Source organism: uncultured Citricoccus sp., from assembly GCF_937871995.1.
In the GTDB taxonomy this organism is placed as follows: domain Bacteria; phylum Actinomycetota; class Actinomycetes; order Actinomycetales; family Micrococcaceae; genus Citricoccus.
The window spans coordinates 114,569-165,643 of the sequence record NZ_CALMQR010000055.1 but is presented as its reverse complement, the minus strand read 5'-3'; the positions used below and the strand labels follow the sequence as shown (position 1 = coordinate 165,643).

The 51,075-nt window shown below is 71.2% G+C and carries 41 protein-coding genes, 1 tRNA gene and 1 pseudogene (1 of these 43 running past the window's edge); 17 read left to right on the top strand and 26 right to left on the bottom strand.

All coding sequences use genetic code 11. The features are described 5' to 3' along the window. Positions 1-213, top strand: a pseudogene (locus tag Q0283_RS06235) (GNAT family N-acetyltransferase); the annotation flags it as partial. Positions 214-279: 66 nt separating this feature from the next. Here the strand turns inward: Q0283_RS06235 and Q0283_RS06230 are convergent. After that, positions 280-1,269 (bottom strand): heme o synthase, encoded by a 990-nt coding sequence (locus Q0283_RS06230; RefSeq protein ID WP_010142565.1) that lies wholly within the window; start codon positions 1,267-1,269, stop codon positions 280-282. A gap of 342 nt (positions 1,270-1,611) precedes the next feature. On the opposite strand from Q0283_RS06230, the gene tkt reads away from it, so the two are divergent. Genes tkt through pgl form a run of 6 tightly spaced genes read left to right on the top strand, consistent with a single transcriptional unit; the run spans position 1,612 to position 9,942 of the window. Continuing rightward, entirely contained in the window at positions 1,612-3,747 is a 2,136-nt protein-coding gene (gene tkt / locus Q0283_RS06225) for a transketolase (protein WP_298043758.1), read from the top strand. Between the two features lie 56 nt (positions 3,748-3,803). Beyond that, a complete protein-coding gene (tal, locus tag Q0283_RS06220) occupies positions 3,804-4,940 on the top strand; it encodes a transaldolase (protein ID WP_298043750.1) in 1,137 nt (378 codons plus the stop codon). A 48-nt stretch (positions 4,941-4,988) separates the two neighbouring features. Further along, complete coding sequence (locus tag Q0283_RS06215) at positions 4,989-6,620, top strand: glucose-6-phosphate isomerase (RefSeq protein ID WP_298043748.1); 1,632 nt, start codon at positions 4,989-4,991, stop codon at positions 6,618-6,620. Beyond that, on the top strand, positions 6,613-8,205 hold the full coding sequence (gene zwf / locus Q0283_RS06210) for a glucose-6-phosphate dehydrogenase (RefSeq protein ID WP_298043745.1): 1,593 nt from the start codon (positions 6,613-6,615) through the stop codon (positions 8,203-8,205). Before Q0283_RS06215 ends, zwf begins: the two co-directional genes overlap by 8 nt. Beyond that, a complete protein-coding gene (locus Q0283_RS06205; RefSeq protein ID WP_298043743.1) occupies positions 8,205-9,146 on the top strand; it encodes a glucose-6-phosphate dehydrogenase assembly protein OpcA in 942 nt (313 codons plus the stop codon). The genes zwf and Q0283_RS06205 overlap by 1 nt, the downstream gene beginning before the upstream one ends. Positions 9,147-9,150: 4 nt before the next feature. Beyond that, positions 9,151-9,942: a 6-phosphogluconolactonase gene (gene pgl, locus Q0283_RS06200; RefSeq protein WP_298043740.1), complete on the top strand. Its 792-nt coding sequence runs from the start codon at positions 9,151-9,153 to the stop codon at positions 9,940-9,942. Between the two features lie 57 nt (positions 9,943-9,999). On the opposite strand, the gene secG is transcribed toward pgl, so the two are convergent. The 5 genes from secG to Q0283_RS06175 all read right to left on the bottom strand — a co-directional run bounded on the left by secG (position 10,000) and on the right by Q0283_RS06175 (position 14,152). Then, positions 10,000-10,251, bottom strand: coding sequence for a preprotein translocase subunit SecG (gene secG / locus Q0283_RS06195; protein WP_010142557.1), 252 nt, complete (start codon positions 10,249-10,251; stop codon positions 10,000-10,002). Positions 10,252-10,279: 28 nt separating this feature from the next. Continuing rightward, positions 10,280-11,095: a triose-phosphate isomerase gene (gene tpiA, locus Q0283_RS06190; RefSeq protein ID WP_183525786.1), complete on the bottom strand. Its 816-nt coding sequence runs from the start codon at positions 11,093-11,095 to the stop codon at positions 10,280-10,282. Further along, entirely contained in the window at positions 11,092-12,351 is a 1,260-nt protein-coding gene (locus Q0283_RS06185; protein ID WP_298043735.1) for a phosphoglycerate kinase, read from the bottom strand. The genes tpiA and Q0283_RS06185 overlap by 4 nt, the downstream gene beginning before the upstream one ends. A gap of 52 nt (positions 12,352-12,403) precedes the next feature. Then, positions 12,404-13,420: a type I glyceraldehyde-3-phosphate dehydrogenase gene (gene gap / locus Q0283_RS06180; protein WP_183525780.1), complete on the bottom strand. Its 1,017-nt coding sequence runs from the start codon at positions 13,418-13,420 to the stop codon at positions 12,404-12,406. 108 nt (positions 13,421-13,528) lie between these two features. Beyond that, positions 13,529-14,152 carry a superoxide dismutase gene (locus Q0283_RS06175; RefSeq protein ID WP_183525778.1) on the bottom strand — a complete coding sequence of 208 codons (624 nt, stop codon included), beginning with the start codon at positions 14,150-14,152 and terminating at the stop codon, positions 13,529-13,531. 276 nt (positions 14,153-14,428) lie between these two features. Between Q0283_RS06175 and Q0283_RS06170 the strand changes: the two genes are divergently transcribed. Both Q0283_RS06170 and Q0283_RS06165 read left to right on the top strand, forming a co-directional pair. After that, the gene (locus Q0283_RS06170; RefSeq protein ID WP_298043730.1) at positions 14,429-14,938 is read left to right on the top strand and encodes a DUF2243 domain-containing protein; all 510 of its coding nucleotides are present in this window, start codon (positions 14,429-14,431) and stop codon (positions 14,936-14,938) included. Beyond that, the gene (locus Q0283_RS06165; protein ID WP_298043728.1) at positions 14,905-15,780 is read left to right on the top strand and encodes a cytochrome c oxidase assembly protein; all 876 of its coding nucleotides are present in this window, start codon (positions 14,905-14,907) and stop codon (positions 15,778-15,780) included. The genes Q0283_RS06170 and Q0283_RS06165 overlap by 34 nt, the downstream gene beginning before the upstream one ends. Here the strand turns inward: Q0283_RS06165 and whiA are convergent. From whiA to Q0283_RS06125, 8 genes are all read right to left on the bottom strand, one after another. Next, positions 15,777-16,769, bottom strand: a complete 993-nt coding sequence (gene whiA, locus Q0283_RS06160) for a DNA-binding protein WhiA (RefSeq protein ID WP_183525772.1) — start codon at positions 16,767-16,769, stop codon at positions 15,777-15,779. The two genes, Q0283_RS06165 and whiA, sit on opposite strands and share 4 nt — an antisense overlap. Positions 16,770-16,838: 69 nt before the next feature. Then, positions 16,839-17,870 (bottom strand): uridine diphosphate-N-acetylglucosamine-binding protein YvcK, encoded by a 1,032-nt coding sequence (gene yvcK, locus Q0283_RS06155; protein WP_298043725.1) that lies wholly within the window; start codon positions 17,868-17,870, stop codon positions 16,839-16,841. After that, positions 17,867-18,760, bottom strand: coding sequence for an RNase adapter RapZ (gene rapZ, locus Q0283_RS06150; RefSeq protein ID WP_010142547.1), 894 nt, complete (start codon positions 18,758-18,760; stop codon positions 17,867-17,869). Before rapZ ends, yvcK begins: the two co-directional genes overlap by 4 nt. A 19-nt stretch (positions 18,761-18,779) precedes the next feature. Beyond that, positions 18,780-20,813, bottom strand: a complete 2,034-nt coding sequence (uvrC, locus tag Q0283_RS06145; protein ID WP_183525766.1) for an excinuclease ABC subunit UvrC — start codon at positions 20,811-20,813, stop codon at positions 18,780-18,782. A gap of 17 nt (positions 20,814-20,830) precedes the next feature. After that, positions 20,831-21,505, bottom strand: coding sequence for a 1-acyl-sn-glycerol-3-phosphate acyltransferase (locus Q0283_RS06140; protein ID WP_183525763.1), 675 nt, complete (start codon positions 21,503-21,505; stop codon positions 20,831-20,833). A gap of 81 nt (positions 21,506-21,586) precedes the next feature. Further along, a complete protein-coding gene (locus Q0283_RS06135) occupies positions 21,587-22,309 on the bottom strand; it encodes an HAD hydrolase-like protein (protein ID WP_183525760.1) in 723 nt (240 codons plus the stop codon). Then, a complete protein-coding gene (uvrA, locus tag Q0283_RS06130) occupies positions 22,306-25,293 on the bottom strand; it encodes an excinuclease ABC subunit UvrA (protein WP_298043717.1) in 2,988 nt (995 codons plus the stop codon). The genes Q0283_RS06135 and uvrA overlap by 4 nt, the downstream gene beginning before the upstream one ends. 99 nt (positions 25,294-25,392) lie before the next feature. Next, positions 25,393-25,812, bottom strand: coding sequence for a GntR family transcriptional regulator (locus Q0283_RS06125; RefSeq protein WP_183525757.1), 420 nt, complete (start codon positions 25,810-25,812; stop codon positions 25,393-25,395). A gap of 122 nt (positions 25,813-25,934) precedes the next feature. Between Q0283_RS06125 and Q0283_RS06120 the strand changes: the two genes are divergently transcribed. Then, on the top strand, positions 25,935-26,615 hold the full coding sequence (locus Q0283_RS06120; RefSeq protein ID WP_183525754.1) for an MBL fold metallo-hydrolase: 681 nt from the start codon (positions 25,935-25,937) through the stop codon (positions 26,613-26,615). 10 nt (positions 26,616-26,625) lie between these two features. Here Q0283_RS06120 and Q0283_RS06115 read toward each other — a convergent pair whose 3' ends face one another. Further along, positions 26,626-27,471: a methyltransferase domain-containing protein gene (locus Q0283_RS06115; protein WP_183525751.1), complete on the bottom strand. Its 846-nt coding sequence runs from the start codon at positions 27,469-27,471 to the stop codon at positions 26,626-26,628. A 94-nt stretch (positions 27,472-27,565) separates the two neighbouring features. Here Q0283_RS06115 and Q0283_RS06110 point away from each other — a divergent pair, with 94 nt between their 5' ends. Genes Q0283_RS06110 through Q0283_RS06100 form a run of 3 tightly spaced genes read left to right on the top strand, consistent with a single transcriptional unit; the run spans position 27,566 to position 32,213 of the window. After that, a complete protein-coding gene (locus tag Q0283_RS06110) occupies positions 27,566-30,202 on the top strand; it encodes an RNA helicase (protein WP_298043713.1) in 2,637 nt (878 codons plus the stop codon). A gap of 47 nt (positions 30,203-30,249) precedes the next feature. After that, on the top strand, positions 30,250-30,828 hold the full coding sequence (locus Q0283_RS06105; RefSeq protein WP_183525744.1) for a GNAT family N-acetyltransferase: 579 nt from the start codon (positions 30,250-30,252) through the stop codon (positions 30,826-30,828). Further along, positions 30,825-32,213 carry an alpha/beta fold hydrolase gene (locus Q0283_RS06100; protein WP_183525740.1) on the top strand — a complete coding sequence of 463 codons (1,389 nt, stop codon included), beginning with the start codon at positions 30,825-30,827 and terminating at the stop codon, positions 32,211-32,213. The genes Q0283_RS06105 and Q0283_RS06100 overlap by 4 nt, the downstream gene beginning before the upstream one ends. Positions 32,214-32,225: 12 nt before the next feature. Here Q0283_RS06100 and Q0283_RS06095 read toward each other — a convergent pair whose 3' ends face one another. The 5 genes from Q0283_RS06095 to coaE (Q0283_RS06075) all read right to left on the bottom strand — a co-directional run bounded on the left by Q0283_RS06095 (position 32,226) and on the right by coaE (Q0283_RS06075) (position 40,300). Next, the gene (locus Q0283_RS06095; protein WP_298043709.1) at positions 32,226-33,440 is read right to left on the bottom strand and encodes a globin domain-containing protein; all 1,215 of its coding nucleotides are present in this window, start codon (positions 33,438-33,440) and stop codon (positions 32,226-32,228) included. 102 nt (positions 33,441-33,542) lie between these two features. Continuing rightward, positions 33,543-34,805: a TerC family protein gene (locus tag Q0283_RS06090; protein ID WP_183525733.1), complete on the bottom strand. Its 1,263-nt coding sequence runs from the start codon at positions 34,803-34,805 to the stop codon at positions 33,543-33,545. 214 nt (positions 34,806-35,019) lie between these two features. Next, entirely contained in the window at positions 35,020-37,194 is a 2,175-nt protein-coding gene (gene uvrB, locus Q0283_RS06085; RefSeq protein ID WP_183525730.1) for an excinuclease ABC subunit UvrB, read from the bottom strand. A 105-nt stretch (positions 37,195-37,299) separates the two neighbouring features. After that, complete coding sequence (gene coaE / locus Q0283_RS06080) at positions 37,300-37,938, bottom strand: dephospho-CoA kinase (RefSeq protein WP_183525728.1); 639 nt, start codon at positions 37,936-37,938, stop codon at positions 37,300-37,302. Then, positions 37,931-40,300 carry a dephospho-CoA kinase gene (gene coaE / locus Q0283_RS06075; RefSeq protein WP_183525725.1) on the bottom strand — a complete coding sequence of 790 codons (2,370 nt, stop codon included), beginning with the start codon at positions 40,298-40,300 and terminating at the stop codon, positions 37,931-37,933. Before coaE (Q0283_RS06075) ends, coaE (Q0283_RS06080) begins: the two co-directional genes overlap by 8 nt. An 87-nt stretch (positions 40,301-40,387) precedes the next feature. Between coaE (Q0283_RS06075) and Q0283_RS06070 the strand changes: the two genes are divergently transcribed. Continuing rightward, a complete protein-coding gene (locus Q0283_RS06070) occupies positions 40,388-41,074 on the top strand; it encodes a YigZ family protein (RefSeq protein ID WP_183525722.1) in 687 nt (228 codons plus the stop codon). After that, a complete protein-coding gene (locus tag Q0283_RS06065) occupies positions 41,071-42,288 on the top strand; it encodes a class I SAM-dependent methyltransferase (protein ID WP_183525719.1) in 1,218 nt (405 codons plus the stop codon). Before Q0283_RS06070 ends, Q0283_RS06065 begins: the two co-directional genes overlap by 4 nt. 136 nt (positions 42,289-42,424) lie before the next feature. On the opposite strand, the gene rpsA is transcribed toward Q0283_RS06065, so the two are convergent. From rpsA to polA, 3 genes are all read right to left on the bottom strand, one after another. Next, positions 42,425-43,879, bottom strand: a complete 1,455-nt coding sequence (gene rpsA / locus Q0283_RS06060; RefSeq protein WP_183525716.1) for a 30S ribosomal protein S1 — start codon at positions 43,877-43,879, stop codon at positions 42,425-42,427. A gap of 195 nt (positions 43,880-44,074) precedes the next feature. Then, positions 44,075-45,370 carry a GNAT family N-acetyltransferase gene (locus Q0283_RS06055; protein ID WP_298043703.1) on the bottom strand — a complete coding sequence of 432 codons (1,296 nt, stop codon included), beginning with the start codon at positions 45,368-45,370 and terminating at the stop codon, positions 44,075-44,077. Beyond that, positions 45,357-48,200 (bottom strand): DNA polymerase I, encoded by a 2,844-nt coding sequence (gene polA, locus Q0283_RS06050; RefSeq protein WP_298043700.1) that lies wholly within the window; start codon positions 48,198-48,200, stop codon positions 45,357-45,359. Before polA ends, Q0283_RS06055 begins: the two co-directional genes overlap by 14 nt. Here polA and Q0283_RS06045 point away from each other — a divergent pair. Further along, positions 48,193-48,723 carry a hotdog fold thioesterase gene (locus Q0283_RS06045; RefSeq protein WP_183525707.1) on the top strand — a complete coding sequence of 177 codons (531 nt, stop codon included), beginning with the start codon at positions 48,193-48,195 and terminating at the stop codon, positions 48,721-48,723. The two genes, polA and Q0283_RS06045, sit on opposite strands and share 8 nt — an antisense overlap. Before the next feature lie 33 nt (positions 48,724-48,756). Here the strand turns inward: Q0283_RS06045 and Q0283_RS06040 are convergent. Next, a tRNA-Leu gene (locus Q0283_RS06040) sits at positions 48,757-48,838 on the bottom strand. 116 nt (positions 48,839-48,954) lie between these two features. Between Q0283_RS06040 and Q0283_RS06035 the strand changes: the two genes are divergently transcribed. Next, positions 48,955-49,557 carry an ANTAR domain-containing response regulator gene (locus Q0283_RS06035; RefSeq protein WP_183525704.1) on the top strand — a complete coding sequence of 201 codons (603 nt, stop codon included), beginning with the start codon at positions 48,955-48,957 and terminating at the stop codon, positions 49,555-49,557. On the opposite strand, the gene Q0283_RS06030 is transcribed toward Q0283_RS06035, so the two are convergent. Beyond that, positions 49,538-50,077, bottom strand: a complete 540-nt coding sequence (locus tag Q0283_RS06030) for a nucleoside deaminase (RefSeq protein WP_183525701.1) — start codon at positions 50,075-50,077, stop codon at positions 49,538-49,540. The two genes, Q0283_RS06035 and Q0283_RS06030, sit on opposite strands and share 20 nt — an antisense overlap. A gap of 1 nt (position 50,078) precedes the next feature. Continuing rightward, positions 50,079-51,075, bottom strand: the 3' portion of a protein-coding gene (pyk, locus tag Q0283_RS06025; RefSeq protein WP_183525698.1) for a pyruvate kinase. Its footprint extends 497 nt past the window's final position; only the last 997 of its 1,494 coding nucleotides appear in the window; the start codon falls outside the window, past its right edge; the stop codon is at positions 50,079-50,081.

Below are 51,075 nucleotides of genomic sequence, written 5' to 3'. Positions count from 1 at the left end.
AATCTCGCCGCGGTTGACGGTGGCGCCAACTGTGCCGACGCCCTGCAGGCGGCCCGCCGGAGCGGCGCCGCCGGGATCTGGCTCGGCGTCAACCAGGAGAACGCCCGGGCCCAGCGGTTCTACGCCAGGAGCGGGTACTCACGCTCCGGCGTCCGCACCTTCCGGATGGGACGCCGCACCGAACAGGACTTCATCCTGGAGCGACCCCTCTGAACGTCCAGGACGGCCGTCGCCACCGCCGGTGGCCGCCGTCCACTCCCGAGCGGGGCAGCCCGCGGGTCAGGCCGGGGCGCCCGGAACGGTCATGAGCGGTTCGCCCACGAAGGGGTCCACCGCGAGGGCCACGAAGACCAGCGTGAGGTACGTGATGGACAGGTGGAAGACCTTCATGGCCTTCTTGTCGTTGTAGTCCGGCTTCTGCGACTGCCCGTAGAGCACGTGGCACTCGTAGATGAACCAGCCGCCGGTGACCAGGGCGACCGCCGTGTAGACGATGCCGGCCCAGCCCAGCGGGACCAGCAGCAGGGAGCAGGCGACCGTGGCCCAGGCGTAGAGCACGACCTGGCTGGACACCACGCGGGCCGAGGCCACGGCACCGAGCATGGGGACCTCCGCGTCCTGGTAGTCCTTCTTGTACTTCAGGGACAGCGGCCAGTAGTGCGGCGGGGTCCACAGGAAGATGATCAGGAACAGCACGATGGCGGGCCACTCGATGGTCCCGCGCACCGCGGCCCAGGCGATGAGCACCGGGAAGCACCCCGCGATCCCGCCCCAGACGATGTTCTGCTCGGTGCGCCGCTTGAGGACGAGGCTGTAGACGACCACGTAGAAGAAGATCGCGGCGACCCCGAGGGCGGCGGCCAGCAGGTTGGTCCCCAGGGCCAGGATGAGGATCGACACCACGCCGATCACCCAGGAGAAGACGAGCGCCTCGCGCGGGGTGAGCTCGCCCGTGACGAGGGGACGGTTCTCGGTCCGCTTCATGATCTTGTCGATGTCACGGTCGATGTAGCAGTTGAACGCGGCGGAGGAACCGGCGGCCAGCGCCCCGCCGACCATCGTGGCGACCATGGTCAGCACATCCGGGAAACCGCGCTGGGCGAAGATCATGGTCGGCAGCGTGGTGACCAGCAGCAGCTCCATGACGCGCGGCTTGGTCAGCGCCACGTAGGCGGCGGCCTTCCGGCCGAACCCCAGCTTCCGGGTCTCGGAACGGACGCCGGACGACGTCTGCGTCCCGGCGGACTGGGCATCAAGGGTGCTGGGCATCTACTTCTCACGGTGCAGGAGGACGGGGACGGTGTTCACGCAAGAGGTCCATTGCCCGCCCTGACATCGGACGGCCGACCCGGGGAACACCCCCTCCAGTGTACCCGTCGCGCCGACGCCGTCAGACCCGGGTGACGTTCCCGTGGGTCGCAGTGACCCACCTGACACGGGCGGGGGCGGTTCTCCGCGGCGCGACCCCGTCGCCACCGGTTTCCCAGGGGCTCATTCGGGATAAGCTGGCCCGAGGTCGGTACCGGCCGCAGAATCATCCCGTCAGGAGCAGCTTTCGTGACTTCAGTCCCGGCACAGCCCACCGGAACCGCGACCCGGGGGACGTCCCCCCTGCAGCGTCAGGCACCCGCCCGTGAGTACACCTACTCGGACCTGGACCGGAAGGCCGTGGACACGCTCCGCGTCCTGGCCGCCGACGCCGTGGAGAAGGTCGGCAACGGACACCCCGGCACCGCGATCTCCCTCGCCCCGGTGGCCTGGCAGCTGTTCCAGAACGTCATGCACCATGACCCGGCGGACGCCACCTGGGCCGGCCGTGACCGGTTCATCCTCTCGGCCGGGCACACCTCGCTCACCCTGTACCTGCAGCTGTTCGCCGCCGGCGCCGGGCTCGAGCTGGAGGACCTGCAGTCCCTGCGCACCTGGGGGTCCAGGACGCCCGGGCACCCCGAGTACGGCCACACCGACGGCGTGGAGATCACCACCGGCCCACTGGGCCAGGGCCTGGCCTCCTCGGTGGGCTTCGCCTACGCCCAGCGCCGGCTGCGCGGGCTGCTCGACCCGGACGCCCCGGCCGGGACGAGCCCCTTCGACCACCACGTCTTCGTCATCGCCTCGGACGGTGACATGCAGGAGGGCGTCACCTCGGAGGCCTCCTCGCTGGCCGGCCACCAGGAGCTCGGCAACCTCGTGGTGATCTACGACGACAACAAGATCTCCATCGAGGACGACACCGACGTCGCGTTCAGCGAGGACGTCTCCGCGCGGTACGAGGCCTATGGCTGGCACGTCCAGACCGTGGACTGGCTGGCCACGGGTGACTACGTGGAGGACACCCGGGCGCTGTACGAGGCGATCGCCGCGGCCAAGGCCGAGACCGGCCGCCCCTCGCTGATCAACCTGCGCACGGTCATCGGCTGGCCCTCGCCCGGCAAGCAGGACACCGGTGCCGTCCACGGTTCCAAGCTCGGTGGCGAGGAGCTGAAGGCGCTCAAGGAGGTGCTCGGTTTCGATCCGGAGCAGTCCTTCGCGGTCGAGGACGACGTCCTGGCCCATGCGCGCGGCGTCCGGGACCGCTCCGCGGCCTTCCGGAGCGACTGGGAGGCGTCCTACCGCGCCTGGCGCGAGGCCCACCCGGAACGCGCCGCACTGTATGACCGGCTCTCCGCCGGCGAGCTGCCCGCAGGCTTCGTCGAGGCCTTCCCGACCTTCACGGCGGACTTCGACCCGACCTTCTCCGGGCAGGCCAAGGGCCTGGCCACCCGGGCGGCCTCCGGCACGGTGCTCTCCGCCCTGGGCCCGGTCATGCCCGAGCTCTGGGGCGGGTCGGCGGACCTGGCCGGTTCCAACAACACCACGATGGACGGGGCCGAGTCGTTCATCCCCACGTCCCGCCAGACCAGCACGTGGTCGGGCGGGCCCTACGGACGGACCCTGCACTTCGGGGTGCGGGAGCACGCCGCCGGGGCGATCGTCAACGGCATCTCCCTGGGCTCGCTGCTGCGGGCCTACTCGGGGACGTTCCTGATCTTCTCCGACTACCAGCGGCCCGCCATCCGCATCGGGGCCCTGATGGGCACCCCCGCGATCTACGTGTGGACCCACGACTCGATCGGGCTCGGCGAGGACGGTCCCACGCACCAGCCCGTGGAGCAGCTGGCCAGCCTTCGGGCCATCCCGGGCCTGTCCGTCGTGCGGCCCGGCGATGCCAATGAGGTGTCCTGGGCCTGGCGGACCATCCTGGAACGCACCGACGGGCCGGCCGGGATCGTGCTGTCCCGCCAGAACCTGCCCGTGTTCCCCCGCGGTGAGCAGGGCTTCGCGGGCGCCGAGGGCACCGCGCGGGGCGCCTACGTCCTGCTGGAGGCCACCGACGCCTCGGGCCAGGACGTGGAGCCCCAGGTGATCCTCCTCGGCACCGGTTCCGAGGTGCAGCTGGCCGTGGAGGCCCGCCAGGCACTGCAGTCCGAGGGCATCCCCACGCGCGTGGTCTCCGCACCCTGCCTGGAGTGGTTCGACGCCCAGGACGAGTCCTACCGCGCCCAGGTCCTGCCGGACAACGGGGCCGTCCGCGTCTCCGTCGAGGCCGGAATCGCCCAGGGCTGGGCGAAGTACACCGGTGCCCGCGGTGCCCAGGTCTCCCTGGAGCACTTCGGCGCCTCGGCCGACTACCAGACGCTGTACCGCGAGTTCGAGATCACGGCCGGGGCCGTGGCGGCCGCGGCACGCACCCTGCTGGCCGACTGACCCCCTCAGCACACCGACCCGAGCACACCGACCCGAAGGACACGGGAGCCCACGCGATGACCGAACAGAACCCGAACACGCGAGCACTGGCCGATGCCGGCGTCTCCATCTGGCTCGACGACCTCTCCCGGGAGCGGATCGTCACCGGCAACCTGCAGGAGCTGATCGACACCCGGAACGTCACCGGGGTGACCACCAACCCGTCGATCTTCGCCAGCGCGCTGAAGAACGGCGGACCGTACGCCGAGCAGCTGGCCCAGCTGGCGGCCGAGGGGGCGGACGTGGACCGCGCGGTCTTCGAGCTGACCACGCGGGACGTCCAGCAGGCCTGTGACATCCTCGCCCCGGTCCACGCGGTCACCGACGGGGTGGACGGGCGGGTCTCCATCGAGGTGGACCCCCGGTCCGCCCGGAACGCGGAGAGCACGGTCGCCGAGGCCAAGGAGTTGGCCGCCGCCGTGGCCCGGCCCAACGTCCTGGTGAAGATCCCCGCCACCGAGGAGGGACTGCCGGCGATCACGGCCACCCTCGCCGAGGGCATCAGCGTCAACGTGACCCTGATCTTCTCGCTCACCCGCTACCGGGAGGTCCTCAACGCCTGGCTGCTCGGGCTGGAGCAGGCCCACGCGGCGGGCAGGGACCTGTCCACCCTGCACTCGGTGGCCAGCTTCTTCGTCTCCCGCGTGGACACCGAGGTCGACCGGCGGTTGCGCGAGTCCGGCACCGAGGGCGTGGAGGAACTCACCGGCCAGGCCGGCCTGGCCAACGCGCGGCTGGCCCACCGGATCTTCACGGAGACCCTGGACACCGAGCGCTGGCGCGTCCTGGAGGCGGCGGGCGCCCGGCCGCAGCGACCCCTGTGGGCCTCCACCGGCACCAAGGACCCGGCGCTGCCGGACACCCTGTACGTCACCGGGCTGGTGGCACCCGGAACCGTGAACACCATGCCGGAGAAGACCCTGGCGGCCCTCGCCGACCACGGTGAGGTCACCGGCGACACGGTGACCGGTTCCGGCGAGGACTCGGACCGCGTGCTGGACGCCATCGGCCACGCCGGCGTGGACTACAACGACGTGGTGTCCGTGCTGGAGGAGGAGGGCCTGGAGAAGTTCGTCACCAGCTGGAACGAACTGCTCGAGACCGTGGGCACGGCGCTCCGCGAGGCCTCGGCCCAGGACGCCGCGGCGCGCTAGCCGGGCACCGCCCCTCCCACCAGGCAACGACACCAAGGAGAATCCCCCATGAGCTCGCTCGGACTGCAGGCCACCGGCGCCGCACTCGAGGCCATCGACCGCCACGTGCCCGCCCTGGTGCAGGACCGCTTCGCCAGCCGCCTGTCCGAGCGCGACGCCACCCTGTGGGGTCCGGCCGCCGAGGACGAGGCCTCGAGGCGACTGGGCTGGATGACGCTGTTCGAGGACTCCCGCGCGCTGGTGCCCCAGGTCGAGCAGCTCCGCGAGGAACTCGCCGCGGAGGGCATCACCCGCGTGGTCCTGGCCGGGATGGGCGGGTCCTCCCTGGCCCCGGAGGTCATCGCGGCCACCGTGGGCGCGCCGCTGACGACCCTGGACTCCACCGATCCGGAGATGGTGGGCAACGTGCTGGCCGCCGGCGTGAAGGACACGGTCCTGGTGGTCTCCTCCAAGTCGGGGTCCACGGTGGAGACCGACTCCCAGCGCCGGGTCTTCGAGCAGGCCTTCGCCGACGCCGGCGTGGACCCGAGGGCCCACGTGGTCGTCGTCACGGACCCGGGGTCCCCGCTCGAGCAGTCCGCCCGGGAGGCCGGGTACCGCCGGGTCTTCACGGCGGACCCGACCGTCGGCGGACGCTACTCCGCCCTGACGGCCTTCGGGCTGGTGCCGACCGGCCTGGCCGGGGTGGACATCGCGCGGTTGCTGGACGAGGCCGAGGAGACCCTCGAGGTGCTCGTCACGGACGAGCCGGACAACCCGGGCCTGCAGCTCGGTGCGGCGATGGCCGGCACGGATCCCCTGCGGGACAAGCTGGTGTTCTCGGACGAGGGGTCCGGCCTGGTCGGCTTCGCGGACTGGGCCGAGCAGCTCATCGCCGAGTCCACCGGCAAGGACGGTACGGGCCTGCTCCCGGTCGTCGTGGACGCCGGGGATCCCGAGACCACCGGGGACGCCGGTGACCTGCTCCAGGTCCGGCTCGTCGCCGACCCGGACGATCGCGAGGAACGGGTCGGCACCGACCCGGCCACCCGCTCCGAGGACGCCGTGGAGGTGTTCGGCTCCCTGGGCTCCCAGTTGCTCCTGTGGATGTTCGCGACGGCGGCCGCCGGCCGGATCCTGGGCATCAACCCCTTCGACCAGCCCGACGTCGAGGCCGCCAAGACCGCCGCCCGCGGCCTGCTGGACGCCACGCCCGCGCCGGGCACGCCCGACGCCGTGATCGGTGCCGTCGAGCTCACCGGCCCGGCCGACGTCGTGGGAGCCCCGGACGTGGCCTCGGTGCTCGGCGCCGTCGCCCGCCTGGTGCCCGAGGGGGGCTACCTGGCCGTGCAGGCCTACCTGGACCGCCTGGGCTACCCCGAGCTGGAGACCCTGCGCGCCGTCCTGGCCCGGGAGTCCGGCCGGCCGGTCACCTTCGGCTGGGGCCCGCGCTTCCTGCACTCCACCGGCCAGTACCACAAGGGCGGACCGGCCGGGGGCGTGTTCCTGCAGATCACGGCGGACTCCGACGTCGACCTGGCCATCCCCGGCCGGCCCTTCACCTTCGGCCAGCTGATCACCGCGCAGGCGGACGGTGACGCCACCGTGCTGCGCGAGCACGGCCTGACGGTGGTCCGGGTGCACCTGACCGACCGCGGTCAGGGCATCGCCCAGCTGCTCAACGGTTTCCGCGGTGCCTGAGACGGCCCAGGACCGCGGGACGAGGAACCCGCTCCGGGACCCCCGTGACCGGCGACTGACCCGGATCGCCGGACCCTCCGCGCTGGTGCTGTTCGGCGTCACCGGCGACCTGGCCCGCAAGAAGCTGCTGCCGGCCATCTACGACCTGGCCAACCGCGGACTGCTGCCCCCGGGGTTCTCCCTGGTCGGGTACGGGCGGCGCGACTGGGACGACGCGGCCTTCACCGACTACGTGCGCGCCTCCGTGCAGGCCTCGGCCCGGACCGAGTGGAACGACGCCGTCTGGGACCAGCTGCGCGGCGGCTTCCGGTTCATCTCGGGCGCCTTCGACGACTCCGCGGCCTACGAGCGGCTCAGCGACACCCTGGCCGTCCTGGAGTCCTCCCGGGGGACCGGAGGGAACACCGCGTTCTACCTGTCCATCCCCCCGGACTGGTTCGAGGAGGTCTGCCAGCAGCTCGCCGACCACGGCCTGGCCGGACGGCACCACGACTCCGGCACCCGGCCCTCCCCGGCGCGCACCGGGTCCACGGGCCGGCCGTGGCGCCGCGTGGTGATCGAGAAGCCCTTCGGCCACGACCTGGCCAGCGCGCGGGAGCTCAACGACGTCATCGAGCAGGTGTTCGTGCCGGACGCGGTGTTCCGGATCGACCACTACCTGGGCAAGGAGACCGTCCAGAACATCCTCGCGCTGCGCTTCGCGAACCGGCTGTTCGAGCCGCTGTGGAATGCCAATCACGTCGACCACGTCCAGATCACCATGGCCGAGGACATCGGCATCGGGGGACGGGCCGGGTACTACGACGGCGTCGGAGCGGCGCGGGACGTCATCCAGAACCACCTGCTGCAGTTGCTCGCCCTGACCGCGATGGAGGAGCCGATCTCCTTCGACGCGGACCACCTGCGCGCCGAGAAGGAGAAGGTGCTGGCCGCCGTCGAGGTCCCCGCGGACCTCGGGGCCGCCTCGGCCCGGGGCCAGTACACCGGCGGCTGGCAGGGCGGGGAGAAGGTCACCGGCTTCCTCGACGAGGAGGGCTTCAACCCGGCGTCCACCACGGAGACCTACGCGGCGCTGCGGCTGGGCATCCGGACCCGGCGCTGGGACGGGGTGCCGTTCTACCTGCGCGCCGGCAAGCGCCTGGGCCGACGCGTCACGGAGATCGCGGTCGTGTTCAAGCGCGCCCCCAACCTGCTCTTCCCGGGCCACCGGGAGGACGAGTTCGGCCAGAACACCATCGTGGTGCGGGTCCAGCCGGACGAGGGCGTGACCATCCGCTTCGCCTCGAAGGTGCCCGGCACCCAGCAGGAGGTCCGGGACGTGACCATGGACTTCGGCTACGGTCACGCGTTCACCGAGGACAGCCCGGAGGCCTACGAGCGGCTCATCCTGGACGTGCTGCTCGGCGAGCCGCCGCTGTTCCCGCGCCAGGCCGAGGTGGAGCTCTCCTGGGCCATCCTGGACCCGTTCGAGCAGTACTGGGCCTCGCTGCCCGGACAGCCCGAGCCCTACGCCCCGGGCAGCTGGGGTCCCGTCACGGCCGATGAGCTGATGGCCCGCGACGGCCGTGTCTGGAGGAGGCCCTGATGATCATCGACGTCAAGGACACCACCACCTCCCGGGTGGCCAAGGAGATGAACCGGCTGCGCCAGGCCGGCGGCGTGGTCACCCTGGGACGCGTCCTCACCCTCATCATCGCCACCTCCGACGATCACGTGGAGTCCTCGATCCGGGCGGCCAACCTGGCCAGCCGGGAGCACCCCTGCCGGATCATCGTGATCGCCGTCGGCGACCCCGAGGCGGAGACCGCCCTGGACGCCCAGATCCGGGTCGGCGGGGACGCGGGCGCCTCGGACGTCGTGGTGCTGCGCGGTTCCGGATCCAACGCGGTGGAGTCGGAGTCGCTCATCGGCGCCCTGCTGCTGCCGGACGCCCCGATCGTCGTCTGGTGGCCGCACCGGCCACCGGAGGTCCCGGCCGAGTCCCCGCTGGGCCGCATCGCGCACCGCCGGATCACGGACACGGCCACGGCGGCTTCCGCCCGGGAGGCGTTGATGCACCTGCGGACGACCTACCGGGCCGGGGACACCGACCTCGCCTGGACCCGGCTGACGGGCTGGCGCATCCAGCTGGCGGCCATCCTCGACGGGCTGGATCCGGCGGAGATCCGCTCCGTCACCGTGGACGGGGCCGAGGACTCCCCCTCCACCATGCTGCTGGCGGCCTGGCTCACGCGCCGCCTGAACGTCCCCGTGACGATGGCCCACTCCAAGGCCGGCCACGGCATGCGCTCCGTCCGGCTCCGCAGGGACGACGGTGACATCGTGCTCTCCCGCCCCGTGGGCGACGTCGCCTCCCTCTACCAACAGGGCCGGCCGGTCCAGCGCATCTCCCTGCCCAAGCGCAGCGACCAGGAGTGCCTCGCCGAGGAGCTGCGGCGGCTGGACCCCGACGAGGTGTTCGGCGACGTGGTGGTCCACGGGCTGCCCCTGACCGACCTGAAGGCGGTACTTCCCAGTGAACGATGACCACGTGACCATCACCACCGATCCCAGCGGGGACTGCGTCCGCGTCTACGGGGACCGGGACGCCCTGTGCCGGGCCGCCGCCCGGGAACTGCTCCGTGTCCTCGCCGAGGCCGTCAGCGGCCGGGGCAGCGCCTCGGCGGTCCTCACGGGAGGCGGGACCGGTACCGGCATCCTCGCCGCCCTGGCCCGCCTGCTCGGGGAGGAACCGGCGCTGGACTGGTCGCGCGTGCACCTGTGGTGGGGCGACGAACGCCACCTGGCCGCCGGCGACCCTGACCGCAATGAGGTCCAGGCCGCGGCGGCGCTGGTGGACACGCTCGTGGACGGCCACGGGATGCCGGCCGGCAACGTGCACCCCGTGCCGGCCGCCGACGGCTCCGGCCCGGACGCCGCCGCCGCACGCTACGCCGCCGAGCTGGCCCGGCACGCCCAGGCCGACCCCGGTCCGGACCCGCGGCTGCCCGTGTTCGACGTGGTGATGCTGGGTGTGGGCCCCGACGCCCACGTGGCCAGCCTGTTCCCCGGCCTGCCGGGCCCGCAGGCCCGGGACGCGACGGTGATCGGGGTGGAGGACTCCCCCAAGCCGCCGCCGCTGCGCGTCTCGCTGACCCTCGAGGCCCTGAACACCGCCCGGCGGCTGTGGTTCGTGGTCGCGGGTCTGGACAAGCAGGAGGCCGTCACGGCCGTGCGTGGGGCCAGGAACGCCAAGACCACCGACGCGGCCCGCTGGCCGGCATCGGTGGTCTCGGGTGCGATGTCCACCACCTGGTGGCTGGACGGTGCGGCCGCCCGCTGAGGCACGGGCGGGGCAGCGCCGGCGGCTCTCGCCGGCGGTCCCGGGTGCCCGAAGGGCTCAGAAGTCCTGGGAGAACCGCATGATCAGGCCCAGGGCCACGACGATCGCACCCCAGGTGATGCCGAGCGTCACCGTGAGGCGGTTCAGGTTCTTCTCGGCGACGCCGGAGGCGCCCAGGGATGAGGTCACGCCCCCGCCGAACATGTCCGACATGCCACCGCCACGGCCCTTGTGCAGCAGGATCAGCAGCACCAGCAGGACGCTGATGAGCGCCAGGGTGATCTGCAGGATGAGGGTCAGGACGTCCACGTCACTCTTTCCATTGGGGGTGCGCCGGTCAGTCGGTCAGCAGGTGGTGCTCGAACCTGACAATGCTAGCAAACTCGGACTCGTCCAGGCTGGCGCCGCCCACCAGGACGCCGTCCACGTCGCGCTCCCGCAGGATCGCCGCCACGTTCCCGGACTTCACCGAGCCGCCGTAGAGCAGGCGGACGCCCCGGGCGGTGGCGTCGTCGTAGAGGCCGGCCAGCTCGGCGCGCAGGGCGGCGCACATCTCCTGGGCGTCCGCCGGCCCGGCCACCTCACCGGTGCCGATGGCCCACACCGGCTCGTAGGCGACCACGAGCCCGGAGACGGCCTCGGCGGACAGTCCGGACAGGCCGTTCCGCACCTGGGCCAGGGTGTGCTCCACGTGCCCGCCGGCCCGGCGGACCTCCAGGCCCTCGCCGACGCAGAACACCGGGGTCAGCCCGTGGCGCAGGGCCGCCTGCAGCTTCCGGTTCAGCAGCGCGTCGTCCTCGCCGTGCAGGGTGCGCCGCTCGGAGTGCCCCACGAGCACGTAACGGCAGCCGAGACGGTCCAGGAACTGACCCGAGATCTCCCCGGTGAACGCACCGGAGTCCTCGGCGGAGAGGTCCTGGGCCCCGTAGGCCAGCGGCAACCGGTCCCCGGCGACCAGGGTCTGCACGCTGCGCAGGTCGGTGAACGGCGGGAAGACCGCCACCTCGACCCGCTCGAAGTCGTGGTCGGCGTCGGCCAGGGTCCAGGACAGCTTCTGGACGAGGGTGACGGCCTGGAGGTGGTCCAGGTTCATCTTCCAGTTCCCCGCGATCAGCGGGGTGCGGTCATAGACGCCGTTGGTCTGGGAGGTCATGCCCCGGCACCTGCCTGGCCGGCCGCCGGGGCGGTCTCCAGGGCAGACACGCCCGGCAGGGTCTTGCCCTCGAGGTACTCGAGGGAGGCGCCGCCCCCGGTGGAGATGTGGCCGAACTGGGAGTCCTCGAAGCCCAGGGTCCGCACCGCGGCCGCGGAGTCCCCGCCGCCGACGACCGTGAGCCCCTGGGACTCCGTGAGTGCCTCGGCCACCGTGCGGGTGCCGTGGGCGAAGGCCTCGAACTCGAACACGCCCATGGGCCCGTTCCAGAACACGGTGTGCGCGCCGCGGATCTCCTCACCGAACGCGGCCCGGGTCTCGGGTCCGATGTCCAGGCCGATGGCCTTCTCCCCGTGTGCGCCCGCGGTGAGGCGGTTCACCGGCAGCACCTCGTGGTCGGCGTCCGCGGCGAAGCCGGAGGCCATCACGATGTCCGTGGGGAGCACGATCCGGCAGCCGCCGTCCTGGGCGCGCCGGAGGTACTCGGTGACGACCGGGACCTGGTCCTCCTCGAGCAGCGAGGCGCCCACCTCGTGGCCCTGCGCCTTGAGGAAGGTGAAGAGCATGCCGCCGCCGATCAGCAGGGTGTCGGCACGCTCCATGAGGTTGTCGATCACGGCGAGCTTGTCCGAGACCTTGGACCCCCCGAGCACCACCACGTACGGGCGGTCGGGGTCTCCCGTGAGGCGGGACAGCACGTCCAGTTCCCGGGCCACCAGGGCGCCCTGGTAGGACGGCAGCCGCCCGGCGATGTCGTAGACCGAGGCGTGCCGGCGGTGCACGGCGCCGAAGGCATCGTCCACGTAGGCGCCGTGCTCCCCCGTGAGGGCCGCCATCTCGGCCGCCAGTGTCTCGCGGTCGGCGTCGGCCTTGGAGGTCTCCCGCGGGTCGAAGCGGACGTTCTCGAGCAGCAGGATGTCCCCGTCGGACATCGCGGCCGCCTGCTCACGGGCCGAGTCCCCGGTGACGTCGTCGGCCAGGCGCACGTCGCGACCGGACAGCTCCGCCATCCGGTCGGCGGCCGGCCGCAGGGAGTACTTCGGGTCCGCCTGGCCCTGGGGACGGCCCAGGTGGGCCATGACGATCACCCGGGCGCCGGCGTCGGCCAGCGCGGTGATGACCGGCAGCGAGGCGCGGATGCGGCCGTCGTCGGTCACCGTCCCGTCGTCCAGCGGGACGTTCAGGTCCGAGCGGACCAGGACGTGACGTCCGGCGACGCCCTCCTGCAGCAGGTCGTCAAGGGTCTTGGCGGTCATGCGAAAGTGCCTCTCTGAAGGAATTGCGGCTCGATGCGGTGCGATGGCGTGGTCAGAGCCTGGACGCGACCAGGGAGGTCAGGTCCACGAGCTGGGAGGTGTAACCCCACTCATTGTCATACCAGCCGAGGATCTTCACCGTCTTGCCGATCGACTTGGTCAGCGGCGCGTCGAAGGTGCAGGCCGCCGGGGCGCCGATGATGTCGGTCGAGGTGATCGGGTCCTCGGAGTAGACCAGGCGTCCGCCTGAGAGCGGACCGGACTCGGCGGCGGCCCGGAAGGCGGCGTTGACCTCGTCCACGGAGGCCTCCCGTTCCAGCTCGACGGTCAGGTCCGTGGCCGATCCGGTGATGACCGGCACGCGCAGGGCGAAGCCGTCCAGCTTGCCCTTCAGCTCGGGGATCACCTCGCCGATGGCCTTGGCCGCGCCGGTGGACGTGGGGACGATGTTCTGGGCGGCGGCCCGGGCGCGCCGTCGGTCCTTGGCGTGGGGGGCGTCGTGCAGGTTCTGGTCGCCGGTGTAGGCGTGGACCGTGGTCATGATGCCGTCGATGATCCCGAAGGACTCGTGCAGCACCTGGACCATCGGGGCCAGGCAGTTGGTGGTGCAGGAGGCGCTGGAGACGATGTCCATGGTCCCGGGGTCGTAGTCCCCGTCGTTGATGCCCATCACGAACGTGCCGTCGATGCCCTTGCCGGGGGCCGACAGGACGACCTTCCTCGCCCCGGCCTCGAGGTGCTTGCGGGCCTGCTCACCCTTCGTGAAGTGCCCGGTGCACTCGATGACGATGTCCACGCCGAGCTCGCCCCAGGGCAGGTCGGCCGGGTCCTTCTCGGAGAAGACCCGGATGGTCCGGCCGTTCGCCACGAGGTTGCCGTCCACGAGGTCGATGTCGTGACCGTACCGGCCCATGACGGAGTCGTACTTCGTCAGGTACAGCAGGTCCTCGGCACCGGTGAGGTCGTTGACGGCCACGAGCTCCAGGTCATGGCCGTCCTGCTCGAGGACACGGAGGATGCTCCGGCCGATGCGGCCGAATCCATTGATGGCGATCTTGGTCACGGTCATGCCTTTCAGTCGTGCTGGGAGGGTGGACGACGAGGGACTGCGGGGAGACGGCATGGGCGGGGCCGGCCGGGCTGTGACAGGCCGGCCGGCCCCGGGCACTTCATCGGATCAGGGGGTGATCAGCTTCGGGGCGCCGGTGCGGGCGGCCTCGAAGCGGGCGGCGACGTCCGCCCAGTTGACGATGTTCCAGACGGCCTTGACGTAGTCGGCCTTGACGTTCTGGTAGTCCAGGTAGAAGGCGTGCTCCCACATGTCCAGCTGGAACAGCGGGATGGTGGCGACCGGCACGCCGTTCTGCTGGTCGTAGAACTGCTCGATGACCAGGTTGCCGCCGATCGGCTCGTAGGCCAGCACGGCCCAGCCGGAGCCCTGGATGCCCAGCGCGGCGGCGGTGAAGTGGGCCTGGAACTTGTCGAACGAGCCGAAGAACTCGTCGATCGCGGCGGCGAGCTCGCCCTCGGGCCTGTCGCCACCGTTCGGGGAGAGGTTCTTCCAGAAGATGGAGTGGTTGGTGTGGCCACCGAGGTTGAAGGCCAGGTCCTTGGAGAACTGGTTCACGGAGCCGAAGTCACCGGCCTCGCGGGCCGCGGCGAGCTTCTCCAGGGCGGTGTTGGCGCCCTTGACGTAGGTGGCGTGGTGCTTGGAGTGGTGCAGCTCCATGATCTTCGCCGAGATGTGCGGCTCGAGAGCGGCGTAGTCGTAATCCAGCTCCGGCAGGGTGAATTCAGCCATTATTCCTCCTTGGTGGACGTGTGGCCGGGACCTGTGCGACAGGCCCCGCGGTTCGTGGCCCCGAGAAGGAGCCATCTGTCTCATCCTATGCATGGGCGGGGCCCGTCTGGTCAATGATTCCGCTGTCAGCCACAATGTCCGGCCGGTGTCCCGCCCGGTCACCGGCACGCCGAGGGCAACCCCGGGGCATCCCGCCGCGCCCGCGTCGTTGCCAGGGACGCCGCGGGGATGATGACAATGAGGGGTCCTCAGCATGCCGATCCAGGGGGTGGACCGATGTCGAGCGCAACGACCGGTGCCGGTGGTGAGGCCGGCCCCGGTGTGGAGCAGCGGTCCGGGGCCCGCGGGGGCCGGCGCGCGGTCGCCTCGGGGTTCCTCTTCGGTTGTGGCATCGCGGCGTCGATGATCGACCTGTTCGTCTTCCACCTGGGCCTGCAGTGGCATCACTTCTACGACCTCTCCACCCCGGAGGTGGCCCTGGCCGCCGACGGGGTCTTCCACGCCCTCGGGTGGTTCATCACGGTCTGGGGGCTGTTCCTGCTCGCGGACGTGCGCCGGCGCGGCGACGTGCCCTGGCGCCGGTGGATGGGGGCCGTGATCGCCGGGGTCGGGGCCTTCCAGCTCTTCGACGGGGTCATCAACCACAAGGTGCTCGGGATCCACCAGATCCGCTACCACGTGGACCTGCTGCCGTATGACCTGGCCTGGATCGGCTCGGCCGCGCTGCTCCTGCTCCTCGGGTCCGCCATCCTGTGGTGGACGCGGCCGGCACCGGCCGCCGGATGATCGCGGCCCGCATGGACCACGGGCACGGAGGGAGACCCGCCCCCGGCGGTTCCGGAGGTGCCGACGCCCTGGGTTGGTTCCTGGCCGACGTCGCCGTCGTGCTGCTGCTGACGGTGGCCGCGCTGGGCTATGCGCTGGGCCTGTGGGCGTCCCGGGGCCGCTCCCCGTGGCCGGTCCGGCGGGCCCTGTGCTGGTACGCGGGGCTGGGGTGCGTGGGGGCGGCGCTGCTCGGGCCCCTCGCCCGGGCCGCCCGCGAGGGCTTCACCGCCCACATGAGCGCACACCTGCTGCTGGGCATGATCGCTCCCCTGCTGCTGGTGCTGGCCGCCCCGGTGACCCTGGCCCTGCGGGCGCTGCCCGTGCGCGCGGCACGGTCCCTGGCGCGCCTGTTGCGTCGACGGTTCGTGCGGGTCATCACCCACCCGGTGGTCGCGGCGGTGCTCTCTGCCGGCGGGCTGTGGGTCCTGTACACGACGGCGCTGTACCCCCTGATGCACGCCTCACCCCTGGTGCACGCGCTGGTGCACGCCCACGTGCTGCTGGCCGGCTGTCTGCTCACCGCCGCGCTCGTGGGTCCGGACCCGGATCCGCACCGGGCCTCGATGGTCCTGCGCTCGGCGGTGCTGGTCGCCTTCATCGCCGCCCACTCGGTCCTGGCCAAGTGGCTCTACGCGCAGCCGCCGGACAGGGTGGACCGGACGGACGGCGAGGCCGGCGCCCAGCTGATGTACTACGGCGGGGACGCCGTGGACGTGGTCCTGATCGTGCTCCTGTTCAGCGGCTGGTACGCCGCCACCCGGCCCCGGGAGCGTGTGCGTTCCGGGAGCGGGGCCGGAGCCTAGTCCCCGTCCGCGGCGGACGGCGCCTCGGCGTGCAGGGCGGCGTCGGTGCTGGGCAGGCCCTCCTCCGCGGCGCGCTTGTCCGCCATGGCCAGCAGGCGCCGGATGCGCCCGGCGATCGCGTCCTTCGTCATGGGCGGATCGGCCAGCCGGCCCAGTTCGTCCAGCGAGGCCTGCTTGTGCTGGACCCGGAGCTGTCCGGCGTACTTCAGGTGGTCCGGGACCTCCTCGCCGAGGATCTCCAGTGCGCGCTCCACCCGGGCGCCGGCGGCGACGGCCGCCTGGGCCGAGCGGCGCAGGTTGGCGTCGTCGAAGTTGGCCAGTCGGTTCGCGGTGGCCCGGACCTCCTTGCGGGTACGGCGTTCCTCCCACACCAGCACGGTGTCATGGGCACCCATCCGGGTCAGCAGCGCCGAGATGGCGTCCCCGTCGCGGATGACCACGCGGTCCACGCCGCGCACCTCCCGGGCCTTGGCGGTGATGCCCAGGCGCCGGGCCGCACCGACCAGGGCCAGGGCCGCCTCGGGACCGGGGCAGGTGACCTCCAGGGCGGAGGACCGGCCCGGTTCGGTCAGCGACCCGTGGGCGAGGAAGGCCCCGCGCCACACGGCCTCGGAATCGGCGACGGAGCCGTTGACGATGGCCGGCGGCAGACCGCGCACGGGGCGACCCCGCACGTCCAGCAGGCCGGTCTGCCGGGCCAGGGACTCGCCGTCGCGCACCACCCGGATCACGTAGCGGTTGCCCTTGCGCAGGTTGCCGCCGGAGACCACGATGATCTCGCTGCCGTGCCCGTAGACCTCGGCGATCGCGGTCCGCAGGCGCCGGGCCGCCGCCGCGTTGTCCAGTTCGGCCTCGATGACGATGCGCCCCGAGATGATGTGCAGCCCGCCGGCGAAGCGCAGGATCGCCGACACCTCGGCCTTGCGCTCAGAGGAACTCCTGACCGCGTGGTGGGTCAGCTCCTCTTTCACCGCAGCAGTCAGGGCCATGGGTCGCCTCACATCTTTCACTTGAACTCGTGGTGGCCCGGCACCGGCCGGGTGGGTACGCGCAGGGGGTCAGGATCTCGCGAAGGCCTCCTGGAAGGCCAGGGCCAGGCGCAACGGATCGTGCACCGGCGTCCCGGAACCGGCCCCTACCTTACTAAACTGCACGGCCGCACCGAGACGGGAGGCGGCCTTCTCGAAGCCGGCCCGGTCCTGGACCGCGTCGGGATCGGCCAGCACGACGTCGATCCGCAGGTCCGGCGCGTGATGGTGCACCGCCTCGAGGTGGTCGGCGGCGCTCATGCCGGAGGTCTCGGCGGTGTCCACGGCGAGGTTCATCACCAAGGCCCGGCGGGCGGTGGTCCCCTCGAGGGCCTCCCGCAGCTCCGGCAGCAGCAGGTGCGGCAGGACCGAGGTGTACCAGGACCCCGGGCCGAGGACCACCCAGTCGGAGAGCTCGATGGCCTCCAGGGACTCCCGGCAGGCCGGGGCGTCGTCCGGCTGGAGCTGGATCTGCGAGACCCGGGTGTTCCGGCCGGCGGCGGCGAGCGAGGCCTGGCCGGAGACGGTGCGCCGGATGAGCTCGCCATTGCGGCCCTCGGCGAGGACCGAACCGGAGATCGTCAGGGGGATGGTGGACATCGGCAGGACCTGGCCGCGCGCGCCCAGCAGCGCCCCGGCCCAGCGGAGCCCGCTCACCGGGTCGCCGAGGAGCTCCCACAGGGCCACGATCAGCAGGTTGCCCAGGGCGTGGTTGTCCAGGGTGCCGTCCACGCCCTCCTTGGAGTGGAAGCGGTGCTGCATGACGTCACGCCAGGTCCGGCCCCAGTCGGTGTCGTCGCACAACGCGGCGAGCGCCATCCTCAGGTCACCGGGGGGCAGCACGTCCATCTCCTGCCGGATGCGCCCGGAGGACCCGCCGTCGTCCGCCACCGTGACCACGGCCGTGATCTCCCCGGCGATCAGGCGCAGGGCCCGCAGCGTCGCGGAGAGCCCGTGCCCGCCACCCAGCGCGGTGACGCGCAGGGTGGGGTCGTACGTGCCCCCGGCGATCGACTGGGAGACCGGGACCAGGGGCAACTGGCCGGTGAAGTGCGTGCTCATTCCCGCCCCAGGTCCCGGTGCTGCACGTTCACGGTGACCCGTGGCTGCTGGCGGAGCCGGCGGGCCAGCTCCTCGGCGACGGCGACGGAACGGTGCTTGCCGCCGGTGCAGCCGACGGCGAAGGTGCCGTAGTGCTTGTTCTCCCGGCGGTACCCCTCCAGGACCGGCAGCAGCGCCTGGACGTAGCGGTCCACGAACTCCGCCGCCCCGTTCTGGCCCAGGACGAAGTCCGAGACGGCCGCGTCCTTGCCGGTGAAGGGGCGCAGTTCCGGCACCCAGTGCGGGTTGGGCAGGAACCGGACGTCGGCCACGAAGTTGGCGTCCTGGGGCAGCCCGTACTTGAAGCCGAAGCTCATCACGTTCAGGCGCAGCACGATCGGCCCGGACTCGGTGAACAGCTCCGTGATGGTGGTGGCCAGGGAATGGACGTTCATGGAGGTGGTGTCCACCACGATCTCGGCCTGCTCCTTGAGGTCCTTCAGCAGCAGTCGCTCGGCGGCGATGCCGTCCGGGATCCGGCCGGAGCCCTGGAGGGGGTGGGGCCGGCGGGCGGACTCGAACCGGCGGACGAGCAGGTCGTCCGCGGCGTCCAGGAACAGCACGCGGTAGTCGACGCCCTGGGCGCGCAATTGCTCGAGGGCCTCCTGGATGTCCGTGAACAGGTCCTTGGACCGGACGTCGACCACGAGCGCCATCCGCGGGATGGCCTCGGGCGAGCGGCCCACGAGGTCCGTCAGGGTGCCGAACAGCTGCGGGGGGATGTTCTCCACCACGTACCAGCCGTGGTCCTCGAGGGCGTGTGCGGCGGTGGTGCGTCCTGCCCCGGACATGCCGGTGACGATGAGTACCTCGGAAGTGGCCGGTTTCACCGGGATCAGGCCGTCGCTCATGCGTCCAGCCTACCCAGTGTCAGTCCAGGATCTCCCCGGTGGTCAGGTTGATCCCGTACTGGTCCGCCACCTGGTCCACGGCCTGCTCCCCCGCCTGTCCCGGGGCCCCGTCGGCCGCCTGGCCCGGATGCAGGGAGGCGTGGACGGCGGCGGCCAGGGCGGCACCGATGCCCGGGGCCTGACGGAGCTCGTCCAGTCCGGCCGCCCGGATCCGCTTCACCGAGCCGAAGTGCTTGAGCAGCGCCTTCTGCTTGGTGGGGCCGAGCCCGGGGATCCCGTCCAGGACTGAGGAGACCATCGACTTGGCACGCTTCTGCCGGTGGAAGGTGATGGCGAAGCGGTGGGACTCGTCGCGCAGCCGCTGCAGCATGTAGAGCCCCTGCGAGGCCCGGGGCAACACGACCGGGAATTCCTCCCCCGGCAGCCACAGCTCCTCGAGGCGCTTGGCCAGTCCGACCACCGGCAGGTCGGTGATCCCGAGGTCCGCGAGGGCCTGTGCGGCGGAGGCCACCTGGGCGGGGCCGCCGTCGACCACCACGAGGGAGGGCGGGTAGGCGAACCGCCGGGCGCCCGCCTCGGCCGGGGCGGCGCCCTCCGGTCCGTCGGGGCCGGCGTCGGGGATCTCACCGGTGGTGAAGGACCCGTTGCGTTCCTGGTCCTCCAGGTAGTGCCGGAAGCGGCGGGTCAGGACGTTGTGCATGGCGGCGGTGTCGTCCCGGGCCGCCTCCCCGGTGACGGCGAACTTGCGGTAGTCGGACTTCTTGGGCAGCCCGTCCTCGACGACCACCATGGACCCGACGACGTTCGTGCCGGACACGTGCGAGATGTCGTAGCACTCGATCCGCAGCAGCGGTTCGTCCAGCTCCAGGGCCTCCTGCAGTTCGCGCAGCGCGGCCGAGCGGGTGGTCAGGTCCCCGGAGCGGCGGGTCTTGTGCAGTCGCAGCGCCATCAGGGCGTTCTCCTGCACCGTCTCCATCAGGGCGCGCTTGTCCCCCCGCCGGGGCACCCGCAGGCTGACCTGGGCACCGCGCAGTCCGGTCAGCAGCGTGGCGACCTGTTCCGCGTCCTCCGGCAGCTCGGGGACCAGCACCTCACGCGGGATGCGGCTGGAGTCCTCGAGGGACCCGTAGACCTGCTCGAGCAGCTGCTCGACCATCTTCGGCCCGGAGACGTCCTCCACCTTCTCGACCACCCAGCCACGCTGGCCGCGGATCCGGCCCTCGCGCACGTGGAAGACCTGGACGGCCGCCTCCAGCTCGTCCTCGGCGAAGGCGAAGATGTCCGCCTCGGTGGACTCGGACAGCACCACGGCGTTGCGCTCGAAGACCCGCTTCAGCGCGGCGATGTCGTCCCGACGCCGGGCGGCGTCCTCGTAGCGCAGCTCGGCCACGGCCTCCTTCATCTGCTCCTCGAGCCGGCGGATGTACCGGTGGGCGTCCCCGGCCATGAAGTCGCAGAAGTCCTGGGCGAGCTGGCGGTGGTCCTCGGCACTGACGCGGCCCACGCAGGGCGCGGCGCACTTGTCGATGTAGCCCATCAGGCAGGGCCGGCCGGAGAGCTCCGCGCGCCGGAAGACGCCGGCGGAGCAGGTGCGCACGGGGAACACCCGCAGCATCAGGTCCACGGTCTCGCGGATCGCCTTGGCGGGGTGGAACGGCCCGAAGTACTTCACGCCCTTGCGCCGGTCCCCGCGCATGACCTGGACGCGGGGGTACTTCTCGTTCATGGTCACGGCCAGGTACGGATAGGACTTGTCGTCCCGGTACATGATGTTGAACCGCGGGGTGTACTGCTTGATCCAGGTGTACTCGAGCTGCAGGGCCTCCAGCTCCGAGCCGACGACCGTCCACTCGACCGAGGAGGCGGTGAACACCATGGCGCGGGTCTTCGGATGCAGCCCGGCGGGGTCCTGGAAGTAGGACGCCAGGCGGGAGCGCAGGTTCTTGGCCTTGCCCACGTAGACGACCCGGCCGTCCGGGTCGCGGAAACGGTACACCCCCGGGGAGGTGGGAACCTCACCGGGCCTCGGCCGGTAGCTGGCCGGATCAGCCATGGCGCATCAGTCCCGCATCAGTCCCGGGGCCCGCCGACCGGGGCGTTGTACTGCTCCACCCGCTCCTGGCCGGTGAGCGCGGCGATCGCCTCCATGACCTGGGCGGTGGCCTGCTTGCGCGGCGGCAGCGGGTGCTTGCGACCGAGGTGCTCGAACTGGAGGGGTTCGCCCACGGTCAGGCTGAAGTGGTGCGGGGTGACGCGGTTCGTGCCCGGCGGCTGGAGCCGGTCCGTGCCCCGCAACCCCACGGGGACCACCGGCATGCCGGTGGCCAGCGCGAGCCAGCCGACGCCGGTGCGGCCCTTGTAGAGCCGCCCGTCCCGGCTGCGCGTTCCCTCCGGGTAGATCCCCACGCCGGACCCGGCCTCCACGAGTTCCACCAGCTGGTCGAGCGCGGCCACGGAGGCGGCCTGCTGGTCGCGCTGGACGGGGATCGACCCGACGGACTCGAAGAAGCCCTTCATCACCCGGCCCTTGAGGCCCGGCTGCGTGAAGTACTCGGACTTGGCGAAGAAGTGGACCATCCGCGGCATGAGCGCCTGCAGGATCACCGAGTCCAGGAAGGACAGGTGATTGCTGGCCACGATGAACCCGCCGGTCCGCGGGACGTTCTCGAGCCCGGTGACGGTGGGGCGGCAGGAGACCTTCAGGGCGGCACGGAACCCCCAGCGCACGGCCTCGTTGGTCGCCATGTCCATCCTCTCGCTGCGTGGGTACGTGCTGGTCCGCACCGGTTCCGTTGAGGACCGGCGGACCGGTCCATCATAGTGTGCTCAGTGCTGGATGGCCCGCTCGCCCAGCAGGCACCGGCACAGCGCGGGCAGTTCCGCCGGGCTGTCGCACAGGGCCTCGGCCCCGGCGGCGGTCAGCTCGTCCCGCTCGCCGAAGCCCCACAGCACCCCGATGCCGGGCAGGCCGTGGTGCGCGGCACCGTCGAGGTCGAAGTGCCGGTCGCCCACCATCACGGCACGCGGCTTCCCGCCCCCGTCCATCCCGACGGCGGCCAGGGCCTCGGCCATCGCCTGCACCTTGGTGCCCCCGGGCGGGACGGGCGCGGTCTCGTCGTCGCTGGAGCCGCAGATGGCCACGAAGTGGTGGTCCAGGCCGTGGATGCCCAGCAGCCGGCGTGCACTCGAGACCGGCTTCGAGGTCGCCACCACCAGGTCGTGGTCCCGGCCCAGGTCCTCCAGCGCCTCGCGGATGCCCGGGTAGACCACGCTCGCGGCCATCCCGTGGTCCCGGTAGCCGGCGCGGTACTCGCGGATCAGGACCAGCAGGTTGTCCTCGGTCACCCCGTCCAGGCTCCGCAGTCCCTCCCGCAACGGGGGGCCGACCAGTGCGCGCAGCCGCTCCGGTCCCGGCACGGGCAGCCCGTGGCGGGCCAGGGTCGCCGCGATGCCCCCGGTGATGGCCCCCGCGGGGTCCACGAGGGTGCCGTCCAGGTCCAGCAGGACGGCCGGACGGGGGCTGCCGGTGGCGGGCGTCGCCGCCGTCACAGGACCTCGGCGAGGAACCGGCCGGTGTGGCTCGCCGGGTTCTTCGCCACCTGCTCCGGGGTGCCCGTCGCCACGATGGTGCCACCGCCGGAACCGCCCTCGGGACCGAGGTCGATCAGGTGGTCGGCCGACTTGATGACGTCCAGGTTGTGCTCGATGGTGATGACGGTGTTGCCCTTCTCCACCAGGGACTGCAGCACGCCGAGCAGCTTGCGGATGTCCTCGAAGTGCAGGCCGGTGGTCGGCTCGTCCAGCACGTAGATCGAGCGGCCGTTCGAGCGCTTCTGCAGCTCGGCGGAGAGCTTGACGCGCTGGGCCTCGCCGCCGGAGAGCGTGGTGGCCGGCTGGCCGAGCCTGACGTAGCCCAGGCCGACGTCCACCATCGTGTTGAGGTACCGCGAGATCTTGGAGTAGGCGGAGAAGAACTCGGCGGCCTCCTCGATCGGCATGTCCAGCACCTCGGCGATGTTCTTGCCCTTGTAGTGCACCTCGAGGGTCTCGCGGTTGTACCGGGCGCCGTGGCAGACCTCGCAGGGCACGTAGACGTCCGGCAGGAAGTTCATCTCGATCTTCAGGGTGCCGTCCCCGGAGCAGGACTCGCAGCGGCCGCCCTTGATGTTGAACGAGAACCTGCCGGGCTGGTAGCCGCGGACCTTGGCCTCCTGGGTGTCCGCGAACAGCTTGCGGATGGTGTCGAACACGCCCGTGTAGGTCGCCGCGTTGGACCGCGGCGTGCGCCCGATCGGACTCTGGTCCACGTGCACGACCTTGTCGAGGTGCTCGAGGCCGTTCACGCGCTTGTGCCGGCCGGGAACGTGGCGGGCGTTGTTGAGCTGGTTCGCCAGCACCTTGTAGAGGATCTCGTTGACCAGGGTGGACTTGCCCGAGCCGGAGACGCCCGTGACCGCGGTGAGCACCCCGAGGGGGAAGTCCACGGTGACGTCCTGCAGGTTGTTCTCCCGCGCCCCGACCACGGTGAGCTTGCGGTCCTTGTCCACGGGGCGGCGCTCGGCCGGCAGCGTGATGGCGCGGCGGCCGGAGAGGTAGTCCCCGGTGATCGAGCGCTCGTTGGCCTTCAGGTCCTCGAGGGACCCGGAGTGGACCACCTCGCCGCCGTGCTCGCCGGCCCGGGGACCGATGTCCACGATCCAGTCGGCCTCGGCGATGGTGTCCTCGTCGTGCTCCACCACGATCAGGGTGTTGCCCAGGTCGCGGAGCCGGTTGAGGGTCTCGATCAGCCGGCGGTTGTCCCGCTGGTGCAGCCCGATGGACGGCTCGTCCAGGACGTAGAGGACGCCCACCAGTCCGGAGCCGATCTGGGTGGCCAGCCGGATGCGCTGGGCCTCGCCGCCGGAGAGCGTTCCCGCCGGGCGCTCCAGGTTCAGGTAGTCGAGGCCGACGTCGAGCATGAAGTGCAGCCGGGCCAGGATCTCCTTGAGGACCTGGTCGGCGATCTGCCGGTCGCGGGCGGACAGCTCCAGTGCCTCGAGGAAGGTGATGGCGTCCCGCATGGGCAGGACCGAGGCCTCGGCGATGGACTTCCCGCCGACCAGCACGGAGAGCGACGTCGGGTTCAGCCGCGTGCCGTTGCAGGCGGCGCAGGGGATCTCGCGCATGTAGGACTCGTAGCGGTCCCGCGCGTTGTCCGACTCGGTCTCCAGGTGCTTGCGGTGGATGTAGTCGATCACGCCCTCGAAGCCGGTAGTGTACCGGCGTTCGCGGCCGAAGCGGTTGCGGTACTGGACCACGACCTTGAAGTCCTTGCCGTGCAGTACGGCCTTGCGGGCCGCGGCGGGCAGCTTCTTCCACGGCGTGTCCATGGAGAACCCGACCTCGTCGGCGAGGCCGGACAGCAGGCGCTTCCAGTACTCGGACGTGGACTTGCCCATGGACCAGGGCGCGATGGCGCCCTCGGCGAGGGAGAGGTCGGGGTCGGGGACCACCAGGTCCTCGTCCACCTCGAGCCGGGTGCCGATGCCGGTGCAGACCGAGCAGGCCCCGAACGGGTTGTTGAAGGAGAACGACCGCGGCTCGATCTCGTCGATGGACAGCTGGTGGCCGTTGGGGCAGGACAGCTTCTCCGAGAAGGAGCGGTACTTGCGGTTCCCCTCAGCGTCCACGGCGTCCCACTCACCGGCGTTGGCCTTCTCCGGATCCACCCCGGCGTCCACGTCCACGAAGTCCACCACCACGAGGCCGTCGGCGAGCTTCAGCGCCGTCTCCACGGAGTCGGTGAGCCGCTGGCGGATCCCGTCCTTCATCGCCAGCCGGTCCACGACCACGGCGATGGTGTGCTTGACCTGCTTCTTCAGCTTGGGCGGGTCGGAGAGCTGGATGAGCTCGCCGTCGACGATGGCGCGCGAGAAGCCCTGGGTGGCCAGGGAGGAGAAGACGTCCACGAACTCGCCCTTGCGGCCCCGGGCCACGGGGGCCAGCACCTGGAAGCGGGTCTTCCCCGGCAGTTCGGACAACTGGTCGACGATCTGCTGGGGTGACTGCCTGGAGGCCGGCTCCCCGCACTCGGGGCAGTGCGGCACGCCGATCCGCGCCCACAGCAGGCGCATGTAGTCGTAGACCTCGGTGATCGTGCCGACGGTGGACCGCGGGTTCCGGTTCGTCGACTTCTGGTCGATCGACACCGCCGGGGACAGGCCCTCGATGAAGTCGACCGAGGGCTTGTCCACCCGGCCCAGGAACATGCGCGCGTAGGAGGACAGGGACTCCACGTACCGGCGCTGGCCCTCCGCGAAGATCGTGTCGAAGGCCAGGGAGGACTTCCCGGACCCGGACAGCCCGGTGAAGACCACGAGCGAGTCCCGGGGGATGTCCAGGTCGACGTTCTTCAGGTTGTGTTCCCGGGCTCCCTTGACCACGATCCGGTCCGGGTCGTGGCGATGGCCACCGCTGTCCGGGCCCGAGGCCAGGCCGCGGGCGGTGGTGGGTGGAATGGTCTGGTCAGTGATCGTCAGAGGGGTATCGGGCACGCCGTCCAGTCTATTGGAGGACGCCTTCGAAGACATCTTCGAAACGTCGGCCGAGAGCGTAACCGGCCCCGGGCGCGCCTGCGGCACCGCCGCCCGTGCTCAGGACGGCGGGTAGACGGCCTCGAGCTGCCGGACCGCCTGGCGCCGCGTGAACCCGAGGGCCTGCGCGGCCTCCGCGTAGGCGGTGGCCGCCGCGGCCAGCCGGTCCTCGGCGTCGTCGCCGCCGCGGGCCACCACGGTGCCCAGCCGGGGCCGGGCCGTGACGACGCCGGCCTGCTCCAGTTCCTTGTAGGCGCGCGCCACGGTGTTGGCGGCGACCCCCAGGGCGGCCGCGAGACCGCGCACGGTCGGCAGCTTGGTGCCGACCGGCAACCGGTTGCGGTGGATGAGGTCGAGCAGTCCGGTGCGGACCTGCTCGAACGGCGGGACGGTGGAGGAGGTGTTGATGGCCAGGGCCTTGACGAGCCAGGCCGGCACCGATCCCTGCTGCGGCGCCCGCGCCGCGCTCTCGTCCTCCACCAGCACTCCCCCGTCTGCCGTGCACCCGCTGATGGCCCCACCCTAGCGAACGGCGCGGACCGGGTCTTGACCTCCCCGGCGGCCTTGCCCTTCGGAGCGTCAACGTCCCTAGACTGGGTCGCATGCCTTCTTCCACCTCACCGATCCGGCTGCTGCACGACCTGCCCCAAGTGACGGTCCGACAACGCTCGGTCTCCGAGATGGCGAACAACGTCTACGTCCTGACCTCGAAGACCTCCGGGACCCAGGTGCTGATCGATGCCGCGGACGACGCGGAGGCGGTCCGGGAACTGCTGGAGTCGGCGCGCGAGGACACCCCCTGCGAGCTCAAGCTCGCGGTGATCATCACCACCCACCAGCACTGGGACCACGTCCGGGCGCTGGCCGCGGTGGCGGAGTCCACGGGCGTGCCCACGGCCGCGGGGACCGCGGACGCCGCCGCGATCGAGGAGGCCACCGGCGTGGCCGCCAAGGTCCTGCTGAACCACGGGGACACCGCGGCCTTCAACGGGATCTCGCTGGCCGTCGTCGGGCTCCGCGGCCACACCCCCGGCTCGGTGGCCCTGGTCTACGAGCCCGAGGACGGGCCGCCGCTGTGCTTCAGCGGCGATTCGCTGTTCCCCGGGGGCGTGGGCAACACGCAGCAGGACCCGCAGCGGTTCGAGTCCCTGTTCGCCGACGTGGTGGGCAGGCTGTTCGACGTGTACCCGGACGACATGATCGTGCATCCCGGCCACGGGGACCCGACCACGCTCGGCGCGGAGCGACCGCACCTGGCGCAGTGGCGCGAGCGCGGCTGGTGAACGGCCCGGCTCAGATGCTGGGCGCCAGGTCGCTCTTGACCCCGACCACGAAGATGCGGCGGAACGGGTAGTCGGTCAGCCGCACCCCGTCCGGGGTGAGGTAGGTCGGGTAGGAGGCGCGCATGATGCGCTTGTACTCCTCCACGTACCGTTCCACCAGGTTCGTGCCGTCGCGCCGGTCAGCCTCCTCCAGCCGCTGCAGCGACGGACGCAGCGCCGCCCCGCGGACCCAGTCATAGACGGGATCGGACCCGGTGAGCGGCTGGGAGTAGGTGGTCTCCCAGACGTCGGCCTCATAGCCGGCCGCGATCAGGGTCTCCAGGTACTCCTCGGTGGTGTAGACGGACTCGCGTTCCATCACGCCCTCCAGCGCCGCCGCGTACTCCGGGCGGCGGGACAGCTCGGCCATGGTGGCGTGGGAGGGTGCCTCGAAGTTCCCGGGCACCTGGACGGCGAACCAGGCCCCCGGCCGGAGGGCGGCCAGCCAGCCGGCGACCAGGTCGCGGTGGTCCGGGATCCACTGGAGCATGGCGTTGGAGACCACCACGTCGACGTCGGCGCCCGGTTGCCAGCGCTGGGCGTCCACCTGCTCGAAGGACAGGTTGGCCGGCGCCCCCGGCTCGGCGGCCAGCCGGCGGGCGGTGTCCACCATGTCCGCCGAGGAGTCCAGTCCGGTCACGTGCGCGTCGGGCCAGCGCTCGGCGAGGGTGGCCGTCATGTTGCCGGGGCCGCAGCCGAGGTCCACGACCACTCGGGGATCGGCGATACGGATCCGGGCCGTCAGGTCGCGGTAGGGCCGGGCCCGGCGGTCGGCGAAGACGCTGTACTGCTCCGGATCCCAGGTGAAGTCGCGCATGGTTCCACGCTAGCGCCCGCCGGCCCGGACCGTACCCGTGGGATGACGCGGGAGGACACGAACCCACCCCGGAACGCCAACTAGGCTGGCAGGGATGCTGCTCTCCGACCTGATCCCCGCCCCGGACGCTCCCCGGCTGTCCCCCGATGCCGTCTATGAGTCCTTCCTGGACTGGACGCGGTCCCGGGGGATCACCCTCTATCCCGCCCAGGACGAGGCGGTCATGGAACTGGTGCAGGACAACAACGTCGTCCTGGCCACGCCCACCGGGTCCGGGAAGTCCCTCGTGGCCCTGGCCGCGCACTTCCACGCCCTCGCCCGCGGGCAGCGGACCTACTACACCGCGCCCATCAAGGCCCTGGTGTCCGAGAAGTTCTTCGCCCTCGTGGACGTCTTCGGGGCGGAGAACGTCGGGATGGTCACCGGCGACTCCTCCGTCAACGGTGACGCCCCCATCATCTGCTGCACCGCGGAGATCCTGGCCAACCAGGCCCTGCGGGAGGGATCCGGACTGGACGTCGGCCCGGTGGTGATGGACGAGTTCCACTTCTACGCCGACCCCCAGCGCGGCTGGGCGTGGCAGGTGCCCCTCCTGGAGCTGCCCCAGGCGCAGTTCCTGCTGATGAGCGCCACGCTGGGGGACACGAGCCGCTTCGAGGAGGACCTCACGGAACGGACCGGCCGGCCCACCACCACGGTGGCCCACGCCGAGCGCCCCATCCCGCTGACCTACGAGTGGTCCGAGGACCACGTCCAGGACAAGGTCGCCGAGCTCGTGGAGACCCGGCAGGCTCCGGTGTACGTGGTGCACTTCTCCCAGCTGGACGCCGTGGAGCGGGCGCAGTCCCTGTCCTCGGTGTCCGTGGCCACCCGCTCCGAGAAGGACGCGATCGCGGAGCGGATCGCCGGTTTCGCGTTCTCCGCGGGGTTCGGCAAGACGCTCAACCGGCTCATCCGGTCCGGGATCGGCGTCCACCACGCCGGGATGCTGCCCAAGTACCGGCGCCTGGTCGAACGCCTCGCCCAGGAGGGCCTGCTCAAGGTCATCTGCGGGACGGACACACTCGGGGTGGGCATCAACGTGCCGATCCGCACCGTGCTCATCACGGCGCTGAGCAAGTACGACGGCGAACGCACCCGGATCCTCAACGCCCGGGAGTTCCACCAGATCGCCGGCCGGGCCGGTCGCGCCGGGTTCGACACCTCCGGGCTGGTGGTCGTCCAGGCCCCCGAGCACGTGATCGAGAACGCCCGGAACCAGGAGAAGCTGGCGGCCAAGTTCGCCGGCGTCAAGGACGAGTCCGAACGGTCCAAGCGGATGAAGCAGTCCGCGAAGTCCTCGCCGAAGAAGACCCCGCCGAAGGGGTTCGTGTCCTGGGGCAAGGCGACCTTCGAGCGCCTCGTGGAGGCCGAGCCGGAGGCCATGTCCAGCCACCTGCGGATCAGCCACGCGATGCTGCTGAACATCCTGGACCGGCCCGGTGACCCGGTGATCGCCGTGCGACGGCTGATCCGCAACAGCCACGAGACACCGGCCCGGCAGGCCGCCCTGATGCGCCGCGCCCTGGGGATCTTCCGCGAGCTGCTGGCGACCGGCGTCGTGGAGAAGCTGCAGGAGCCGGACGCCGAGGGCCGCACGGTGGACCTGACGGTGGACCTGCAGCCGAACTTCGCCCTCAACCAGCCGCTCTCCCCCTTCGCCCTGGCCGCCTTCGAGCTGCTGGACCCCGCGGAGCCGGGGTACGCCCTGGACATGGTCTCGATCGTGGAGGCCACGCTGGAACCGCCCCGGCAGGTGCTCTCCGCCCAGGTGAAGAAGGCGCGCGGCGAGGCGGTGGCCGCCATGAAGGCCGAGGGCATGGACTACACGGACCGGATGAACGCGCTGGACGAGGTCACCCACCCGCAACCCCTGGCGGAGCTGCTGGAGCAGTCCTTCGAGACCTACCGCGCCTCCGCCCCGTGGCTCAACGACTTCGAGCTGACGCCGAAGTCCGTGGTGCGGGACATGTACGAACGGGCCATGGGCTTCACCGACTACGTGAACTTCTACGGACTGGCCCGGTCCGAGGGCGTGTTGCTGCGCTACCTCACGGACGCGGTCAAGGCGCTGCGCCAGACCATCCCGCAGGACGTCCGGGACGATGAGCTGGACGTGCTGATGGCCTGGCTGGACGAGATCGTCAAGCAGACCGACTCCTCGCTCATCGAGGAGTGGGAGGACCTGCTGGCCGGGGACATCGAGGAGCTCAAGAAGGACCACGAGCAGCTCGCCCCGCCCGAGCCGCCGCGGCTGACGGCCAACCGGACCGTCTTCACCGTGATGGTCCGCAACGCGATGTTCCGCCGCGTGCGGTTGTTCGGGGACGAGCAGGACCGCGCCCTGGGCGAGCTCGGCGCCTCCGCCGGGGACTCGTTCACCACGCACGACTGGGCCGAGGCCCTGGACGGGTACTTCGGGGACTACGAGGACATCGACGACGGCGCCGCCGCCCGGGGTCCCCAGTACTTCCGGGTGGACACGTCCCCGGCGGCCGGGCCCGGCGGCGGCGCGCCGGCCGGAGTGTCCGGCTCCCGGTGGTGGGCCGTCCGGCAGGTCCTCGTGGACCCCGAGCAGAACCTGGACTGGGGCATCAACGCCGTCGTGGACCTGGACGCCTCGGACGAGCTGGGCCACCCCGTGATCCTGGTGGTCTCGGTGGGCCCGCCCGAGCCCGGCTGGGCCGTGTGATGACGGGACGGGACAGGACGGACAGGACAGAGAGGAAGGACAGGACGATGGAGACAGCGACCATGACGAACGGCATCCGGCCGGCCCGCCCCACGGACGTTCCGGACATCCTGCGGCTGATCCGCGACCTGGCGACCTACGAACGGGAGCCCGACGCGGTCCGGAACACCGAGGAGGAACTGCACCGGCACCTGTTCGGTGAGCATCCGGCCGTGTTCTGCCACGTCGTGGAGGACGTGGCGGACGACGCGTCCGACGCCGCGCCCCGGGTGGTCGGCCTGGCCCTGTGGTTCCTGAACTACTCGACCTGGGAGGGCACGCACGGCATCTGGCTCGAGGACCTCTACGTGGATCCCGCGGTCCGCGGGCGCGGGCACGGCCGGCGGCTGCTGGAGCACCTGGCCGGGATCTGCTCCCGGCGCGGTTACGCCCGGCTGGAGTGGACGGTCCTGGACTGGAACGAGCCGTCCATCGGGTTCTACCGCTCCCTCGGGGCCGAGCCGATGGACGAGTGGACGACCTTCCGGCTCGCCGGTGGCGCCCTGCAGCGGGCCGGCGAGGCCGCGGGGGCCGGCGTCGGGCACGCCGCCCGGCCGACGACCGGGATGGCGGGCGCACGGGGGTGAGTGCCCTCGTCGCCGGTGACCCCCGCACCTTCGCTCCCCCGCGTCCCGCCGCGCACCGGGCCGGTCCCCGGGCCACGTTGCTGGACGGCACGCGGATCGCCGACCACTGGTTCGAGGTCCCCCTGGACCACGCGGCGCCGCACGGCCGGACCATCACCGTCTTCGCCCGCGAGTACGTGGCCGCCGCCCACCGTGGGAGGCGGCAGGAGCTGCCCTGGCTGGTATTCCTGCAGGGCGGGCCCGGGGGCAAGGGCATGCGCCAGGCCAGGCTCGGTGGCTGGATGAAGCAGGCGGCCGCCGACTTCCGGATCCTCATGCTGGACCAGCGCGGTACCGGGCTCTCCTCCCCCGTCACCCGTCATACCCTGCCGGCCGAGGGGACCGCCCGGCAGCAGGCGGAGTACCTCGTGCACTTCCGGGCGCCGTCGATCGTGCAGGACGCCGAGGCGATCCGGCTCGCCCTCGGCTCCGGGCCGTGGACCGTCTTCGGGCAGAGCTTCGGCGGCTTCTGCGCCCTCAGTTACCTCTCCTGGCACCCGGAGGGCGTGGAACGGGCCCTGATCACCGGCGGACTGGCCCCCCTGGACGGCCACGCCGAGCAGGTCTACCGCGCCACCTACCGGCGGATGCGGCACCGCAATGAGGAGTACTTCTCCCGCTTCCCGCAGGACCGGGACGTGCTGGCCCGCGTCTACGAGGTGGCCCGGGGCGGTGCCGCGCGCCTGCCCGACGGTTCGCCCGTGACCGTCGGCCGGGTCCAGGCGCTGGGGATGCTCTTGGGGGGCAACACCCGCGTGGACCAGCTGCACTACCTCCTGCAGGAGGCCTTCGCCGGCCCCGGATGCCCCGAGCTCTCCGACACCTTCCTGCACGGGCTCTACCAGCAGGTCTCACGGGCCACCAACCCGCTCTACCTGGTGATGCACGAGTCGATCTACGCGCAGCCGGCCAGCACCGGTGCCGTGCGTTCGGACACGGGCGGGACGGACACCGGCTGGGCCGCGCAGCGGCTGCTCACCGGGTCGGCGGACCTGGCCGACTTCGACCCGGACCGCACGGCGGTGCCGTTGCTGACCGGGGAGATGGTCTTCGACTGGTACGCGGACCTCGACCCGGCGCTGCGGCCGCTGCGCGCGGTGGCCGAGGCGCTGGCGGGCCGCACCGACTGGGGACCGCTCTACGACCCGGACACGCTCGCCGCCAACTCGGTGCCGACGGCCGCCGCGGTCTACACGCACGACGTGTACGTGGACCGGGACCTCTCCCTGCAGACGGCCGGACGGGTCCGGTGCCTCACCGTGTGGGAGACCGACGCATTCCACCACGACGGCATCGGCGACGACGGCCCGGCCATCCTGAAGCGGCTGCTGGAGATGACGGGCTGAGGCGGACGCCGCTCAGCGCAGCAGCCAGTCGTTCGGGCTGAACAGCTCGAAGTGGACCTCCACGGGGAACAGGGTGGTCTTGTGCTCCTCGATCTGGTCGCGGATGTCCTGCAGGAACGCGTTGCCGCCGCACAGGTACCACTGCGCGCCCGCCGGCAGGGTGCCGTCCTCGGACAGGGCCTTCAGGTCCAGTCGCTGGCCCTGGTCCCGGAAGGCGGTCACGAGCGGCGCGTGCAGGCGGGACGTCACCGACTGGGCCAGCTCCCCGAAGGCGTAGTCGGCCTCGGAGGAGTCGGCGTGCAGCACGGTGATCGGGTGCTCCGGAGCGGACTGCGCCCCCTGCTCAGTGTCCAGCCGCCGGATCAGCGCCATCAGTATCCCGGCCATCGGGGTGGAGCCGATGCCCTGGCTGACCGTCACGATCGGCGAGGTGAACTGGTGCAGCACCAGGTGTCCGGCGGGCAGGGTGGCCTCGATCGTGTCCCCCTCCCGCACGTGGTCCTGCAGGTGGGAGCTGACCTCGCCGTCCCGCTGGACGGCCACGGAGAAGCCCCGGTCGTCCCATTCCACGAGGGAGTACTGGCGCAGCTGCCGGGCACCGTCCGGCAGGCTCACGCCCAGGGAGGTGTACTGGCCGGGCTGGGTCTGGGAGAAGCCCTCGGCCTCGAAGGAGTACCTCATCACGGATCCCGTCAGCTGCTCGCGCCGGGCCAGCCGCGCGGGCACGAAGACGTCTCCGGGCGGCACCCCCGCGGAGTCGTAGAGGCCCTTCTCGAAGCTGACCAGGACGTCCGCCATGATCCAGTAGACGCGGTCCCAGGCCTCGGCGACCTCAGGGGTGACCGCGTCGCCCAGGACCTCCACGATCGCGTGGAACAGGTTGTCGTGGACGATCTGGTACTGGTCCTCGGTGATGCCCAGCGAGACGTGCTTGTGGCCGATCCGCGTCAGCAGCTCGACGGGACTCGGTGCCGAGGAGTCCACCAGCATGGCGGCGAAGGTGGCGACCGAGGCCGCCAGCGCCTTCTGCTGCTCACCGCTGCGCTGGTTGCCCCGGTTGAAGGTGTTGGCGAGCAGCTCGGGGTGTTTCGAGAACATCGTGCGGTAGAAGAGCCGGGTGATCTCCTGGATGTTCGCGCCCACCGCCGGCAAGGACGCCCGGATGGTCTCCGCGTGCTCCGGGCTCAGGGCATGACGGTCTGCCTGGGGTGCTGTCTCCGTGTACATGGGGCCACCATAGACCCCGGTCCCCGGGGTGGTGTCCAGCCCTGGACGACGGGGGCCCGGCCTGGCGACTGCCAGACCGGGCCCCCGTGCGGTGGGTCGGGATCAGGTCGTGGGACCCTCGTTGTCCACGATGGTCTGCGAGATGGCCGGCACGTCCCGGCCCTCCGCCTGGGCGGAGGCCAGACGGGTCTCGTGGGCCGTGCGGATGATCTGCGAGTAGCTGTCCTTGTGGTCCAGCAGCTCGTCGCGGTAGTGCGGGGAGACCCGTTCGGCCGCGTGCGTCCACTTGTCCATGAGCGCCTCGGCCTTGCGGCGGTCCTCCTCGGTCGCCGTCTCGTCCAGCTTGGTGTACCGGTAGGAGAACTTCTCCGCGTTCTGCAGGGCCACCAGGGCGCGCCCCTTGGGGCTGGTCAGCGAGGCCACGACCGTGATGATGAGGATGCCGACGATGAGCATCAGTGACACCGTCGTCTCGATCTCGATCACCGGGACGTTCTCGCCGCCGTTGATGAACGGCAGGTTGTTCTCGTGCAGCGCGTGCAGGATCAGCTTGATGCCGATCAGGCCGAGGATCGCGGCCAGGCCGTAGGACAGGTACACGAGGCGGTCCAGCAGGCCGTCGATGAGGAAGAACAGCTGGCGCAGGCCCATCAGCGAGAACGCCGTGGCCGTGAACACGATGTACGGATCCTGGGTGAGCCCGTAGATGGCCGGGATGGAGTCGAAGGCGAACAGGACGTCGGTGAGCCCGATGCTGACCATGACGAGCAGCATGGGCGTCATGACCTTCTTGCCGTTCTCCCACGTGAACAGCCGGTCGCCGTCGTAGCGCTCGGAGGCGGGGAGCCACTTCTTGGCCAGGCGGACCAGGAAGTTGTCCGCCTCGTCCTTGTTCTCCTCGTCCCCGGTGAGCTCGCCCTTGAGCTGGCCGCCCGCGATCAGCAGCAGCGCCAGACCGAAGAGGTAGAACACGTCCGACCAGGCGGAGATCAGCGCCGCACCGAGGAGGATGAACACGGTCCGGGAGATCAGCGCGAAGGTGATGCCGAACAGCAGCACCTTCTGCTGGTACTCGCGCGGCACCTTGAAGGAGGCCATGATGACCAGGAAGACGAAGAGGTTGTCGACGCTGAGCGCCTTCTCCGTGATGTAGCCGGCGTAGTACTCGATCGCGTGCTGGGTGTCGCCGAAGGCGAAGAAGACCAGGCCGAACACGAGGGCGATGCCGACGTAGATGGCGGACCAGATGGCCGCCTCCCGGATGGTCGGCGTGTGGGCCTTGCGCACGTGGAAGATGTAGTCGAAGAGCAGCAGCGCGATGATCACCGCGATGGTGATGATCCAGGTCAGCGCATTGATTTCCATGCAGTCACTTTCCGTGGTGGTTCCGGTGACCACGGCCGGACCGTCGCACGAGGGACGGCCGGCACGGGACACCGCTGGGTGTGTGCCGCAAGTCTCTCCGCCTGCCGTGCGGCAGGCCGCTGCGTACGGCTGGTCAGACCAGCGTGCTGACGTCCGCAGTGTTCGGGATACTCCCCTACGCCGTGGCCCAGTGTACCCTGCCCACGGTCAGGTCTCAGGCGTGGCCCGCCCGCTGCATCTGCCGCAGTTCCTTCTTGAGCTCGGAGACCTCGTCCCGGATCCGGGCCGCGAGCTCGAACTGGAGGTCCACGGCGGCCTGGTGCATCTGCGCGCTCATCTGGTCGATCAGGTCGGACAGGTCCTTGGCGGGCAGCTTCGCGAAGTCCGGGGCGCCGCCGTCGTGCTCCACCAGGTCCGCGTCCCCGCCGGCGACGGTGTGGGCGGCCGCCGCGCGCTGCTCGTCGCTGATGGTCGCGGTGTAGCCGCGCTTGCCCTTGCCGAACTCGAAACCGGACTTGATGCCGCCCATCCCCGCCAGGAAGTCCGCCGAGTCCGCGTCCTCGCGGGCCAGCTGGTCGGTGATGTCCGCGATCCGCTTGCGCAACGGCGTCGGGTCGATGCCGTGCTCCCGGTTGTACGCCTGCTGCACCTCGCGTCGGCGGTTCGTCTCGTCGATCGCGTAGCGCATCGAGTCGGTGATGCGGTCCGCGTACATGTGCACCTGGCCGGAGACGTTGCGGGCGGCACGGCCGATGGTCTGGATGAGCGAGGTGGACGAGCGCAGGAAGCCCTCCTTGTCCGCGTCCAGGATGGACACGAGGGACACCTCGGGCAGGTCCAGGCCCTCGCGCAGCAGGTTGATGCCCACGAGCACGTCGAAGGTGCCCTTGCGCAGCTCGCGCAGCAGCTCCACGCGGCGCAGCGTGTCCACGTCCGAGTGCAGGTACTCGACCTTGACCCCGTGCTCGAGCAGGTACTCCGTGAGGTCCTCGGCCATGCGCTTGGTCAGGGTCGTCACCAGCACGCGCTCGTCGCGCTCGGTGCGCACCCGGATCTCCTCGAGCAGGTCGTCGATCTGCCCCTGGGTGGGCTTGACCACCAGTTCGGGGTCCACCAGGCCGGTGGGCCGGATGATCTGCTCCACCACGCCGTCGGCCTGGGACAGCTCGTACTTGCCGGGCGTCGCGGAGAGGTAGACGGTCTGGCCGATCCGCTCGAGGAACTCGTCCCACTTCAGCGGGCGGTTGTCCATGGCCGAGGGCAGCCGGAAACCGTGCTCCACGAGGGTGCGCTTGCGGGACATGTCGCCCTCGTACATCGCCCCGATCTGCGGGATCGTCACGTGGGACTCGTCGACGACGAGCAGGAAGTCGTCCGGGAAGTAGTCCAGGAGGCAGTGCGGGGCCGAGCCGGCCGGCCGGCCGTCGATGTGCCGCGAGTAGTTCTCGATGCCGTTGCAGTACCCCATCTGCTGCATCATCTCGAGGTCATAGGTGGTGCGCATCCGCAGCCGCTGGGCCTCGAGCAGCTTGTTCTGCGACTCGAACTCCTGGAGGCGCTCCCGCAGCTCGTCCTCGATGGAGCCGATCGCCTTGTGCATGCGCTCGTCGCCGGCCACGTAGTGCGAGGCCGGGAAGATGTACATCTCCTCCTCCTCGCGGACCACGTGGCCCGTGAGCGGGTGCAGGGTCTGGATGGTCTCGATCTCGTCCCCGAAGAACTCGATGCGGATCGCCAGCTCCTCGTACATCGGGATGATCTCCACGGTGTCCCCGCGCACGCGGAAGGTCCCGCGGTGGAAGTCCTGGTCGTTGCGGACGTACTGCATCTGCACGAACTGGCGCAGCAGCGCGTCGCGGTCCATCTCCTGCCCGCGGCGCAGCGTCACCATCTGCTGGATGTACTCCTCGGGCGTGCCCAGGCCGTAGATGCAGGACACGGTGGCGACCACGATGACGTCCCGGCGCGTCAGCAGGGCGTTGGTGGCGGAGTGCCGCAGCCGCTCGACCTCCTCGTTGATGGAGGAGTCCTTCTCGATGAAGGTGTCCGACTGCGGGACGTAGGCCTCGGGCTGGTAGTAGTCGTAGTAGGAGACGAAGTACTCGACGGCGTTGTTCGGCAGCAGCTCACGGAACTCGTTCGCCAGCTGCGCGGCCAGGGTCTTGTTCTGGACCATCACCAGCGTGGGCCGCTGGACCTTCTCGATCAGCCAGGCCGTCGTCGCGGACTTGCCGGTGCCGGTGGCACCCAGCAGGACCATGTCCTTCTCCCCCGCCTGGACGCGCTCGGCCAGTTCGGCGATCGCCTTGGGCTGGTCGCCCGAGGGCGTGAACTCCGAGATCACCTCGAAGGGGGCCACCTGCCGTTTGATCTTCTGCGCCAGACTCATGCCGTTAACCGTACTGCTGTTCGAGTCACCTCGGCAGTACGGTTCACCACCGGCGGAGACCGGTGGTCCCGGTGGTGGTCCCGGACGGCGCCCCGCCGGGGACGCTCAGCCCCCGGCGCCGTCCAGCACCGGCGCCACGTACTCCTCCCAGAAGCGGCGGGTGGCCCGGCGCAGGTCCTCGAGGCCGGCGTCGTTGACGATGACGACGTCGGCCGCGGCCCGGCGCTGTTCGTCGGTGGCCTGCGTGGCGATCCGGGCCCGGGCGGCCTCCTCGGTCATCCCCCGGTCCCGGACCATCCGCGCCACCCGCTCGTCCAGGTCGGCCTGGACGACCAGGACCAGGTCGTAGGCGCCGGCCTGCCCGGTCTCGACAAGCAGCGGCACGTCCTGGACCACGACGGCGTCGGGCCCGGCCTCGCGGACCAGGCGCCGTCCCTCGGAGCGCACCAGGGGGTGGATGATCCCGTTGAGCCGCTCCCGGGCGTCGGCGTCGTTGAAGACGAGGGCCGCGACCGCGGCCCGGTCCATCGTCCCGTCCGCGGCGATCGCCGCGGGACCGAAGGCCTCGCGGACCAGGGCCAGCCCCTCGGAACCGGGGGCGACGACCGCGCGGGCCAGGGCGTCCGCGTCGACGACGACGGCCCCCAGGTCCGCGAGCTCGGCGGCCACGGTGGACTTGCCCGAGGCGATGCCCCCGGTCAGGCCGATGTGCAGCCGGGGCCGCTGGGCCGGTGTCTCAGTCATCGCGGTCTCCTGTCGCCGGGGCCCCGTCCAGGACGGGCTGGACGTGGTCCTCCCAGAACCGCACGGTCGCCTCGGACAGGTCGGAGACACTGCCGTCGTTGACGATCACCGCATCCGCCACGTCCCGCCGCTCGGCGTCCGTGGCCTGGGCGTCGACCCGCTCCCACGCCTCCTGCACGGTCAGGTGCCGCTCGCGCACCAGGCGGTTGACCCGGGTCTCGGCGGGGGCCTCCACGGTGAGGACCACGTCGAAGTCCCGCACGGAGTCGGTCTCGAGCAGCAGGGGCAGGTCCACCACCACGACCGCGTCCGGCCCGGCCTCACGCGCCAACCGGGCCACCTCGTCGCGGACCCGCGGGTGCATGATCTCGTTCAGCCGTTCCCTCGCGCTGGTGTTGCCGAACACGATCCGGGCCAGGGCCGGCCGGTCCAGCTCTCCGGTGCCCGTGATGACGTCCGCCCCGAAGACCTCACGGATCTCCGCCAGGGCCTCCGAGCCCGGGGCCACGGCCTGGCGGGAGAGCGCATCGGCATCGATCACCAGGGCGCCGAGGGACTCCAGTTCGCGGGCGACGATGGACTTGCCCGAGGCGATCCCCCCGGTCAGCCCGACGTGGAGCAGGGCCCGCTCGCCCTGGGCCTGCTGCCAGTGCCAGGTCCTCGGCTGGTGCGTGTCGTGCTCGGGCTCGGTGCCCACCTCGTACTCGGGACGGATCACGTAGTCCTCGATGTCGTGCCCCTCGTCCTGGGCCCGGCGGTGGTACTCCTCGATGGGCAGCACCTTCTTCCACTGGCGCGTGCGGATCGGCTTCACCGAACCGGCGTCCTCGCGCAACGCCTGGAGCAGCATGGCCGACTGCAGCAGCATGACGACCATCACCGGCAGGCCGATGACGATGATGACCTCCTGCAGGGCGTTCAGCCCGTTCTCGCCCGAGGTGGTCAGGATGGCCGTGCAGACCAGGCCGACGGCCAGGGTCCAGAACACGCGCTGACGCCGGGGGGCCTCGTCCTCGTGCCCGTTGGCCATGGAGTCCATGACCAGCGCACCGGAGTCGATGGAGGTGACGAAGAAGACCGTGATGATGACCAGGGCGAAGATCGCCACGGGCAGGTACAGGGGGAAGGACTGCAGCAGCTGGAACAGCGCGGCCTCGACCTGCTGGTCCACGACGATCGTCTGCGTCAGGCTCCCCGCGTTCTCCCCGTCCCGGTCGATGCGGAACGCGTTCAGTCCGTAGGTGCCCATCCAGATGACGACGAAGGCCGTCGGCAGCCCGAGGCAGGCCACGACGAACTCCCGGATCGTGCGCCCGCGGGAGATCCGCGCCACGAAGAGCCCGACGAACGGCGACCACGTGACGGTCCACGCCCAGTAGAACACCGTCCAGTCGCCGGACCACTCCCCGCTGCCGAAGGTGTCGTTGAAGAAGGACAGGGCCGGCAGGTTGGAGAGGTACGCGCCGGCCGACTCCACGATCCCGCGCACGGTGTCCATCGTGGCGCCCCACATCAGCACGTAGAGCATCAGCGCCACCGCCATGATGATGTTGGCGTAGGACAGCCGCTTGACGCCCTTGTCCATGCCGGCCAGCACGGAGGCCAGCCCGGCGGCGGTGATCACGGCGATGATCACCGCCTGGATCCAGCCGGCCATCGGCACCCCGAGCACGTAGTTCATCCCCGAGTTGATCTGCAGGGCGCCGAGCCCGACGGAGACGGCGAGTCCGAACACCGTGGACACGATCGAGATGATGTCGATCGCCTTGCCCCACGGACCGTGGATGCCGTCCCCCAGCAGCGGCTGGAACGCCGAGGACACCCGCGGCGGCAGCTTGCGCTTGTACGTGAAGTAGCCGAACGCCAGCCCGGGCACGATGAGGATGGCCCACATGTGCAGCCCGAAGTGGAAGTTGGAGATGGACAGGGCCTGCATGGCCGCGGTGTCCGAGGCCGGCTCCGTGCCGTACAGCGGGGGGTTCGCGTAGTGGTTCATCGGCTCGGCGACGCCCCAGAACATCAGGACGGCGCCCACGCCGGCGGCGAAGATCATCCCGAACCAGGCCAGGCCGGAGTACTCGGGCTCGGCGTCGTCGTCGCCGATCCGCACCCGCCCGTACCGGCTGGCCGCCAGCAGCACGGCGAAGACCAGCATCAGGGACGCCCCGAAGGTGTAGAACCAGCCCGCGTCGTAGCGCAGGAACCCGGCCACCACCCCGAAGGCCCCCTGCACCTGGAGGGGGAACAGCGCCATGGCCGCGGTGAACAGGATGATCACCAGGGCCGAGATGAAGAAGATGTGCGGCCCGGTCCGCAGACCGAGCCTGTCGTGCAGTCGCGTGAGCATCACGGGCGCTTCCATGTGGGCCTCGCCCCGGTGGGCCGGGACGTGTGCGCGGGGGGCACGGACATTCAAGGTACCAAAGGACTCCCCCGTAGACTGGGGTGCATGCCCGAGGAGTCCCGCGCCACCCGGTTCACGGTGCTCCCCGGATCCGCCCGGGCCCGGCCCGTGGTCCACGAACTGGAGATCAGGCGCTCGCGCTTCATCGGGTGCCTGGCCCGGGTCGAGACCGAACAGCAGGCCCGCGAGTTCATCGCCGGGTTGCGCCGGCAGCACCACGAGGCCCGGCATGTGTGCAGCGCCTTCATCCTCGGCCCCGACCGGGACGTGATGCGGTCCTCCGACGACGGTGAGCCGGCCGGGACCGCGGGCATCCCCATGCTGGAGGCCCTGTCCCTGAGGGACACCGGAGGCGCACGCGACCTCTCGGACGTCTGCGCGGTCGTCGTGCGCTACTTCGGCGGGGTGAAGCTGGGTGCCGGCGGACTGGTCCGCGCCTACTCGGACGCCGTGTCCGCCGTCCTGGACACCGCCCCCCTGCTCGCGCGGCAGCGGATGGTGCTCGCCGGGGTCGAGGCCCCGCACGCGGAGGCCGGCCGCTGGGAGAACGAGTTGCGCGCGGCGGGGTTCGCGGTGCAGGACACCGACTACGGGGCCTCCTCCGCCACGGTGACGGTGGCCCTGCCCGACGACGGCCGCTCGACAGAGGCGTTCGCCGCCCGCCTGGCGTCCATCACGGCCGGGGCCGGGACGTTCCGCACGCTCGGCAGCGAGTGGGTGGACCTGCCGTGAACGCCACCGTCCCGTTCGGCCAGACTCCCCCGGTCGACCGCTCGGCCCTGACGGAGGGCTTCGCGTTCGTTGCGCTGTCCCGCTGGCCCTACCCCGAGGCGCCCGGACTGCAGGCCCACGACGCCGCGGACCTGCTGCTGCTGGACACCCTGCAGTCCTGGCTGGACACCGGGCACGCCGGTGCGGGGAGCGGGGCGCGGGACGCCGTCGTGGTGCTGGAGGACCGGCACGGTGCACTCACGCTCCCCCTGCTGGCGGCCGGTCACGACGTCCGGGTGGGGCAGGACGCCCTGGCCCACGAGCGGTCCCTGGAGGCCAACCTCGGCCGGTGGGCCACGCCGCTGCCGGGGACCCTGCACCGCGGAGCGGTGGACCCCGCCCTGGTGGCCGGGGCGCGCACCGTCCTGCTGGTCCTGCCCCGCTCGCTCGACGCCCTGGAGCAGTGGGCGCACCTCGTGGCCGAGCACGCCGCCCAGGACGTCCTCCTGCTGGCCGCGGGCCGGGACAAGCACATGACCCCGCGGCAGAACACCGTGCTGAACCGCTACTTTGACTCCGTGGTCCCCGGGCGCGGCCGCTCCAAGTCCCGCGTCCTCACCGCGCGCGGCCCGGCCCGCGGACGGCCCGCCCCCTTCCCCCGCACGGCGGTGCACACCCTGCCCGACGTCGGCACCGTCACCCTCGCGGCCCACGGTTCCACCTTCGGGGGCACCGCCGTGGACCCGGGAACGCGGTTCCTGCTCGAGAACATCGGGGGGATCGGAGACGTGGGGCGGGCCGTAGACGTCGGCTGCGGCAACGGCACGATCGCGGTCCACCTCGCGTTGCGGGCCCGCAGCGGGGGCCGGGAGGCCACGGTGGTCGCCACCGACCAGTCCGCCGACGCCTGCGCCTCCACGGTCCTGTCGGCCGGGCTCAACGGCGTCGCGGCCCAGGTGGAGGTCCGCCGGGACGATGCCCTGGCCTCCTTCCCGGACGCCAGCGAGGACCTGCTGGTGCTCAACCCCCCGTTCCACGCCGGCAACACGGTGGACACCCGGGTGGCGTTGCGGCTGTTCGACGCCGGCGCGCGCGTGCTGCGCCCCGGCGGCGAGCTGTGGTGCGTGTGGAACTCGCACCTGATGTACCGGCCCGAACTGGAGCGACGGGTGGGCCCCACCCGGCAGGTGGCCCGTGACCGCACGTTCACGGTCACGGTCAGCACCCGGCACTGAGCCCGGCGTGTCCGAGCCCGGGGCGGACCGCGTCGCGGGTCAGGTGCCTGCCGCACTCCGGACGCAGGAAGGCCCCGCACCGTGGTGGTGCGGGGCCTTCCTGTCATGCTGTCCGGATGGTCAGCGGCTCAGCCGATCAGTTGCCGGTGAGCTTCTCGCGCAGGGCGGCGAGGGCCTCGTCGGAGGCCAGGGTGCCCTGGTCCGCCTCGCCGCGGTCCTCGGAGGAGTAGGAGGCGGCGCCGGACTCGGCGGCAGCCGCACCCTCGACGTCCTCGTTGAGGTGGCGGGCCACCTGCTCCTTGTGGGCCTCCCAGCGGGCCTGGGCGTCGGCGTACTGCTGCTCCCACGCGGCGCGCTGGGTCTCGAAGCCCTCGAGCCACTCGTTGGACTCCGGGTCGAAGCCCTCGGGGTACTTGTAGTTGCCCTCGTCGTCGTACTCGGCAGCCATGCCGTAGAGCGCCGGGTCGAACTCGGTGCCCTCCGGGTCCACGCCCTCATTGGCCTGCTTGAGGGACAGCGAGATGCGGCGGCGCTCCAGGTCGATGTCGATGACCTTGACGAACAGCTCGTCGTTGACGGACACGACCTGCTCGGCGGTGTCGATGTGGCGCGAGGCCAGCTCGGAGATGTGCACCAGGCCCTCGATGCCGTCCTCGACGCGCACGAACGCACCGAACGGAACCAGCTTGGTGACCTTGCCCGGCACGACCTGGCCCAGGGCGTGGGTGCGGGCGAACAGCTGCCACGGGTCTTCCTGGGTGGCCTTCAGCGACAGGGAGACGCGCTCGCGGTCCATGTCCACCTCGAGCACCTCGACGGTGACCTCCTGGCCCACCTCGACGACCTCGGACGGGTGGTCGATGTGCTTCCAGGACAGCTCGGAGACGTGCACCAGGCCGTCCACGCCGCCCAGGTCCACGAAGGCACCGAAGTTGACGATGGAGGAGACGGTGCCGGTGCGGACCTGGCCCTTCTCCAGCTTGTGCAGGAAGTTCGAGCGGACCTCGGACTGGGTCTGCTCGAGCCAGGCGCGGCGGGACAGGACCACGTTGTTGCGGTTCTTGTCCAGCTCGATGATCTTGGCTTCCAGCTCCTGGCCGATGTACGGGGCCAGGTCGCGGACGCGGCGCATCTCGACGAGGGAGGCGGGCAGGAAGCCGCGCAGGCCGATGTCGACGATGAGGCCGCCCTTGACGACCTCGATGACGGTGCCGGTGACGACGCCGTCCTCTTCCTTGATCTTCTCGATGGAGCCCCAGGCACGCTCGTACTGAGCGCGCTTCTTGGACAGGATCAGGCGGCCTTCCTTGTCCTCCTTGGTGAGGACCAGGGCCTCCACGTTATCGCCCACGGCGACGACCTCATCCGGGTCCACGTCATGCTTGATGGAGAGTTCCCGGGACGGGATGACGCCTTCAGTCTTGTAGCCGATGTCGAGGAGCACTTCGTCGCGGTCGACCTTGACGACGGTGCCTTCGACCAGGTCGCCGTCATTGAAGTACTTGATCGTCTCATCAATGGCGGCGAGGAAGTCCTCAGCAGTGCCAATGTCATTGATGGCGACCTGCGGGGCGGTGGAGGTAATGGTCATGTAGTAGGGGCTCCGATGTGGATTGTTCACTCGGCCGGGCCAGGCGGACACACGTGACGACCGCGACACCCGGATAGTGGGTTGATTTGGATTATTGGGTATGCACAGAAAGTGCTCGGCCAGTCTAGCCGCCGTCCCAAGTCGCGGTCAAAGCGGGGCGTGCTCCCGGGGGCGGCCCTCCGGGACCACCGTCCGTCAGAACCCGGTCATGCAGTGGACGGGCCGGTCCTGCGCCAGCATCCCGGCCAGGGCGGCGGCGGCCCCGATCCGGTGCTCGGTGATCCTCCCGGCCTGGCGGAGCACCTCGGCGGACACCCCGCCCAGGTAGGCCCCGGACAGGTCCGCGACGTCCAGCTCCAGGTCCGGGTCCGCGCCCAGCGGCACGACGTCGGCCTCGCCGCCGGCCACGGTCAGGCGCCAGTCGCCCGCGGTGTGCCCGAGGCGGTCGTGCACCCGCAGGGTCAGCTCACCGTCGCGGGCCCAGGACCGGCCGCGCAGGGCCGCCGGGAGGTCCAGCAAGCGCAGCCACAGGTGGTCCTCTCTACCGGTGGTGCGCACCCGGCGGTGGTCCGCGAACAGGTGCTCCAGCAGGCCGTCGTCCGGCGCGCCGCGCCAGCTGACCCGCTCGATGAGGTCCAGGTTCGCCAGGAAGGACCACAGGGCCCGGGTGCTCTCCGCCGTGGTGGCGGACAGCAGCGAGACCCGGATGGTGGCCGGGTCCGAGTCCCAGCCGGCGAACCGGTAGGTGACGTACCCGCGGGGCGCCCCGCCGTCGTCGTAGTGGACCGCGGCGAACAGCCCCTGGTCCTTCCCGTGACGGCCCGACTCGATGGTGTCCGTCTCGTGGCCGCCGTAGGAGGCCATCCGCTGCACGGAACCGGGCGTCTGCAGGTAGGCCTGCCCGAACAGCCGCGGGCCCAGCCCGGCCAGGTCCCCCGGCTCCACCAGCTCGACGCGGCCGGTCACCGGTCCCGCCAGGGCGGCGTCCCCCCGGACGTCCACCTCGACGGAGCGCTGGGCGGTGGCCGCGCCGAAGCCGAAGCGGCGGTAGATGGTGGCCTCGGAGGCGGTCAGCGCCGCCAGCGGCAGGCCCCGCTCGGCGGCGATCGCCAGTTCCGACTCCATCAGGGCGCGCAGGATCCCGCGGCGGCGATGGCTCGGGGAGACGGTGACCTCGGAGATCAGGCGGGCGTCGACCTCCCGGCGCCGGCCGGTGTGCAGGCGCTTGTCGAAACCGGAGAAGGTGCCGACCGGGCGGTCGGCGGCCGGGTCGGCACCGGCCGCGTAGACGCCGGTGTAGGTGCGCCCGTCCGCGTGGGCGTAGCCGAGCAGCTGGTCCAGTGCGGTGCCCGTCGGCTCCGGCTCGTAGAAGCCGCGCTCGACGGTCCGCAGGAACAGGGCCGCGGCGGGGTCCTCCGCGGCCGGGCGGCCGGTGACCTCGAAGCGATGCAGCCGGAGTCCCTCGGGCAGGACGGGATCAGTGCGCGGCATCGTGCCAGCTCCGCCCGACGCCGACGTGCACGTCCAGCGGGACGGACAGTTCCGCGGCCGCTCCCATCCGCTCCTGGAGCAGGGTGGTGGCCGCGTCGAGTTCCTCGTCCGGGACCTCGAGGACCAGTTCGTCGTGGACCTGCAGCAGCAGCCGGGAGCGCAGTCCCTGCTCCACCAGTCCGGACTGGACGTCCAGCATGGCCTGCTTGATGATGTCCGCCGCCGAGCCCTGGATGGGGGCGTTGAGCGCGGCGCGCTCGGCCATGTCCCGCAACTGGCGGTTGTCGCTGTTCAGGTCCGGCAGGTAGCGGCGCCGGCCCAGGATGGTCGCGGTGAAACCGTCCTGGCGGGCCTTGGCCACGACCTCCTTGAGGTAGTCGCGCACCGCGCCGAAGCGGTCGAAGTAGCCCTTCATGAGGGACCGTGCCTCGTCGACGGGGATCTGGAGCTGCTTGGAGAGGCCGAAGGAGCTCAGCCCGTAGGCCAGGCCGTAGCTCATGGCCTTGACCTTGGCGCGCATCTCCGAGGAGACGTCCTGGGGCTCCACGCCGAACACCTGGGCGCCGACGAAGCGGTGCAGGTCCTCACCCTCCCGGAACGCCTGGATCAGGGCCTCGTCCTCGGACAGGTGCGCCATGATGCGCATCTCGATCTGGGAGTAGTCGGCCGTGAGCAGGGTGCCGTAGCCCTCCCCCACGACGAACACCTCGCGGATCTTCCGGCCCGCCTCGGTCCGGACCGGGATGTTCTGCAGGTTCGGGTGCAGGCTGGACAGCCGCCCGGTGGCGGCGGCGGTCTGCGAGTAGGTGGTGTGGATGCGCCCGTCCCCGGCCACCGTGTCCAGCAGTCCCTCCACGGTCTGGCGCAGCTTGGTGGCGTCCCGGTGGAGCATGAGGTTCTCGAGGAAGGGGTGCTGGGTCTGGGCCAGCAGGTCGGTGAGCGAGTCCACGTCCGTGGAGTACCCGGTCTTGGTCTTGCGCGTGCGCGGCATGTCGAGCTTCTCGAACAGCAGCGCCTGCAGCTGCTTGGGCGAGCCGAGGTTGACCTTCTCCCCGCCGGTGGCCTCCGCCACGGAGGCCCACGCCGATTCCTGGGCGGACTGCATCCGCGTGGTGAACTCCTCGAAGAGCCCGTCCAGCACGGGCCGGTCCACGGCGATGCCGGCCAGCTCCATGTCCACGAGCACCAGGGCCAGCGGGATCTCGAGGTCCCGCAGCAGCTGCTGGGCCCCGCGCTCGAGCAGCTGGGGCACGAACACCTCGGACAACCGGCGCACCATCCAGGCTGCGCGGACGGTGGCGGCGGCCCGGGCCTGGAGCAGCGCAGCCCCGGCGTCGGCCCCCTCGGCCTCGGCCGCCCCGAGGTCCAGTTCCAGCTGGTCCCCGGCCTGGGTCGGGTCGTCCTCCATCTCGAGGGTGGACTGCAGGTACGCCTGGACGAGGGCGTCCAGGCCGTAGCCCCGGCGGTCCGGGGAGATCAGGTAGGCCGAGAGCAGCACGTCGTCCACGACGCCGGCCAGCGCCACGGCGCGCCCCAGTGCGGTCCGGGCACCCGAGGCCTTGAGGGCCTTGCCGGCCGCCTTCAGGTCGTACACCGCCTTCTGCGCACCGGACTGGGACAGATAGTCGGCCAGCACCGGGCCGGCGCCGGCGTCGGGCGTGTCCAGGGGGACGTAGACGGCGGCGCCCTCCGCCACGAGCGCCGCCCCGAGCGGGACCCCGTAGTCCCCGGGGGCCGGGATCTTGCGCTTGGGCAGGATGGCGGGCCCGTCCAGGACCACGTGCACGCCCACCAGGTTGGCCCCGTGTGCGGTGATGAACGCCTCCAGCTCCTCGGCGGTGGTGGCGACCGCGAAGTCCGGGGTCTGCTCGGCCGGGGCGGCCTCGGGCTCGCCGCCCAGCCGTTCGGCGAGGGTGTCGAACAGGCGCTGGCGCACGGCGTTGAACTGCAGGGCGTCGAAGAGGTCCTCGATCTGCTCGTGGTCCGGGTGCTCGAGCTCGGTGGCCTCCAGCGCCACGGGCAGGTCCATGTCCGTCACCAGCGCGTTGAGCCTGCGGTTGCGGCGGACGGACTCGGCGTGGTCCCGCAGGGACTGGCCCGCCTTGCCCTTGATCTCCTCGGCGTGCTCCAGGACCTGTTCGACCGTGCCGTACAGCCCGATCCACTTCGCGGCGGTCTTCGGGCCCACGCCCGGCACGCCCGGCAGGTTGTCGGCGCTCTCCCCCACCAGGGCCGCCAGGTCCGGGTAGCGCTGCGGGGGCACGCCGTACTTCGCCTCGATCGCGGCGGCGTCCATCGGCGGGATGTCCGAGACGCCCTTCTTCGGGTACAGCACCAGGGTCCGGTCGGTGATGAGCTGGAACGCGTCCCGGTCGCCCGAGACCACCCGGGTCTGCCAGCCGGCCGCCTCGGCCTGGGCCGCCATCGTCGCCACGATGTCGTCCGCCTCGAAGCCGTCCACCGTGATGGTGGGGATGTTCATGGCCTCCATGACCTTCTGGATCAGCTCGACCTGCCCGTGGAACTCCTCCGGGGTCTTGGACCGGCCCGCCTTGTACTCCTCATACTGCTCGGAGCGGAAGGTGGGGGTGTCCAGGTCGAAGGCGACCGCGACGTGCGTGGGCTTCTGCTGGCGGATCATGGTCAGCAGCATGGTGGTGAAGCCGTAGACGGCGTTGGTGTGCTGACCGGTGTCCGTGACGAAGTTGTCCACCGGCAGGGCGTAGAAGGCCCGGAAGGCCATCGAGTGGCCGTCGATGACCAGCAGTCGCTGGGCGGTGTCAGGTGCGGAATTGCTCGAATCAGTCACGGGTGCCAGCCTAATGCTCATGGACTCAGCCCAGACACGCGCCCCCGCCGCGGCCCCCTACGCCTTCGTCCCCGGGGTCACGCCGGACCCCTCGCCCGAGGAGCTGCGGCGGCTCATGCTGGACTCGGGGATCCCGGAGGAGATCCACGGCAGGCTGGGCCGGCTGGGGATCAGTCCGCTGACCGCCAAGATGGGCATCGTGTTCCAGGAGATGACCGTGGAGCGCATGGTCGCCACCATGCCGGTGGCCGGCAACGAGCAGAACGCCGGGCTGCTGCACGGCGGGGCCCACCTGGTGCTGGCCGAGACCCTGGGGTCCATCGCCGCGGTCCTGCACGCCGGCAAGCCGGTGGTCGGGATCGAGATCGGGGCCACGCATCACCGGGGGATCCAGCGGGGCACCGTGACGGGGACCTGCACACCGATCCACCTGGGCGGGACGCTGACCACGCACGAGATCGTCATGACCGACGAGCAGGGACGGCGGCTGTCCAGCGCGAGGATCACCAATATGATCCTCGACCCGGAGCGCCGGAAGGACTAACGGCCGCGGGCGGTCGCACCGCCCCGCCGCCAGTGCCCCAAGTGGGACTCGAACCCACACATCTCTCGATACCGCATTTTGAGTGCGGCGCGTCTGCCAGTTCCGCCATTGGGGCCCGCCGGGATCCGGCGAGGCAACTCCACAAGGATACACGCGCGACCGCCGGGACCCGGCCTCGGGATACGCTGAACCGTGAGTCCCGTGAACCGTCCCCACCTGCGAGGAGCCACCATGCCGACCGAGAGCACCGCCCCGAGCACCGATGAGCCGTTGCGCGTCGTCGTCGCCGAGGACGAGACGCTGATCCGCCTCGACATCGTGGAGATCCTCTCGTCCCAGGGCTATGCGGTGGTCGGCGAGGCGGACAACGGCCAGCGGGCGGTGGAGCTGGCCACGGAGCTGCAGCCGGACGTGGTGCTGATGGACGTGAAGATGCCCATCATGGACGGCATCACCGCCGCCGAGCAGATCGCCCGGGACCGGGTGGCGCCCGTGGTGCTGCTGACCGCCTTCAGCCAGCGAGAGCTGGTGGAACGGGCCCGCCAGGCCGGGGCGATGGCCTACGTGGTCAAGCCCTTCAGCGAGAACGACCTGGTGCCGGCGATCGAGTTGGCGGTGGCCCGGTTCGAGGAGCTGCGCGCCCTGGAGGCCGAGGTCTCCGACCTCACCGAGCAGTTCGCCACCCGCAAGCTGGTGGACCGGGCGAAGTCCGTGCTGACGACCACCCTGGACCTGTCCGAGCCCGAGGCCTTCCGGTGGATCCAGAAGACCTCCATGGACCGTCGCCTGACGATGCGGGAGGTGGCCCAGACGGTCATCGACCAGATGGGCTGACTCCGCCGGCGGGGTCCGCTGAGCCCGCACCCTCCTCGAAGCGGTGATAGCGGTGATAGCGGTGATGCAGCCTCCGGACCTGCTCCGCGAGCTCCTCGTCCGGGCCGTCGACCGGCACCCCGGGGGCGACCTGCCGGATGGACAGCGCCGCGACCGGTCCGGGCGGGACTCCCAGCCCGCGGAACCACCGGCCCAGCTGGGCACTCGAACTGGCGTAGACGATCCGTCCCAGTCCCACCCAGGCATGCGCGGCGGAGCACATGGCGCAGTGCTCACCGGAGGTGTAGACCACGGACGTGGACCGCTGGTCCGGGCTCAGGTGCCCGGCGGCCCACCGGGCGATCGCGAACTCCGGGTGACGCGTGGCGTCCCCGCCGCCCACCCGGTTGTGGTCCTCGAGGAGCACGGCGCCGTCCGCGGAGACCAGCACGGAGCCGAAGGGCTCGTTCCCGCTCCCCAGGGCCGCCTCGGCCAGTTCCACGCATCGCCGCAGGTGGCCGCGGTCCGTGTCCGTGATCATCTCAGAGCGGGGACCGCGCCGGCCACACGCCCACCCGTTCCCGCGCCGGACGCTGGTAGCCCTGCAGCAGTCCGCCGGAGTCCGCGAGGTCGCCGATCCGGTGCACCTTGACCGTGTTCGTGGAACCCGCCTGGCCGGGAGGCGAACCGGCCGCGATGACCACGAGGTCGTTGACCCCGGCGATGCCCTCCTTGAGCAGCGAACGGTCCACCTGGGCCGTCATCTCGTCGGTGGAGTCGGCGAACGGCACCATCTTCGGCAACACCCCCCAGGACAGGCACAGGATGTTGTGGGTGTGCTCCACGTGGGTGAACGCGTAGACCATCTGGTGCGGCCGCAACCGGGACAACCGCCGGGCCGAGTCGCCGGACTGCGTGAAGGTGGCCAGGTAGCGCACGTCGAGCTGGTTGGCGATGTCCACGGCGGCCCGGGTGATGGCCCCGCCGCGGGTCTTCGGCCGCGACCCCAGCGGCAGGATCCGGTCCAGGCCGTGGGTCTCGGTGGACTCGATGATCCGGGCCATCGTCTCCACGGTGACCACCGGGTACTTGCCCACCGAGGTCTCGCCCGAGAGCATCACGGCGTCGGCGCCGTCGAGCACCGCGTTGGCGCAGTCCGAGGCCTCGGCGCGGGTCGGCCGGGGGTTGTCGATCATCGACTCGAGCACCTGCGTGGCCACGATGACCGGCTTGGCCCAGCGCCGGGCCAGCTCGATGGCCCGCTTCTGCACCACCGGGACGTCCTCGAGCGGCAGTTCCACGCCCAGGTCGCCGCGGGCCACCATGATCGCGTCGAACGCGTCCACGATCCCGTGCAGGGCCTCCACCGCCTGCGGCTTCTCGATCTTGGCGATGACCGGGACCTTCCGGCCCTGCTCCGCCATGATCTCGTGCACGCGTTGCACGTCCTGGGCCGAGCGGACGAAGGACAGCGCCACCATGTCCACGCCGAGGTCCAGCGCCCAGCGCAGGTCCTCCTCGTCCTTCTCCGACAGTGCC

Excerpts from the sequence above, each read along its gene's own strand:
- coaE (WP_183525728.1), bottom strand. The coding sequence starts at position 37,938 with ATGACTGAGACACCGGCCCAGCGGCCCCGGCTGCACATCGGCCTGACC.
- Q0283_RS06170 (WP_298043730.1), top strand. The coding sequence starts at position 14,429 with ATGTCGAGCGCAACGACCGGTGCCGGTGGTGAGGCCGGCCCCGGTGTG.
- uvrC (WP_183525766.1), bottom strand. The coding sequence starts at position 20,813 with ATGGCTGATCCGGCCAGCTACCGGCCGAGGCCCGGTGAGGTTCCCACC.
- Q0283_RS06115 (WP_183525751.1), bottom strand. The coding sequence starts at position 27,471 with ATGCGCGACTTCACCTGGGATCCGGAGCAGTACAGCGTCTTCGCCGAC.
- Q0283_RS06035 (WP_183525704.1), top strand. The coding sequence starts at position 48,955 with ATGCCGACCGAGAGCACCGCCCCGAGCACCGATGAGCCGTTGCGCGTC.
- coaE (WP_183525725.1), bottom strand. The coding sequence starts at position 40,300 with ATGGAAGCGCCCGTGATGCTCACGCGACTGCACGACAGGCTCGGTCTG.
- Q0283_RS06215 (WP_298043748.1), top strand. The coding sequence starts at position 4,989 with ATGAGCTCGCTCGGACTGCAGGCCACCGGCGCCGCACTCGAGGCCATC.
- Q0283_RS06070 (WP_183525722.1), top strand. The coding sequence starts at position 40,388 with ATGCCCGAGGAGTCCCGCGCCACCCGGTTCACGGTGCTCCCCGGATCC.
- Q0283_RS06030 (WP_183525701.1), bottom strand. The coding sequence starts at position 50,077 with ATGATCACGGACACGGACCGCGGCCACCTGCGGCGATGCGTGGAACTG.
- Q0283_RS06185 (WP_298043735.1), bottom strand. The coding sequence starts at position 12,351 with ATGACCGCCAAGACCCTTGACGACCTGCTGCAGGAGGGCGTCGCCGGA.
- whiA (WP_183525772.1), bottom strand. The coding sequence starts at position 16,769 with ATGGCCCTGACTGCTGCGGTGAAAGAGGAGCTGACCCACCACGCGGTC.
- gap (WP_183525780.1), bottom strand. The coding sequence starts at position 13,420 with ATGACCGTGACCAAGATCGCCATCAATGGATTCGGCCGCATCGGCCGG.
- tpiA (WP_183525786.1), bottom strand. The coding sequence starts at position 11,095 with ATGACCTCCCAGACCAACGGCGTCTATGACCGCACCCCGCTGATCGCG.
- Q0283_RS06205 (WP_298043743.1), top strand. The coding sequence starts at position 8,205 with ATGATCATCGACGTCAAGGACACCACCACCTCCCGGGTGGCCAAGGAG.
- polA (WP_298043700.1), bottom strand. The coding sequence starts at position 48,200 with ATGAGCATTAGGCTGGCACCCGTGACTGATTCGAGCAATTCCGCACCT.
- Q0283_RS06120 (WP_183525754.1), top strand. The coding sequence starts at position 25,935 with ATGCCTTCTTCCACCTCACCGATCCGGCTGCTGCACGACCTGCCCCAA.
- yvcK (WP_298043725.1), bottom strand. The coding sequence starts at position 17,870 with ATGAGCACGCACTTCACCGGCCAGTTGCCCCTGGTCCCGGTCTCCCAG.
- Q0283_RS06055 (WP_298043703.1), bottom strand. The coding sequence starts at position 45,370 with ATGCCGCGCACTGATCCCGTCCTGCCCGAGGGACTCCGGCTGCATCGC.
- Q0283_RS06045 (WP_183525707.1), top strand. The coding sequence starts at position 48,193 with ATGCTCATGGACTCAGCCCAGACACGCGCCCCCGCCGCGGCCCCCTAC.
- rpsA (WP_183525716.1), bottom strand. The coding sequence starts at position 43,879 with ATGACCATTACCTCCACCGCCCCGCAGGTCGCCATCAATGACATTGGC.
- tal (WP_298043750.1), top strand. The coding sequence starts at position 3,804 with ATGACCGAACAGAACCCGAACACGCGAGCACTGGCCGATGCCGGCGTC.
- uvrB (WP_183525730.1), bottom strand. The coding sequence starts at position 37,194 with ATGAGTCTGGCGCAGAAGATCAAACGGCAGGTGGCCCCCTTCGAGGTG.
- Q0283_RS06110 (WP_298043713.1), top strand. The coding sequence starts at position 27,566 with ATGCTGCTCTCCGACCTGATCCCCGCCCCGGACGCTCCCCGGCTGTCC.
- Q0283_RS06105 (WP_183525744.1), top strand. The coding sequence starts at position 30,250 with ATGGAGACAGCGACCATGACGAACGGCATCCGGCCGGCCCGCCCCACG.
- Q0283_RS06095 (WP_298043709.1), bottom strand. The coding sequence starts at position 33,440 with ATGTACACGGAGACAGCACCCCAGGCAGACCGTCATGCCCTGAGCCCG.
- Q0283_RS06090 (WP_183525733.1), bottom strand. The coding sequence starts at position 34,805 with ATGGAAATCAATGCGCTGACCTGGATCATCACCATCGCGGTGATCATC.
- Q0283_RS06230 (WP_010142565.1), bottom strand. The coding sequence starts at position 1,269 with ATGCCCAGCACCCTTGATGCCCAGTCCGCCGGGACGCAGACGTCGTCC.
- rapZ (WP_010142547.1), bottom strand. The coding sequence starts at position 18,760 with ATGAGCGACGGCCTGATCCCGGTGAAACCGGCCACTTCCGAGGTACTC.
- Q0283_RS06175 (WP_183525778.1), bottom strand. The coding sequence starts at position 14,152 with ATGGCTGAATTCACCCTGCCGGAGCTGGATTACGACTACGCCGCTCTC.
- Q0283_RS06140 (WP_183525763.1), bottom strand. The coding sequence starts at position 21,505 with ATGGCGACCAACGAGGCCGTGCGCTGGGGGTTCCGTGCCGCCCTGAAG.